This window comes from Ethanoligenens sp. (assembly GCF_047718355.1).
Lineage (GTDB): Bacteria > Bacillota > Clostridia > Oscillospirales > Ethanoligenentaceae > Ethanoligenens.
In genome coordinates this window covers 1-55,207 of the sequence record NZ_JBDNLG010000004.1, presented here as the reverse complement: position 1 = coordinate 55,207, position 55,207 = coordinate 1, and the positions used below count along the sequence as shown (strand labels likewise).

Annotated in this window: 53 protein-coding genes and 1 riboswitch; of the genes, 19 read left to right on the top strand and 34 right to left on the bottom strand. The window is 54.9% G+C overall.

Annotation, left to right across the window (positions count from 1 at the left end; translation table 11 throughout):
• Positions 1-135 precede the first annotated feature (135 nt).
• Positions 136-240: riboswitch (ZMP/ZTP riboswitch) on the top strand.
• Between the two features lie 92 nt (positions 241-332).
• Both purH and purD read left to right on the top strand, forming a co-directional pair.
• Positions 333-1,883 carry a bifunctional phosphoribosylaminoimidazolecarboxamide formyltransferase/IMP cyclohydrolase gene (purH, locus tag ABF463_RS01320; protein WP_415531730.1) on the top strand — a complete coding sequence of 517 codons (1,551 nt, stop codon included), beginning with the start codon at positions 333-335 and terminating at the stop codon, positions 1,881-1,883.
• A gap of 324 nt (positions 1,884-2,207) precedes the next feature.
• On the top strand, positions 2,208-3,467 hold the full coding sequence (purD, locus tag ABF463_RS01315) for a phosphoribosylamine--glycine ligase (protein ID WP_415531729.1): 1,260 nt from the start codon (positions 2,208-2,210) through the stop codon (positions 3,465-3,467).
• 210 nt (positions 3,468-3,677) lie between these two features.
• Here the strand turns inward: purD and ABF463_RS01310 are convergent, their stop codons facing one another.
• The gene (locus ABF463_RS01310; RefSeq protein ID WP_415531728.1) at positions 3,678-4,385 is read right to left on the bottom strand and encodes a helix-turn-helix domain-containing protein; all 708 of its coding nucleotides are present in this window, start codon (positions 4,383-4,385) and stop codon (positions 3,678-3,680) included.
• 149 nt (positions 4,386-4,534) lie between these two features.
• On the opposite strand from ABF463_RS01310, the gene ABF463_RS01305 reads away from it, so the two are divergent.
• Positions 4,535-5,215, top strand: coding sequence for a histidine phosphatase family protein (locus ABF463_RS01305; RefSeq protein WP_415531727.1), 681 nt, complete (start codon positions 4,535-4,537; stop codon positions 5,213-5,215).
• 80 nt (positions 5,216-5,295) lie between these two features.
• Here ABF463_RS01305 and ABF463_RS01300 read toward each other — a convergent pair whose 3' ends face one another.
• From ABF463_RS01300 to ABF463_RS01220, 17 genes are all read right to left on the bottom strand, one after another.
• Positions 5,296-5,463 carry a hypothetical protein gene (locus ABF463_RS01300; RefSeq protein WP_415531726.1) on the bottom strand — a complete coding sequence of 56 codons (168 nt, stop codon included), beginning with the start codon at positions 5,461-5,463 and terminating at the stop codon, positions 5,296-5,298.
• Between the two features lie 128 nt (positions 5,464-5,591).
• Positions 5,592-7,697, bottom strand: a complete 2,106-nt coding sequence (gene recG / locus ABF463_RS01295; protein WP_415531725.1) for an ATP-dependent DNA helicase RecG — start codon at positions 7,695-7,697, stop codon at positions 5,592-5,594.
• Between the two features lie 139 nt (positions 7,698-7,836).
• Positions 7,837-9,441, bottom strand: a complete 1,605-nt coding sequence (locus ABF463_RS01290; protein WP_415531724.1) for a DAK2 domain-containing protein — start codon at positions 9,439-9,441, stop codon at positions 7,837-7,839.
• Positions 9,442-9,519: 78 nt separating this feature from the next.
• The gene (locus tag ABF463_RS01285) at positions 9,520-9,870 is read right to left on the bottom strand and encodes an Asp23/Gls24 family envelope stress response protein (RefSeq protein WP_415531723.1); all 351 of its coding nucleotides are present in this window, start codon (positions 9,868-9,870) and stop codon (positions 9,520-9,522) included.
• 67 nt (positions 9,871-9,937) lie between these two features.
• Entirely contained in the window at positions 9,938-11,530 is a 1,593-nt protein-coding gene (locus tag ABF463_RS01280; protein ID WP_415531722.1) for an ABC transporter substrate-binding protein, read from the bottom strand.
• A 204-nt stretch (positions 11,531-11,734) separates the two neighbouring features.
• On the bottom strand, positions 11,735-11,995 hold the full coding sequence (locus ABF463_RS01275) for a stage V sporulation protein S (RefSeq protein WP_415531721.1): 261 nt from the start codon (positions 11,993-11,995) through the stop codon (positions 11,735-11,737).
• 216 nt (positions 11,996-12,211) lie between these two features.
• Positions 12,212-12,991, bottom strand: coding sequence for a TIGR00282 family metallophosphoesterase (locus tag ABF463_RS01270; RefSeq protein WP_415531733.1), 780 nt, complete (start codon positions 12,989-12,991; stop codon positions 12,212-12,214).
• A gap of 119 nt (positions 12,992-13,110) precedes the next feature.
• Positions 13,111-14,661, bottom strand: a complete 1,551-nt coding sequence (rny, locus tag ABF463_RS01265; protein ID WP_415531732.1) for a ribonuclease Y — start codon at positions 14,659-14,661, stop codon at positions 13,111-13,113.
• Positions 14,662-15,072: 411 nt separating this feature from the next.
• The gene (locus ABF463_RS01260) at positions 15,073-16,221 is read right to left on the bottom strand and encodes a chorismate mutase (RefSeq protein WP_415531720.1); all 1,149 of its coding nucleotides are present in this window, start codon (positions 16,219-16,221) and stop codon (positions 15,073-15,075) included.
• The gene (aroC, locus tag ABF463_RS01255; protein WP_415531719.1) at positions 16,208-17,305 is read right to left on the bottom strand and encodes a chorismate synthase; all 1,098 of its coding nucleotides are present in this window, start codon (positions 17,303-17,305) and stop codon (positions 16,208-16,210) included. The genes ABF463_RS01260 and aroC overlap by 14 nt, the downstream gene beginning before the upstream one ends.
• The gene (gene aroA, locus ABF463_RS01250) at positions 17,286-18,575 is read right to left on the bottom strand and encodes a 3-phosphoshikimate 1-carboxyvinyltransferase (protein ID WP_415531718.1); all 1,290 of its coding nucleotides are present in this window, start codon (positions 18,573-18,575) and stop codon (positions 17,286-17,288) included. Before aroA ends, aroC begins: the two co-directional genes overlap by 20 nt.
• Positions 18,576-18,798: 223 nt before the next feature.
• Positions 18,799-19,854, bottom strand: coding sequence for a 3-dehydroquinate synthase (gene aroB, locus ABF463_RS01245; RefSeq protein WP_415531717.1), 1,056 nt, complete (start codon positions 19,852-19,854; stop codon positions 18,799-18,801).
• Between the two features lie 43 nt (positions 19,855-19,897).
• Positions 19,898-20,758, bottom strand: a complete 861-nt coding sequence (locus ABF463_RS01240) for a prephenate dehydrogenase (RefSeq protein WP_415531716.1) — start codon at positions 20,756-20,758, stop codon at positions 19,898-19,900.
• 13 nt (positions 20,759-20,771) lie between these two features.
• Positions 20,772-21,782 (bottom strand): 3-deoxy-7-phosphoheptulonate synthase, encoded by a 1,011-nt coding sequence (gene aroF, locus ABF463_RS01235; RefSeq protein WP_415531715.1) that lies wholly within the window; start codon positions 21,780-21,782, stop codon positions 20,772-20,774.
• 351 nt (positions 21,783-22,133) lie between these two features.
• Positions 22,134-22,694: a shikimate kinase gene (locus ABF463_RS01230; protein WP_415531714.1), complete on the bottom strand. Its 561-nt coding sequence runs from the start codon at positions 22,692-22,694 to the stop codon at positions 22,134-22,136.
• Positions 22,695-22,697: 3 nt separating this feature from the next.
• Entirely contained in the window at positions 22,698-23,537 is an 840-nt protein-coding gene (gene aroE / locus ABF463_RS01225; protein WP_415531713.1) for a shikimate dehydrogenase, read from the bottom strand.
• A 218-nt stretch (positions 23,538-23,755) separates the two neighbouring features.
• Positions 23,756-24,679 (bottom strand): ACP S-malonyltransferase, encoded by a 924-nt coding sequence (locus ABF463_RS01220; RefSeq protein ID WP_415531712.1) that lies wholly within the window; start codon positions 24,677-24,679, stop codon positions 23,756-23,758.
• Positions 24,680-24,879: 200 nt separating this feature from the next.
• On the opposite strand from ABF463_RS01220, the gene ABF463_RS01215 reads away from it, so the two are divergent.
• From ABF463_RS01215 to ABF463_RS01175, 9 genes are all read left to right on the top strand, one after another.
• Positions 24,880-25,872 (top strand): 3-oxoacyl-ACP synthase III family protein, encoded by a 993-nt coding sequence (locus ABF463_RS01215; protein ID WP_415531711.1) that lies wholly within the window; start codon positions 24,880-24,882, stop codon positions 25,870-25,872.
• A 72-nt stretch (positions 25,873-25,944) separates the two neighbouring features.
• Complete coding sequence (fabG, locus tag ABF463_RS01210; protein ID WP_415531710.1) at positions 25,945-26,688, top strand: 3-oxoacyl-[acyl-carrier-protein] reductase; 744 nt, start codon at positions 25,945-25,947, stop codon at positions 26,686-26,688.
• A gap of 102 nt (positions 26,689-26,790) precedes the next feature.
• Positions 26,791-28,026: a beta-ketoacyl-ACP synthase II gene (gene fabF, locus ABF463_RS01205; RefSeq protein ID WP_415531709.1), complete on the top strand. Its 1,236-nt coding sequence runs from the start codon at positions 26,791-26,793 to the stop codon at positions 28,024-28,026.
• Positions 28,027-28,060: 34 nt separating this feature from the next.
• Positions 28,061-28,531: an acetyl-CoA carboxylase biotin carboxyl carrier protein gene (gene accB / locus ABF463_RS01200; protein ID WP_415531708.1), complete on the top strand. Its 471-nt coding sequence runs from the start codon at positions 28,061-28,063 to the stop codon at positions 28,529-28,531.
• A gap of 34 nt (positions 28,532-28,565) precedes the next feature.
• Entirely contained in the window at positions 28,566-29,012 is a 447-nt protein-coding gene (gene fabZ / locus ABF463_RS01195; RefSeq protein WP_415531707.1) for a 3-hydroxyacyl-ACP dehydratase FabZ, read from the top strand.
• A gap of 62 nt (positions 29,013-29,074) precedes the next feature.
• Complete coding sequence (accC, locus tag ABF463_RS01190) at positions 29,075-30,445, top strand: acetyl-CoA carboxylase biotin carboxylase subunit (protein WP_415531706.1); 1,371 nt, start codon at positions 29,075-29,077, stop codon at positions 30,443-30,445.
• A 93-nt stretch (positions 30,446-30,538) separates the two neighbouring features.
• Positions 30,539-31,414, top strand: a complete 876-nt coding sequence (gene accD, locus ABF463_RS01185) for an acetyl-CoA carboxylase, carboxyltransferase subunit beta (RefSeq protein ID WP_415531705.1) — start codon at positions 30,539-30,541, stop codon at positions 31,412-31,414.
• Positions 31,407-32,210, top strand: a complete 804-nt coding sequence (locus ABF463_RS01180; protein ID WP_415531704.1) for an acetyl-CoA carboxylase carboxyltransferase subunit alpha — start codon at positions 31,407-31,409, stop codon at positions 32,208-32,210. Before accD ends, ABF463_RS01180 begins: the two co-directional genes overlap by 8 nt.
• 323 nt (positions 32,211-32,533) lie before the next feature.
• On the top strand, positions 32,534-32,764 hold the full coding sequence (locus ABF463_RS01175) for an acyl carrier protein (RefSeq protein WP_415531703.1): 231 nt from the start codon (positions 32,534-32,536) through the stop codon (positions 32,762-32,764).
• Positions 32,765-32,943: 179 nt separating this feature from the next.
• On the opposite strand, the gene ABF463_RS01170 is transcribed toward ABF463_RS01175, so the two are convergent.
• The gene (locus ABF463_RS01170) at positions 32,944-33,096 is read right to left on the bottom strand and encodes a hypothetical protein (RefSeq protein ID WP_415531702.1); all 153 of its coding nucleotides are present in this window, start codon (positions 33,094-33,096) and stop codon (positions 32,944-32,946) included.
• A 229-nt stretch (positions 33,097-33,325) separates the two neighbouring features.
• Positions 33,326-33,586: a 30S ribosomal protein S20 gene (gene rpsT / locus ABF463_RS01165; RefSeq protein ID WP_415531701.1), complete on the bottom strand. Its 261-nt coding sequence runs from the start codon at positions 33,584-33,586 to the stop codon at positions 33,326-33,328.
• A 170-nt stretch (positions 33,587-33,756) separates the two neighbouring features.
• On the opposite strand from rpsT, the gene gpr reads away from it, so the two are divergent.
• From gpr to ABF463_RS01150, 3 genes are all read left to right on the top strand, one after another.
• Positions 33,757-34,671 (top strand): GPR endopeptidase, encoded by a 915-nt coding sequence (gpr, locus tag ABF463_RS01160; RefSeq protein WP_415531700.1) that lies wholly within the window; start codon positions 33,757-33,759, stop codon positions 34,669-34,671.
• Positions 34,672-34,878: 207 nt separating this feature from the next.
• Positions 34,879-35,277 (top strand): hypothetical protein, encoded by a 399-nt coding sequence (locus tag ABF463_RS01155; RefSeq protein ID WP_415531699.1) that lies wholly within the window; start codon positions 34,879-34,881, stop codon positions 35,275-35,277.
• 70 nt (positions 35,278-35,347) lie between these two features.
• Entirely contained in the window at positions 35,348-35,788 is a 441-nt protein-coding gene (locus tag ABF463_RS01150; RefSeq protein ID WP_415531698.1) for a hypothetical protein, read from the top strand.
• 84 nt (positions 35,789-35,872) lie between these two features.
• Here the strand turns inward: ABF463_RS01150 and tsaD are convergent, their stop codons facing one another.
• From tsaD to sufC, 13 genes are all read right to left on the bottom strand, one after another.
• Positions 35,873-36,877, bottom strand: a complete 1,005-nt coding sequence (gene tsaD / locus ABF463_RS01145) for a tRNA (adenosine(37)-N6)-threonylcarbamoyltransferase complex transferase subunit TsaD (RefSeq protein ID WP_415531697.1) — start codon at positions 36,875-36,877, stop codon at positions 35,873-35,875.
• Positions 36,878-37,019: 142 nt separating this feature from the next.
• Positions 37,020-37,478, bottom strand: a complete 459-nt coding sequence (gene rimI / locus ABF463_RS01140) for a ribosomal protein S18-alanine N-acetyltransferase (protein ID WP_415531696.1) — start codon at positions 37,476-37,478, stop codon at positions 37,020-37,022.
• Positions 37,475-37,906, bottom strand: coding sequence for a low molecular weight protein arginine phosphatase (locus tag ABF463_RS01135; RefSeq protein ID WP_415531695.1), 432 nt, complete (start codon positions 37,904-37,906; stop codon positions 37,475-37,477). Before ABF463_RS01135 ends, rimI begins: the two co-directional genes overlap by 4 nt.
• 41 nt (positions 37,907-37,947) lie before the next feature.
• Positions 37,948-40,560, bottom strand: a complete 2,613-nt coding sequence (polA, locus tag ABF463_RS01130) for a DNA polymerase I (RefSeq protein WP_415531694.1) — start codon at positions 40,558-40,560, stop codon at positions 37,948-37,950.
• A gap of 22 nt (positions 40,561-40,582) precedes the next feature.
• Positions 40,583-41,437 (bottom strand): DNA-3-methyladenine glycosylase family protein, encoded by an 855-nt coding sequence (locus ABF463_RS01125; protein ID WP_415531693.1) that lies wholly within the window; start codon positions 41,435-41,437, stop codon positions 40,583-40,585.
• 137 nt (positions 41,438-41,574) lie between these two features.
• Positions 41,575-42,189: a PilZ domain-containing protein gene (locus ABF463_RS01120; protein WP_415531692.1), complete on the bottom strand. Its 615-nt coding sequence runs from the start codon at positions 42,187-42,189 to the stop codon at positions 41,575-41,577.
• Between the two features lie 131 nt (positions 42,190-42,320).
• Entirely contained in the window at positions 42,321-43,547 is a 1,227-nt protein-coding gene (locus tag ABF463_RS01115; RefSeq protein WP_415531691.1) for an MFS transporter, read from the bottom strand.
• A 152-nt stretch (positions 43,548-43,699) separates the two neighbouring features.
• Positions 43,700-44,071 (bottom strand): VOC family protein, encoded by a 372-nt coding sequence (locus tag ABF463_RS01110; protein ID WP_415531690.1) that lies wholly within the window; start codon positions 44,069-44,071, stop codon positions 43,700-43,702.
• A gap of 140 nt (positions 44,072-44,211) precedes the next feature.
• The gene (sufU, locus tag ABF463_RS01105; RefSeq protein WP_415531689.1) at positions 44,212-44,646 is read right to left on the bottom strand and encodes a Fe-S cluster assembly sulfur transfer protein SufU; all 435 of its coding nucleotides are present in this window, start codon (positions 44,644-44,646) and stop codon (positions 44,212-44,214) included.
• Entirely contained in the window at positions 44,633-45,862 is a 1,230-nt protein-coding gene (locus tag ABF463_RS01100; protein WP_415531731.1) for a cysteine desulfurase, read from the bottom strand. Before ABF463_RS01100 ends, sufU begins: the two co-directional genes overlap by 14 nt.
• A gap of 10 nt (positions 45,863-45,872) precedes the next feature.
• Positions 45,873-46,976, bottom strand: coding sequence for a Fe-S cluster assembly protein SufD (sufD, locus tag ABF463_RS01095; protein WP_415531688.1), 1,104 nt, complete (start codon positions 46,974-46,976; stop codon positions 45,873-45,875).
• A gap of 202 nt (positions 46,977-47,178) precedes the next feature.
• Entirely contained in the window at positions 47,179-48,585 is a 1,407-nt protein-coding gene (gene sufB, locus ABF463_RS01090; protein ID WP_415531687.1) for a Fe-S cluster assembly protein SufB, read from the bottom strand.
• A gap of 31 nt (positions 48,586-48,616) precedes the next feature.
• Complete coding sequence (sufC, locus tag ABF463_RS01085) at positions 48,617-49,363, bottom strand: Fe-S cluster assembly ATPase SufC (protein WP_415531686.1); 747 nt, start codon at positions 49,361-49,363, stop codon at positions 48,617-48,619.
• Between the two features lie 370 nt (positions 49,364-49,733).
• On the opposite strand from sufC, the gene ABF463_RS01080 reads away from it, so the two are divergent.
• The gene (locus ABF463_RS01080; protein ID WP_415531685.1) at positions 49,734-50,477 is read left to right on the top strand and encodes a hypothetical protein; all 744 of its coding nucleotides are present in this window, start codon (positions 49,734-49,736) and stop codon (positions 50,475-50,477) included.
• A 197-nt stretch (positions 50,478-50,674) separates the two neighbouring features.
• Complete coding sequence (locus ABF463_RS01075) at positions 50,675-51,616, top strand: FAD:protein FMN transferase (RefSeq protein WP_415531684.1); 942 nt, start codon at positions 50,675-50,677, stop codon at positions 51,614-51,616.
• Positions 51,617-51,684: 68 nt separating this feature from the next.
• Here ABF463_RS01075 and ABF463_RS01070 read toward each other — a convergent pair whose 3' ends face one another.
• Positions 51,685-52,440, bottom strand: coding sequence for an EAL domain-containing protein (locus ABF463_RS01070; protein ID WP_415531683.1), 756 nt, complete (start codon positions 52,438-52,440; stop codon positions 51,685-51,687).
• A gap of 130 nt (positions 52,441-52,570) precedes the next feature.
• Here ABF463_RS01070 and ABF463_RS01065 point away from each other — a divergent pair, with 130 nt between their 5' ends.
• Together ABF463_RS01065 and ABF463_RS01060 are read left to right on the top strand one after the other, a co-directional pair.
• Positions 52,571-54,262 carry a DUF4080 domain-containing protein gene (locus ABF463_RS01065; RefSeq protein ID WP_415531682.1) on the top strand — a complete coding sequence of 564 codons (1,692 nt, stop codon included), beginning with the start codon at positions 52,571-52,573 and terminating at the stop codon, positions 54,260-54,262.
• 148 nt (positions 54,263-54,410) lie between these two features.
• Complete coding sequence (locus ABF463_RS01060) at positions 54,411-55,079, top strand: DUF3298 and DUF4163 domain-containing protein (protein WP_415531681.1); 669 nt, start codon at positions 54,411-54,413, stop codon at positions 55,077-55,079.
• The last annotated feature ends 128 nt before the right edge of the window (positions 55,080-55,207 follow it).

Below are 55,207 nucleotides of genomic sequence, written 5' to 3'. Positions count from 1 at the left end.
TATCAATAATATATCATATGGCAAGACGTTTGGGAAGTATTTCCGTGAAAATAATTGTCGCGGTTTTCCAACAAAATGCGTGCTGCTGTCCCGAATGGCTTGTTTTTTCAATGCCTTTTTGGTATACTATCCTTGAAAAGACCGTATGACTGGCGGAAGTGGATAAACCACACGGAGTACGGTTGGGTTACGGGGTTTTGCCCAATGGTAACGTGAATGCCGACCGCCTGGGCGTAGTGTTGAGCTATCCCCGGGCGGTTTTTATTTGCCTGGTCGTGGGCATGGGGTAGCCACGCGAGGGAACGGTGCTTTGCACACGATTGGAGGAAATTATGAAAAAACGCGCACTCATCAGTGTTTCAGACAAAACCGGCGTGGCGGCGTTCGCAAAAGCGCTGGAAGATCTCGGGTATGAAGTGGTGTCCACCGGCGGCACGGCGAAAGCATTGGCGGACGCTGGTGTGGCCGTGACCGGCATCAGCGATATCACCGGTTTTCCGGAATGCCTGGACGGGCGGGTCAAGACGCTGCATCCAAAGGTACACGCGGGTATCCTCGCCATACGCAGCAATGCCGAGCACATGCGTCAGATCAAGGAATTGGGTGTGACCCCCATCGACATTGTGGCCATCAACCTTTACCCGTTTAAAGAAACCATTTTGAAACCCGGCGTGTCGCTGGAGGAAGCCATTGAAAACATTGACATCGGCGGCCCGTCCATGATTCGCGGCGCAGCTAAAAACTGGCAGGATGTGGCGGTGGTCATCGACCCGACGGACTATGCTGTGGTGCTGGACGAGCTGCGTCAAAACGGGGCGGTCTCACGCGAGACAAAGTTCCGTCTGGCGGCCAAGGTCTTTGAGCACACCGCACAGTATGATGCGCTGATTGCTGATTATCTGAGAAAAGCACGCGGCGACCATAGTCTGCCGGACGCGCTTACCCTCACCTTTGAAAAACGGCAGGAGATGCGTTACGGTGAAAATCCGCACCAGCCTGCGGCATTTTACACCGAGGTAGGTGCGCCGTCAAACACCTTGGCGGCGGCAAAACAGCTGCACGGCAAGGAGCTCTCCTATAACAACATCAACGATGCAAACGGCGCGCTCGACCTGCTCAAGGAGTTTGGCGAGGCTGTCCCGACTGCCGTAGCGGTGAAACATGCAAACCCCTGCGGTGTGGCGACCGGCGCTACGCTGATGGAAGCCTATCAGCGTGCATATGAAGCCGACCCGGTTTCGATTTACGGCGGCATTGTGGCGCTCAACCGTGTGGTGGATGTCCCCACCGCAACCGAATTGGCGAAAATTTTTCTGGAAATTCTCATCGCGCCGGGATTTGAACCGGAAGCGCTGGCCATTTTGGAAAAGAAAAAGAACATCCGTCTGTTGGAACTGCCCGATCTCGCCAAGCCCAACGACCCGGAAACACTGGACATGCGCAAAGTAGTCGGCGGTCTGCTGGTGCAGAAACTCGACACGTTCCTGCTGGATGAAAATGACCTGAAATGCGTCACCAAGCGTCAGCCGACGCCGGAAGAACTGGACGAACTGCATTTTATCTGGCGGGTAGTCAAGCACACCAAATCGAACGGCATTGCCCTTTCGAAAAACCACCAGACGGTAGGCATCGGGCCGGGGCAGACCAACCGTATCACTGCGTTGGAGTTAGCCATCAAATACGGCGGCGAGCATGTCAAGGGCAGCGTGATGGGTTCGGACGCGTTCTTCCCATTCTCAGACTGTGTGGAGGCTGCACAGAAGGCAGGCATTACGGCCATCATTCAGCCGGGCGGCTCTATCCGCGATGAAGATTCCATCAAGGCTGCCGACGCGGCGGGCATTGCGATGGTTTTCACCGGTTACCGTCACTTCAAGCACTAAGGGGGCACAGCCCCTTTTTTATGTTCAGGTGAAGCGGGATGAAAATGCACACGCACAGCCTGAAAGGGGCACAGCCCCCTTTTTATGTTCAGGTGAAGCGGGATGAAAATGCACACGCACAGCCTGAAGGGGGCACAGCCCCTTTTTTATGTTCAGGTGAAGCGGGATGAAAATGCACACGCACAGCCTGAAAGGGGCACAGCCCCCTTTTTATGTTCAAGTGAAGCGGGATGAAAATACACACGCACAGCCTGAAAGGGGCGCAGCCCCGTGTTCAGGGTTTCTCGGCATTGCGATATGTACACACAGGGAGAGAAAACAATCATGGATTTGTTGGTCATCGGCGGCGGCGGACGCGAACACGCCGTTATTAAAAAGCTTAAGCAGAGCCCCCGCGCTGGCACGATTTATTGTGCGCCGGGCAATGGCGGCATCGCGGCGGATGCAACCTGCGTACCCCTCAAAGCCACCGATGTGGACGGTGTGCTGCGCTTTGCCCAAGAGCATAAGATTGAATTTGTGGTGGTAACGCCCGACGACCCGCTCGCCCTCGGTATGGTGGATGTACTGGAAGCGGCGGGTATCAAGGCATTTGGACCGCATCAGGCGGCGGCGGCTATTGAGAGCAGTAAGGTCTTTTCCAAAAATCTGATGCAAAAATACAACATTCCCACGGCGGATTATGCTGTGTTTGATACGCCTGCCGCCGCGCTGTCTGCCATCACCGCAAAAGGGAGTTATCCTGCCGTCATCAAAGCAGACGGGTTGGCGCTGGGCAAAGGCGTGGTCATCGCACAGGATGTAGATGAGGCGCGTGCCGCGCTCCATTCTATTATGGAGGATAAGATATTCGGCGCTTCGGGCAACCGGGTGGTGGTGGAGGAATTCCTCACTGGGCCGGAAGTCAGCGTTCTTGCCTTTACCGATGGAAAAACCATCTGCCCGATGGTTTCCTCCAAAGACCACAAGCGTGCGCTGGACGGCGATAGGGGCCCGAATACCGGCGGCATGGGCACGATTAGCCCCAATCCCTATTATACCGATGCAATTGCCGCGCAGTGCATGGAGACGATCTTCCAGCCGACCGTGCGCGCGATGAACGCCGAAGGCCGCCCGTTTAAAGGCTGCCTGTATTTTGGCCTGATGCTGACGCCGGATGGCCCCAAAGTGATTGAATATAACGCACGTTTCGGCGATCCCGAAACACAGGTGGTGTTGCCGCGCCTGCAAAGCGATTTGCTGGAGATTATGGAGGCCGTCGCGGATGAGCGGCTGGCCGACATGACCATTTGCTGGGACGACCGTGCCGCTGCCTGCGTGGTCGCGGCATCGGGCGGCTACCCGGGCAAATACGGAACGGGCAAAGCCATCACCGGTATTGCGGCGGCCGAGACGCACCCGGATGTTACGGTTTATCATGCAGGCACAAGGCTTGCGGATGGCGTGCTGGCCACGGCAGGTGGGCGTGTTCTGGGTGTGACGGCTTTAGGGGATACGCTTTCACAGGCATTGGATGCTGCGTATGCGGCACTTGGTGATATCCATTTTGATGGAATGCAGTACCGTACGGATATTGGGCGATAAAACGCGCTTCGGCTTTCTTTTTTGCATAAAGAACCGCCGCACGGCTTGCCGTGGCGGCGGTTTTTCTATACAATAAGGGTGGGGTTGCTTTTAGCCTTTGTTTCAGCGGCAATATCGTTCTGCGGCAGAAACGCTGCGGGAAGCAGAAAGCGTTCCGTACTGTTCACCTTGCAGGTTGGCCAGTTGCCATGATGTAAGCGGGAACTCGTGTTACAGGAAAGAAGAAAACTGTTTTTCCATAGTGTTTTCCACGTTTTTCACAAGATTTGTTAAGGAAGTGGAGAAAAGGGGATATTCCTGCGCGATCTTTTCCGGGCTGAGAGTTAACTTCTCTGCGTCTTTAAACGGTGCGACGCCTGGGCAGCTTTTTCCGTGCAAAATGTTGAACAACTGCATTTTATCCAAAACCATTGCTGCGGAGGTCAACTGCGTAAACTGGCTTTTATTGATAGCAAACAGTCCATCCGGGTTTTTGTTGTTTGCATGATAAAGACCACGAAAAACAGTATAAACCGCAAGAAACAGGAAATCGGAGGCGACCACAGTCAGTTCACGGCTGCCGGCGCATTGGAGCATATCGTATACGATATTGAGCGAGTTTTCCATCAGCTTTTTATTGAGGGTGGGAAGAAGACTTCCCCGAAACTTGTTGTCCTTGCCGGCGGCGTCTGGCTCCGGCAGATCTTCCACCGAAAGCATGACGCCGGTTCGGTCCGGAGAACGTCCAAGCAGATAATCGCAGGACACACCATAGAAGTCTGCCGCGCGTACGACAAATTCCAACCCGCATTCCCGGATACCTTTTTCATAATGTGAAAGCAATGCTTGGGAAATCCCCAGTTCCCCGGCAGCTTTTTTCTGACTGATGCCCATTTCTTTGCGCAAAAGCGTTAGGACGCGTGGAAAGTCTTTATTCATGTCGCCGCTCCTTTATATAACATACAGTATAATTATAGTAGCATGTGAGACTGTTGTAAAGCAAATGGACGAAATCGGGGTTGTCGAAAATACACGAATAATAGCACATAACTTATACAGTTCGCACGAGAGAGGAGCATTCGATTCATATGAAGGCCTATCATTTGTATTTAATTCGCCACGGTATGACACAAGGAAACGACGAGGGGCGGTATATCGGCGCTACCGATCAGCCGTTAAGTAAACGCGGTGAGGAGGAATTGAAAAAACTCGCCCAAAACGCCGATTATCCTTATGCAGATGTTTTTTTTACCAGTCCATTGCAGCGTTGTGTGCGCACATTGGAGATACTCTATCCCGGCGCAAAGCCGCAGGTCGTGCCTGATCTGCGCGAATGCAATTTTGGGGCATATGAAAACAAGTCTATGGAGGATCTCAAAGACGATCCTTCCTATCAGGCGTGGGTGGCAGCGAAAGGGAAAAGCACGCCGCCGGACGGTGAACCGGTGGAATCATTTCAAAAGCGCTGCTGCACCGCGTTCGCCGGCATTGTAGACCAGCTGTTGCGCACAGGTTCCACCCACGCCGTGGTCTGCGCCCACGGCGGCACAATCATGTTTATTTTGGCGGCATTTGGCTACCCTAACCGCCCGTTTTACCATTGGATGACCGGTAACGGACAAGGCTACGAAATCGTCATTACCCCACAGCTTTGGATGAGTGCGCAGGCATTCGACATTGCCGCCCCCATCCCTGAAAATGCACCGCAAAATAATTTGGCGGGTCTGCGGGGGGTAATGGACGCTTTTGAAGACAACCGGCAAGAGTGAGCGGCTGGTGCGGGATAATCCTGATATGCATTCAAAAATCCCCCGTGCGCCATCTTGAAATGGCGGGCGGGGGATTTGCTTTAATTTTTAGCGCCATGGTCGTCTATGGTCTGCTGCGCCTTTTGCACCATGTTGTGAAAGGTTTTCATTTGTCTATGCGTTTGATTGGGATGTGCGGTATTGTCCTGGGCGGAGCTGTGCCCCGGCTGGAACTCCGGTCCGCCTCCTCGAAATGGGCGTGCTTCCATGTGGCAGCCCTCCTGTTTTTACTATAAATTTGTCATCTGTCGACGACAAATTTAGTTTTCCCACACATTGGCGCTGCATACATGTGGGAGCAAAAACAGAATTTTTTGTTTTGAAAAGGATTGCGCCGTTAATTGAATACGATACCGCTGTCGGCAAACAGCGCATTTACAGCTTTGCGTAGCCCCGCATGTTCGCTCCGGGACAGCGCGGGATCTTTTTGGAGTAAGGTGTCGGCGGCGCGGCACGCTTCCCGCAAGATGTTCATATCGCCTATCAGGTCGGCAATCGTGAGTGCGGGCAGACCGTGCTGTCTTTTTCCAAAGAAGTCGCCCGGACCGCGCAGTTTCAGGTCCTGCTCCGCAATGGCGAATCCATCGGTGGTTTTACAGAGGGTCTGGAGCCGTTTGCGTGTCAGTGTGTCCTCCGCGTCGGAAATTAAAATGCAATGCGACTGCGCAGCGCCGCGCCCTACCCGGCCGCGCAGCTGATGCAATTGTGACAAACCGAACCGTTCGGCATTTTCCACCACCATGACCGTGGCGTTCGGCACGTCCACGCCCACCTCGATGACGGTGGTGGACACCAGCAGTTTGCATTCTCCGGATGCAAATGCCCGCATGACCTGCTCTTTTTCACGCGGCGGCATTTTTCCATGCAGCAGGCCTACCGGCATCCCCGCAAATGTGCTCGCCGCCAGTTTCTCCCGCAGCTGCACGGCGGCTGCCAATCCGCTCTCGTCGGACTCAACCAGCGGGCAGACGACATATGCCTGTAACCCCTGCTCCAACTGGGCGCGCAGAAACCGGTAGATGCGGGTGTGCATTTTGCTTCCCACCAGATACGTTTTAATCGGCCGCCGGCCCGCAGGCAATTCATCGAGCACCGATACATCTAAATCGCCGTAGACCATCAGCGAAAGTGTACGCGGAATGGGCGTTGCCGACATAATGAGCATATGCGGGGCGGACTGCGCTGTGCCTGTCGTCTGCGTTTCCGGGAGTGTATCGGAATCGACGGCGGGTCCGCTCCCGCCTTTGGCTGCCAGCGCCGCCCGCTGTGCCACGCCGAATCGGTGCTGTTCATCGGTGATGACCAATCCCAGACGGTGGAATGTCACATCCCGCTGGAGCAGGGCGTGGGTGCCGACTGCCAGATGCACCGAACCATCCGCCAATGCGGCTTTGATTTCCTTTTTTTTTGTGGCAGGCAGGCCGCCGGTAAGCAGACCCACCTGCAGGCCGCTGGGCGCAAGCAGCTTTTTTAGATTTTGTGCATGTTGGGAGGCGAGGATCTCCGTGGGTGCCATCAATGCCGCTTGCAGGCCGTTGGCGTGTGCCAGTACGCAGAGTGCCGCCGCCACCAGCGTTTTGCCTGACCCCACATCGCCCTCAATCAGCCGGTTCATCGGCACGGCACACTCCATGTCGGCGGAGGCTTGCGCAATGGCACGGCGTTGCGCGTTGGTAGGCGCATAGGGTAAGGACGCAAAAAACGGGGTAAAGTCATACGCAGGCAAACAACGAAGCGCATTGTTGCCGGTCTGACGATGGCGCAGTAATCCCATCCCCAGCAACAGCGCCAACAATTCTCCGAACACCAGACGACGGCGTGCGGCGGTAAGCGCCTGTGTATCTTTTGGAAAATGAATGTTTTGCAGCGCATAATCCACAGGGCACAAGTGATGTTCCGCCCGTAAATCGTTGGGCACTGGATCGGAGACGGCATGTGCTTCCATCAAATGCAGTGCCTCCCGCACGGCATCCGCCACCGCGCGAGAGGATAGCCCCGCTGTCGCTGCGTAGACAGGGCGCAGACCGGGATTGCGATCGGCAGGCACACATTCCGGTGCTGTCATTGTTTTCTTGAACGCCGTGCCGCTCACGTGCCCATACAGGAAGTAAGGCATCCCCTCTTTCAGCAGATCTGCGGCGTACTTGTTGTTAAAGAAAACGACCTCCAGTATGCCGCTGTCATCTGCCGTGCGCACTTTGCAGAGCAACATGCCGCTGCGCGCCTGCGTCACCTGTGCAGGTGCCATTACCACCACGCGAACGCAGCACACTTCTCCAAGCTGAACCTGTGCGATCGGGACAGGTGTGGTAAAGTCTTCATATCCTCGCGGGTAAGTGTGCAGCAAATCGCGTACCGTGCGCACACGCAATTTCGCAAACAGCGCCGCCCGTTTGGGACCTATGCCGCGCAGGGTCTGCATATCCCGCGCCAGTTCCTCCATGCGTATCCTCCGTGATAACAAAAAGCGGCAGGGCTGTTCACCCGCCGCGCATTTTTCTGAAAACCGTACTGCCCTTATTGGCAGCAGCCCCCGCCGGATTGGCCGGGGTATTGATCATACGGCAGTACCCATTACGTGGTCATTCAACGGATAGAATAAAACTGTAGACCGGCTGCCCGCCGTTGATGACATTGACTTCGGCCTGCGGAAACCGCCCCGCAATTTCTGCGCGTACCGTTTCAGCCTGTGTCGCACTGGCGCCGTCCCCGTATAGGATGGTGATGAATGTTGTGGATTTGTCTGCCATGTCCCGCAGCAGTTTGACCGTGGCGTGCACTGCATTGCTGTCGGTAAAGGCAACACGGCCCTCTTTTAAGGCAAGTATCTCATCCTTGTGAATACGTTTGCCGTCAAATTCAGTGTCCCGCGCGGCGTATGTGACAAGCCCGGTGCGCACCTTATTGTAGGCGGATTCCATCGTCAACAGGTTTTGGTCGGCATCCGCGTCGGGCTGATAGGCCAGCATGGCAGTCATCCCCTGAGGGATGGTTTTGGTGTGAAGCACACGGGCCTTGCCGGCGGAAAGAGCCGCTGCCTGTTCAGCCGCCATCAGGATGTTCTTATTGTTTGGCAGGACAAAAACAGTTTGCGCGCCCACGCTCTCCACCGCTTTCAGAATGTCCTCGGTGCTGGGATTCATTGTCTGCCCACCCTCGACCACTGCGTTCACGCCCAGATCGCGGAAAACGTCCACCACGCCTTTTCCGGAAGCTACCGTGACGAATCCGATCGACTCTAACGGCGTTCCGGCGGCCTTTTCACGGTGCTGCTCATGCATATTGTCGATTTTTAGATCGGTTAGGAATCCGAAGGTCAGCGCTTCTTCAAGGGCTCTTCCAGGGTGGTCGGTATGACAATGAACTTTAATGAAATCCATATCTTCAGCTACCAGCACGCAATCTCCTATCGATTCGAGGAATGCGCGCAGTGCGAGCGGATCTTTGCTTTCGCCGCCTTTGTATTTGTTGATGATGAATTCCGTGCAATAGGTGAATGCGCTTTCATCCTCGGCCTCGCCCACGGCATCGTTGCGCACGGGTGCAGACGTTTCGGGAATGACGATAGCAGATTTGCCTTCAAGTGTGTCCAGCATGGCGGAAAGGATGATGACCAACCCTTGTCCGCCGGAATCCACTACACCCGCCTTTTTCAGCACGGGCAGCATGTCGGGTGTGCGAGAAAGGGTGTCCTTTGCCTGCTCCACCGTTGCCAAAAAGACAGCATGGGCGTCCTCGCCGCTGTTTGCACTGGCGGCGGCAGCAACAGAGGCCTCACGTGCTACCGTGAGGATAGTGCCCTCTGCGGGTTTCATCACAGCTTTATATGCCGCGTCTACACCGCCCTGCATTGCGGCAGCCCAATCGGCACCGTCTGCTTCTTCTCTGTCTTTAAGCGCGAGCGCCATGCCTCGTACCAGCAGGGAAAGAATGACGCCGGAATTGCCGCGCGCACCGCGCAGCAGGGCTGTCGCGGCGGCCTGCGCCACTTCGCTCACATTGCCGTCTACAGAGGTAAGCGCGTGCGCGCACGCGCCCATGGTGCGGGACATGTTCGAACCGGTGTCGCCGTCTGGAACGGGGAAGACATTCAGCGTGTTCACCTGCTCGGCCTGTGCCGCGATGGCCTGCGCCGCCGACTGGAACATCTGTTTGAGCATCACTCCAGTGATGGTGTGATTTTCCATGTTGATTGCCACCTTTTTTGCTTGATACAGGACGTTCGCCCTTGTACACCGACCGGGCCCATTTATGACGCAGACCGGTCAGTCGGCCTTCATGCCGTCCACATAAACGTTCACGCTTTCCACCGGAAGGCCGGTTGCGTCCTCAATGGTATATTTTACTTTTTTGATGATACTTTTCACAATCTCCGCAATATTCACACCATAGGTCACGATGATGTGCAGATCAATGACAAGTTCACGGCCGTTGGCGGTAACCAGAACACCATGGTCAATCTTTTTGCGTCCGAAGAACGAGGCGATGCCTTGTGCGGCGTTGCCCGGCGCCATGCCGGAAACGCCATAGCAGGATGAAACCGCATTGCCTATCAACGTACTGTAATATTCATTGCTCACATCCACGATGCCATCGGGGGTTTCCAGAATAATCAAGTCTGTTCCACTCCTTTACACCGGCGCGGATTTTGTCGCCGGACAGTCCAATCGGTCGGTCGGTCATTTAGTAATGCCAGCCGGCGATTCCATAAAATACGTTTTGTGTGGTGGGCGTCACGCTGCCGGACAGTCCGGGCGTATAAGTCACCGTGCCGGTCTTGAAGCACAGCGGGATGAAGGGCATCTCACTGGAAAAAGCGGCGGTGAGCGCACTCAGAGGTCCGCCGGCCCGCCATGCGTTAAAAGCGGAGAGGGAAGAGCTGTTTGCGGGCACACCGTAAGCCGCCGCTCCGCCAGGGACCAGCAGTGGGGACAAATCCATATCCGCTGTCAATGATAGATTGCCGAGATACAGGTCATAATTTCCGGCCTGTAGTGCTGCGGTATATGCGGCGAAGGGCTGCGCGTTGATATTGATGCCTATTCCCACTTTGTAGAGCGAGACCTTGATCTGGTTGGCGGCCGCCGTCATTTGCTGATCTCCGCTGTTGACCAGTAAAGTGAGCTGTAAAGGATTCGCTCCTCCCGCTTTGGTGGCGATGCCGCTGATATCCTGCAATGTATAGCCTGCGGCTGTCAATTCTGTTCCGGCTTTGTCCAATTGCGTGTTCAGATCTGCTGCGGCGGGTTTGGTGCCGCCCGCCCAGTCCGGGTTATAAGGCAGATCGGTGGGAAGCGCCTGGGCTGAGAATGCATCTGTACTCAGGGACTGCCGGTCAAGTGTGAACGAAATAGCCTTGCGCACATGGGTGTCCGCTGTAAGGGCGTGTGCGGAATTGACACCTATGAAGACCATGCGGTTGAGGTTCACTGTTTTGCTGTCCAGATTGGCAGTGGGTACGGCACCGTTTCCGTAGTCTGTATATAGGTAGTTGATTTCCCCAATCTTCAAACTGCCTAACACGGCGTCAGTGCTCAGCATATTGACCAGCGCAATGGCCTGAAAACCAAACGTACCGCCGCCGTACCAGCCCTTGTTGACAGAGAGTGTTCCGCTGAACTGGCTGGTGGAAAATGTATACGGCCCGCTGCCAACAGGCGGCGTTCGGGTGACTGCACCGCTGCCGGATTTTACGATAGGTACATCCAGCAAATTTTCCACCAGTGCGTCCGGCGCGGCAAGCGTAAAGACCACGGTATTGCTTCCCTGTTGGTTTACAGCGGCGATGTTGCTGACATTGCCATGAAAATAAGACGAGGGGGTATTCTTTGCCAGGTTGTAACTGTAAACGACATCCGCCGCCGTCAGCATCGACCCGTCGGTAAACTTGACGCCGCCGCGCAGCTGTATCGTAACAGTGGTGCCGCTGTTGGTAATGGAAGAGGCCAAGCCTTTTTGCGCCGTAAAGGTCGTATCCGGTTGTGAGAGACAGTCATACAGCAGCGGCCAGAGAGTGAGGTTGATCATACAGCCGGTGGTCAGCGGATTCATGTCCTGTGCGAAGACCACTGGCAGACTGAACGTGGTGGGCCTTGTGGCTACTCGCGATGCGGCAGAGGAGATTTGCGAAGATGTCATGCGAGAAGCAACAGAAGACGCCGTCTTTGATGAGGAAGATGAAGATGCGCTGCGCGATGGGTGTGCGGCGCATCCGGCGAGCGTGAATGACAAAAGCAAAGCCATAAAGCGGTAAACCCAGTGTTTGTTGTGTTTCAAAAAAGGATAGCCCCCTTTGCAGGGTGTCGGTGTTTTCTACGGGAAGGACAGATCATTTTTCTGCTAATATCATAACACGTTCCGCGCATGGCGTAAAGCATGGGATAGCAATGCGTTCTTTAAAATAAAACGCTGCCGGATTTTCAATAAAAAACGGAGCGAAACCAATCTGGTTTCGCTCCGTCGAGTCCACCTTACAGTACGTCAGACTGTTTTGACGATCAGTCGGATAGCAGTGCGGCTTTCCCCGGCCACCTCCACATTGGCAAAACCGGGTATACAGACAATATCGATTCCCGAAGGGGCGAGATAACCGCGGGCAATAGCAATAGACTTGATTGCCTGGTTGGTGGCACCGGCACCGACAGATTGAATCTCGGCTGTGCTTTTATCACGAATAACATTGGCAATGGCACCGGCGACGGCATGAGGCGCGGATTTGGATGAAACTTTGATGATTTCCATAATGACCCCACTTCCTGTGTAGATTTTTTGATAGCAAAAGAATTGCTATAGGCGGTTTTGCCGTACCGGCCTGCCGCAGCAGTGCACGACAACTCCATGGAATAACATGGATAGCAACCGCGATTTTTCCACACAAGAACGCAGCTGCTATCAAAGAATCCTGTCTTTATTGTAAGACGAAAAATCTTAAATAGCAAGCGATTTTGGGAATATATGTTATTTTATTTGCACTCTTTTCACAAAATTTATTTTTTGTGTGAAATTATCTATGTCAAATATGACACCTGAGAGTTGATAGGGTGCTCCTGCATTCACGAAACGAACCGGCATTTTGGTAAGATAGCGTTCCAACACAGGACCCGGTTCCACGCCGAGGATTGAATGAATCGGACCGGTCATGCCGATGTCCGTGATATAGCCGGTTTTCTGTGGAAGCACTTCCTCGTCGGCGGTCTGCACATGTGTGTGTGTTCCGTAAACCGCGCTGACCCGGCCATCCAGATAAAGGCCAAGTGCGCGTTTTTCACTGGTGGCTTCGGCATGAAAATCGACAACGACGATTGCATTGCCCACTGTCTGCTCAATTTCCTTGAGGATGGCGTCCGCCTTATAAAAAGGGCTGTCAAAGCTGTCAAGAAACACCGTGCCAATGAGGTTAATGACGCAAACCTGCACCCGACCGGTGTCCACGGTGCACCAGCCGTGACCGGGGTCGCGTTCGGGATAATTGGCAGGCCGCAGTAGAAAGGGGTTTTCCTCCAGCATGTCGTGCAGCTCACGTCGGCGGAACACATGGTTGCCGGTGGTGATGACATCTGCGCCACTGGTGAAAATGTGATGTGCGGAACCGGGCGTGATGCCATTCCCATCAGCTGAATTTTCCCCGTTCACAATGGTAAGATCAACCCCATACAACTTTTTGAGTGCCGGCAGGTGTTCACGCAGAAACCCACAACCGCCTGAACCGACGACATCCCCAATGGCTAAGATGACCATCTTTTCTCCCTTTCTCAAAGCGCCGCCTGATGCGTATGCTTAAGGCTCAACAGGCGGAATAAAAAAGGATGCGGCATGCCGCATCCTCGTTGTTTGCTGATATGATGAACCAAAGCGGTTCATTTGGCGTATTCAATGGCGCGGCTTTCCCGAATCACATGTACCTTAATCTGACCGGGATATTCCATTTCATGCTCAATCTTTGCCACGATGTCGCGCGCTACCAGTACAATCTGGCGGTCGTCCAGAGCTTCTGGACGCACCATAATGCGAACTTCACGCCCTGCTTGGATGGCAAAGGATTTTTCTACGCCTTCGAACGAATTGGCAATGGTCTCGAGCTTTTCCAACCGATGGATATAATTCTCCAGATTTTCACGTCTGGCGCCCGGCCGTGCGGCAGAAATGGCATCGGCTGCCTGTACGAGGCATGCCACCACAGTTCGTGCCTCCACGTCACCGTGGTGCGCCTCAATGGCATGGATGATATCCGCGTGTTCCTTGTATTTTTTGGCGATATCCACGCCGATGTCCACATGCGAACCTTCGATCTCACGATCTACTGATTTGCCGATATCATGCAGCAGACCGGCGCGGCGCGCAGTGGTTGCGTCGGCGTGTAGCTCCGCTGCCATATAGCCGGCAAGTTGGGCGACTTCCAACGAATGATTGAGTACGTTTTGCCCGTAGCTGGTACGGTACCGCAAGCGCCCAAGCAATTTTACCAACTCGTGGTGCATCCCGTGGATGCCCATTTCGATAATTGCCTGTTCGCCTTCCTGACGGATAATGGTCTCCACTTCTTTTTTTGCCTTTTCGACCATTTCCTCAATGCGGGCGGGATGGATACGCCCATCGGAGATCAGCCGTTCCAGCGCAATGCGTGCAATCTCGCGCCGCACGGGGTCGAAACTCGAAAGCGTGATGGCCTCCGGTGTATCGTCAATGATGAGATCAACGCCGGTCAGAGTTTCCAGCGTGCGGATGTTGCGCCCTTCCCGCCCGATGATGCGGCCCTTCATCTCATCGTTGGGCAACGGTACTACCGAGACCGTCGCTTCAGCCACATGATCGGCGGCACAACGCTGCACAGCGGTGGTGATGATTTCCCGCGCGCGCGCGTCCGACTCATCCTTCAGCTGTTGCTCATAGTCTTTGATGCGAACCGACTTTTCATACGCCAATTCGTTCTGCAAACGATCAAGCAGATATTCTTTGGCCTGGTCGGTAGTAAAACCGGAGATGTGTTCAAGTGTCTCAATCTGTTGCTTTTTGACCGCTTCCGCCTCGTCCAGACGATCTTGTGCAGCCTTATTGCGTTTGTTCAGAAGCTCGTCCTTTTGCTCAAGCTGTTCGAGCTTGTGGTCGATGGACTCTTCTTTTTGAATCAGACGGCGCTCCTGGCGAGTCACTTCAGAGCGTCGGTCGCGGATCTCTTTTTCCGCCTCACCGCGCAACTTGTGCATTTCGTCTTTGGCGCCGAGCAATGCCTCTTTTTTCTTGTTTTCCGCCTCTTTGAGTGCGTCGCCGACAATGCGTCGCGCCTCTTCTTCCGCCGATTTGATTTCCGCTTCCGCAATGCGTTTCCGGTAGGCGATCCCAAGGAAAAATCCCAGCACCGCGCAAATAACGATCAAAACGACGGCAATGACGACCTCTATCGTACTCATGCCGTTCAACGGCACCTCCTTGCCTTCAATCACTGCAGGCCGTCCTTTTTTACTTCTTTATATGCAATTTTCTGCTTTCAGGCATGTTTTCAGACGCACGCCGTGTGACATCTAAGTATATATAAAGAGATCAAATATCAAAAACCCGCGTGTAAAATTACATACTAAAACCTTATTTTACTATTCTAAGGCTCTAAAACGGGATTGTCAAGCATAAATGCTCGTTTTCAAGCATTTGGCGCGATAAGCAGTGCCAATTATCTGCCTGAGACAACCGATAGCCCCGTTTAAACGACCGGTTGCCGTGAATGCATGACATCCTGCCGTCGCACGGGATACTAAATATGAAGACAGCACAAAGAACGCGCTTTCCGTTTGCAACCAATATGGCATGAGCCAAAACCGGGAGTATTATGCTTCCGGTTTTGGCTCATAGTAATTTCCAAGAAAATGGAATACCAGCAATTCATCCTGTAGGGTGCCTAACAGTTCGGCGGTGCTGGGCATCGTCAGCTTGCCGGTCAGATCCAGATAGAACACATATTCAAAGTTTTTATCCGGGTTCGGGCGGGATTCAATCTTGGTTAAATTTAGGCCATGGTGAGCGAAATGTGCGAGCGTACGATGCAAAGAACCGGTGACATGCGGCAGTGTAAACAGCAGACTGATTTTGTTGGCGTTGTCGGGAATCTCCAGATGGCAGGAAATTGAAATAAAGCGGGTGCAGTTGGTGCTTGTCTGCTGGATATTTTCGGCGAGGATATCCAGCCCATACAATTGGGCGCATTCACGTGAGCAAAGTGCGGCGCAGGTTTTGTCGCCAAGGCGTGCAATATATTGCGCTGCCACGGCGGTGTTTGTAACAGGGAGCTGTGTGATGCGGTGGTGCTTTTTAAAGAAGTCGGAGCACTGCATAAAGGCGATGGGGATGGTGCAGACCTTGCGGATGTCGTGCAGGCTGGCTCCACGCACACCCAGCAGGCAGTGCTTGACGGGCAGCGGGTACGCCTTGACAATATAGAACCTAAATTTCTGCATCAGATCGTATACTTCGGAGACCGAACCGGCATTGGAGTTTTCCACTGGGAGTACGCCATAATCACAGTTTCCGTCCCGCAAAGCGTAAAAGACATCGGCCCAGCGCTCTACAAAAGAGATATCCCCGTCTGGATAAAGCTGTGTAGCTGCCTGGTGGGCATAGGCGCCGGCAACGCCCTGCACTGCCACACGGGGATGGGCGATGGGCTTTTTTGCACAAGCCGCCAGCTCTCTGATTTTTTGAATGCCGGGCGCCCCTGTCGCCATCGTTCTGCGCTCCAGCGATTTTGAAAGTTCCATCAATGATTGCCAGAAAGAGACGGCATAATCGGCCAGCGCGGGAGATACGGATGACTGAACCCGTGCGAGGACAGCCTCCTCACGCGCGGCGTCGAACACCACCAGACCGTTTTCCTTTTTGTACCGCGCGACTTCCAGAACGGCGTTCATCCGGTCCTCAAAAAGTTTGACCAGCTGGGCATCGATGTTGTCTATTCTTTTGCGTGCTTCATCTAAATTCATAACCATACGCCTCCAGGAAGAGATCTAAAAGGGCAGTCGCTGACGCCGCTTCTACCACCGGAACGGCTCGCACAGCCACGCAGGGGTCGTGCCGTCCATGGATTGTGAGGGGTGCTTCGGTGTGTGTCTGCAGGTCGACTGTTTGCTGTTCTCTAAAAATCGACGGCGTGGGTTTGAACGCGACGCGGCACAGCAGGGGCATCCCGCTGGTGATGCCGCCGAGAATGCCGCCGTGATGATTGGTGGAGGTGCGCACGGTGTCCTTTTCGTAAATGAATGCATCATTGTTTACGCTGCCGCGGAGCGCCGCCGCGCCGAATCCGTCGCCGAATTCCACCCCTTTGACGGCTGGAATGCCGAATAAAATGGAGGCCATGCGATTTTCTACGCCGCCGAACATGGGATCGCCAATGCCGGTGGGCAGACCGGTGGCTATGCATTCCACGATGCCGCCGACCGAGTCACTTTCAAGCCGCGCAGTTTCAATTTCCTGCCGCATGGCCCGACCCGTTTCTGGGGAGAGGGTGGGGAGTGGAGACGCTGCCAACGCGTCCAGTACTGCATCCGGTACGCCCATGGGGTCGAACGGTGCATCCCGTACCGCGCCGACTGCAAACAGATGTGCGCCGATGGATACACCGCGCCGCGCGAGGATTTGGCGGCAAATCGCGCCTGCGAATGTGATGGGAGCTGTCAGACGGCCGGAGAAATGCCCGCCGCCGCGATAATCATTGTACCCGCCATAGCGCACACTTGCGGTATAATCCGCATGCCCGGGGCGCGGGTGGCTGTTGAGATCGGCATAATCTCCCGAATGGGTGTCGTTGTTGCGGATGACTGCGCAGAGCGGTGTGCCGGTGGTGGTGTTTTGGTAGAGACCGGAGAGAATTTCGGGAAAATCGCTTTCTTTTCGTGCCGTTGTGGTGGAATCCCGACCGGGCGCGCGTCGTGCCATTTGTGCCAGCAGTTCATCATGGTCGATGAGCTGCCCGGCGGGCAGACCGTCCAACACCACGCCGATGCCTTTGCCGTGCGATTCCCCGAATACGGACAGCTTGAGATGGTTACCCCAGATTGAAGACATCGACATTTCCTCCCAGCGTGTTGAAATCGGTGAAAAATGCGGGATACGATTTGCGGATGGCCTCGGCACCCGCAATTTCGGCTTCACGGGAACTGTATGCCGCCGCGACCGAAAGTGCCATGACGATGCGGTGATCTCCTGCCCCGTCCAGCGTGGGGATGGTGCCGCCGGTTACCGCAGGTGCGGACAGCCCGCCATGGATGACCAACCCGTCCGGCAGCTCTTCAATCTGCGCTCCCAGTTTGCCCAGCCCCACCGCGATGGTGTGCAGGCGGTCGCTCTCTTTGATGCGCAGGCGCGCCGCGTTTTTGATGGTGGTGGTGCCGGAAGCAAAACAGGCCGTCGCCGCCAGGATGGGAACGAGATCGGGAATCTGTGCCGCATCAATCGCAATGCCGTGCAAAGGCGCGGCGGCGGCGGAAACGGCGTCCGCTGTGCGGGTGATTTTAGCACCGAACTGTTCCAGCAGATCAATTATTGCTTTGTCCCCCTGCTTGGAATTGACACGCATCCCATCGACGGTGACCGGCCCGCCCAGTGCGCCTGCCGCCAGCCAAAACGCGGCCTGTGACCAATCGCCTTCCACGGTGAAATCACGCGGCTGGTACTGTTGCGCGCCGGGAATATCATAGCCGTTCGCAACAGGATGGATGGTGACGCCAAAATCCCGCAGTACATCCAGTGTGAGGTCAATGTAGCCGACCGATTCCAGTGGGGTGGTCAGACGAATCTGGCTGTTCCCGGACAACAGTGGCAGAGCAAGCAGCAGACCGGTGATGAACTGCGAACTAACATTTCCGGGTAACGTAAAGGTACCGGGCCGGAGTGCGCCGCTGATGATAAGAGGCAGACCGCCTTCTGTGCGGCAGTCAACTCCGGCTTTGGGCAAACAGTCAAGGTAGGGGCCAATGGGGCGTTGCGGCAGCCGTCCGCGCCCTACAAAGGTAAAGTCGCCGCCGCAGACTGCGGCAATCGGGATGAGAAAGCGCAATGTAGAACCGGATTCCAAACAGTCGATTGTACCAGATAATGTACTATATGTATTTTTACCATCCACCAAAAGTCCGTTTGGTTCGGTTTGAATGGAAGCCCCCAGTGCGCGCATGGCCCCAATGGTAGCCCGCATGTCATCGGACTCGGTAAATGGCGTGACACGGCAAGGCCCTTTAGCCAACGCGGCGCAGATAATGCCCCGGTGCGCGGCACTTTTGGAGGGCGGCGGTGTGACCGTGCCAATCAATGCTCCTGCGCGTATGCGTACGTGTCCCATGATAAAACCCCTCGTATCTTTACTATCTATTTTACCGATTGTAATCGGATTTGCCGCGTTTTTGTCAGATGCTGCCGATTAAACGGGAGCGGAGGCAGCCGCTTTTATAATAGTATACCATGTTTTTATCCTGCCGTGTGTATGTGGTCAAAAACCGACCGGAATATTCCGTTCGGTTTTTGACAGAAAAGTGGTGCGGCAGTTTTGAGAGCCGCCGTTAAAATCACACTCCAAAAAAGGCGGGCAAATCTGCGATTGGCAGGGTGTGAACAAATGCGTCCCCAATGCCACGCAGCAGTACAAGATTGATATTGCCGCCCGCGCGCTTTTTATCATTCTGCGCAGCGTGTACCACGTTGGTTAATGGAAGCGGGCAGTCGATGGGCAGATGATATTTTGTAAGCAGTGTATCAATCTGTGTCACCGTGCCGACGGGGGTCAGCCCGTTTTTTTCCGCATACCGTGTGATGAGGTGCATCCCGACAGCTACCGCCGCGCCATGGCTTATGCCGTTGTAATGCAGGCATTTTTCTACCGCGTGGCCCAGTGTGTGCCCGAAATTGAGCAGCATCCGCTCCCCTTTTTCGCGCTCGTCGTGTTCCACGACATCACGTTTGATTTTGACATTTTCCGCAATGATTGCGGGCAGCGCGGCAGGAAGATCGTCACAGGCGACCAACTGGTCATACAACGGCTGGCTGCGGATACAGGCGTGCTTGACAATTTCACCCATGCCGCAGGCAATATTTTCAGCGTCCAATGTGTGCAGCACATCGGGGTCGCAGATCACCATGCGCGGCTGCCAAAACGCGCCCGCCAGATTTTTTCCTTCCGGCAGATCGACTGCCGTTTTGCCGCCCACCGATGAATCCACCTGCGCCAGCAAGGTAGTGGGTACTTGTATGAAATCCACACCGCGCATGTAGGTAGCGGCGGCGAACCCTGCCGCATCACCTACCACGCCGCCGCCCAGCGCAATCACAAGGTCGGCGCGCGTGAGGTCGCTTTGTGCGAAAAAGGAATAAAGTGCCAGAAGCGTCTGCATGTTTTTGGATGCTTCCCCTGCCTCGAAAGCGTAAAGTGGTGCCTCAAACCCCGCCGCTTCAAGGCTGGCGCGTACCTGTGCGCCATAAAGCGGGCCGACGTTGGTGTCGGTGACGATGACGGCCTTTTTCGTGCGCGCAACGCTTGCCGCCAGAGACCCAATATCGTTTAGAATGCCGCGCCCGAGATGGATATCATACGGGCGCCCGGTTTGTACCGGTATGATTTCTGTCATTTGGTTCCGCATGTCCTTTCTGTATGTGGCAAGCGCGGATTGGTCAGGAGTCGCCTGTTCCGTCCCGGTCTTTACGTTTCCGTGCTTGTCTGAGCAGTGTTTCCAGAGCGTTCCGGTCATCGGCCACTACCGCATCCCGTAGGGCCTGCAGATGGTTAATCATCTCGTCCATCTCGGCACAAAACGCATCCTTGTTCTCCAAAAACAATTCCGCCCAAAGCGTGGGATTGATGTGCGCCACGCGCGATACATCCCGATAGCTGCCCGCCGAATAGCCTTTGTGGTCTGGACAGGACGAGCTGAGGACATAGGCACAGGCCAGCGCGTGCGGCAGTTGGGAGGTGAAGGCAATCATTCGGTCATGATGCGCCGGGTTGGTCACCACCACCTGTGCAAAGCCCAAACGGCGCAGTAATTGCTCCAGCGGGGCAATCTGCGGTAGATCTGATGCGGGCGGGGTGAGCAGGAAACTGGCGCCGGCAAACAGGTCGGCACGCGCGGCGCGAAATCCGCCGAACTCGCTGCCTGCCATGGGATGCCCGCCGATAAACGTAAAGCCGCTTGCTTCCGCAATCGGGGTCAATTCCTCTACGATGCGGCCCTTGATGCCGCAACAATCCACCATCACGCAGCCCTTTTTAAAGCAAGCCGCATTTTCGCGCACAAAGCCGATGGCCGCGTCGGGGTAAAGCGCGATGAAAACAATATCCGCGTCGAACAATTTGTCCGGTAAGGCGGACGCTTTGATGCCCGCCGCGTTAGCCGCCACAACGGTGTTTTCGTCAAGGTCAAACCCAGCCACCTGTACGCCGGTTTGCCGGAGCGCCAGAGCAAGCGAACCGCCGATTAGCCCTAAACCGGCCACACCCGCGCGGGAAAACGGAACATCAGATGCTTCTTTCATATGAAGGAGCCGTTTACAGAGTGCGGTCGACAACCTGCGCGAGCGGCGCAAGGCGATTCATGATGCCGTCGAACTGGTCGGGCGTGAGGGACTGTGCACCGTCGGAGAGGGCTTTTGCAGGGTTGTTGTGCACTTCGATCATCAGACCGTCAGCACCGGCGGCAACGGAGGCTTTGCTCAGCGGCTCCACCATCCAGGGTAGGCCTGCCGCGTGGCTGGGGTCAATGATGATCGGCAGGTGGGAGAGACGTTTGAGCACCGGGATGGCGGAGATGTCCAGCGTGTTGCGGGTGAACGTCTCGTAGGTGCGGATGCCGCGCTCGCAGAGGATAACTTTTTCATTGCCGCGGCTCATAATGTATTCCGCGCTCATCAGCATTTCCTCATAGGTGTTTGCAAGACCGCGTTTGAGCAGGATGGGTTTGTCCGTTTTACCCAGTTCCTTGAGCAGTTCAAAGTTCTGCATACTGCGCGCGCCAACCTGGATAACGTCCACATCGGAGAACAGGTCGAGGTCTTCGGTATTCATGATCTCGGTCACGATGGGCAGTCCGGTTTCTTTGCGTGCGATGCGGAGAAGTTCCAACCCTTCGGCGTGCAGACCCTGGAACGAGTACGGCGAGGTGCGGGGTTTGAACGCGCCGCCGCGCAGGAAGGTGGCGCCCGCCGCCTTGACGCGTTTGGCTACTTCGATGATCTGTTCCTCGCACTCTACCGAGCAGGGACCCGCGATGACGGTCAGTTTTTTACCGCCGATGATGTGGTCGCCCACTTTGATTTCGGTATTGTCGGGATGAAACTTGCGGTTGGCCTTTTTGTATGGCTCTTGCACGCGCTTGACAGAGTCGACGGCTTCCTGTGCTTGCACGGCAGTAATATCAATCGAGGAAGTATCCCCCAGCAGACCGAAAATGGTGGTCTGTGTCCCCTCTGTAACGCTCACTTTAACACCAAATCCTTCTAAAAATTGTTTCAGTTCACCTTGCTTGTCTTTGGTTACACCGTTTTTCAATACCACGATCATATTCAAAACCCTCCGATGGCTTGGCACTTGCCCCTGCGCGCAAAATAAAAGGAGGCTCATTTCCATGAGCCCCCGCAGGTGTTCAGCGTATCAATCGTGGCGATACATCCTCATGGTTTTGCATATGTGCAGCACAAAGAACCGGTGCTAAAGTAAAAGCCCGGAAAAAATGTGCCGTAAAATGCAAAGACCTTACTGGAAACCATGAGATGTACCTCCCTCTTTTTGAACTGACTTTATCTTAAAGCAAACGCGCGCAATTGTCAATAGAAAATTTGGGATTTTAACATCTAAAAGCCCTAAAGTTTTTTGCACACGGTAAAATAGTGGTACCTTTACGGTTCGGCTGGCTTAAAAGAGGTCGGTTGGCGGCTCCGGTTCCAGACCTGCGCAAAAGTCCGGCAGATTCTGTACGGCCTGCCAGACGCGCTCAGCCATTTGAGATACCGGGAGGTCTCCACGGTTTTCTACCACCAGATCGGCGGCGGCACGGTAGAACGGCAGGCGCTTTTTGTAGAGTTCGCGCAGGGCGCGTCCGCGGTCAGGCGCATTGAGCAGCGGGCGGGAGCGGTCACCGTGCAGGCGCTTCTGCACCACATACAACGGCACATCAAGCAAAACAATCACGCCGCCCTTGCGAAACGCCCGCACATTTTCAGCGCGCATGACAGCACCGCCGCCGGTCGCGATGATCTGCCCGCTTTGCCTGGAAAGTGAGGCTGCCGCTCGTTTTTCCAATTCCCGAAAATAGGCTTCCCCTTTTTCGCGGAAAATGGCAGAGACCCGTTTGCCTTCCTGTTTTTCGATATAGCGATCCATGTCTACAAACCGCGCACCGGTCAGGGCTGCCATTGCCGCGCCCACGCTCGATTTGCCGCTGCCCATGAAGCCGCAGAGCACCACGTTTTTCATCGTTTATGCAAAATGCTCCTTTATGTAAGCGGCCATGTCGTGGCACAGCGTGTCAATGTCTTCGGGTGAAAATGTCTTCCCTGTCCAGATCTCCTGTGCGGCGGCGGCCTGCCACACCAACATGGCCAGTCCGTTTTGCACTTTTGCACCCGCTGCACGTACCCGTGAGAGCAGGGCGGTTTCTGTCGGGTTGTAGATCGTATCAAACACGGCACGTGCCGAACGTGCAACATTCAGTGGAACAGGGATGTCTTTTATGTTCGGGTACATGCCGACCGGTGTGCCGTTGAGAATCAGGTCGAAACTGCCGCTGAGGTAGGCCAGCGCAGACGGCTCGACGCGGCTGCCCGGATAACGTGCGGTAAGCTCATCCGCAAAAGCGGATGCTTTGCCATAGGTGCGCGCGCCCACGGTAAGGACACAACCACGCTCCAACGCTTCGCAAGCCATCATGTGTGCGACCCCGCCCGTTCCGCAAAGCAGGACGTTGCCCGTGAGCGGAATATCCGCCTGTGTGAGGGCGCGCAGAAATCCAGTCACATCGGTGTTGAAGCCTGTCAGGCCGTTCTCGGTGCGTTTAATAGTGTTCACTGCACCATACCGTGCCGCGCGTCCATCCACCATATCGAGCAGCGGCAAAAGTGATTGCTTATAAGGAATAGTAACGTTGAAGCCGTCCAGTGCGCGCAGGGCGGGCAGGTGGTTTTCCAGTTCTTCCGGGGGGAAATCCATCAGCTCATAGCTTCCCTGTGTACCGGAAAGCGCGAACAGACGCCGATGAACCTCCGGGGAGATGCTGTGGCCAAGTGGATGGCCGATGAGGCCGCATGTAAATTGACCCATGTAAATTCCTCCGATATCAATTTATAGGAGATGGTTGAAATTGCTGGTCGCGGGGTGTTTTAGGCACAAATGTTACGTAAAACAGCAGCTGCGTCCTTCAGCAAAATGTACGGTAAGGCGGATGATTATGAAAAAACCGCCATGACGCAATGACGGTTAAAAATATGTCGTATGTAAATATGAAGGTAACCGTGAGAAGTATTATGTTCAGTGCATGGTCAAGATTTGAGTGCGCGCAGGCATTTTTCGATTTTTGCGCTGTCATCCAACGGAAACGTGCGGGCGCCCTTGATACCCTTGCGGATAAAGCTGCAAAGGGTTTTGCCTGGTCCCAGTTCTAAAAAGGTGTCAAATCCTGCCGCTTCCAGGGCGGTCATCTCATTTGAGAACCGCACAGGGCTGACCATCTGCCGCCGCAGATAATCCGGGATGTTGTCTGTATCCAGAGCGCTGCCTGTCACGTTGGAATAAAGTGGAAACGCGGGCACGGCGAACGAAAATCCCTGAATCGTCTTGTGGAAAGAGGCGGACGCGGATGCCATCAGTTCGGAATGGAATGCCGCATTCACCGCGAGCCGCACAGTCTTTGCACCGCCTGCCTGTAGGGCCGCCGCCGCCGTTGTCGCCGCCGCTTCTTCCCCCGCGATGACAATCTGGCCGGGGCAGTTGTAATTGACCGGGGCAACATAACCGGGCGCGGCGGTGCAGGCGGCTTCGACGACGCTCTCTTCCGCGCCGAGCACGGCGAACATCGTGCCACCGGTTTCCTCAGCGGCGTTCTGCATAGCTTTTGCACGTGCGTCGATCACCGCGAATCCGGTGGCGGTGTCCATTGCGCCCGCAGCAGCCAGCGCCGACACCTCTCCGAGCGAGAAACCCGCTCCTGCGTCCGGCGTCACACTGTTCTCTTTTAAGACGGCAAAGACGGCGAGGGAGAGTGTGTAGATGAGCGGTTGTGAAACGGCGGTCTTGGACAGTGTTTCTGCATCGCCGTCCCGCGAGAGGGCCAGTACGTCAAAGCCCAATGCTTCAGATGCCTGCGCGTAAACACGCGCGGCAGATGAAAAGTGTGTACACAGGTCCACACCCATACCAGGGTACTGTGCGCCCTGGCCGGAAAATAAAAAGGCTGTTTTTCCCAATTTGTATTGCCTCCGCAAATAAGTATAGGACTGTTTGCCCGGCGGCGCGTCTTGACAAATCGCCCAAACCCATATAAGATTGGAATGATGAGCATTGTCCGACTGTGGATAAATGCATGTTGCGCTGTTGTAATATTCAAAATGATTGCATCAATACTCACTATAACATAACCGATAACAGTGCGCAAGGGGGGAACATCATGTCGAGCGTAAATATTACGGGAACCGGAATGTACATCCCTGCGCAGATTGTCACGAATGAAGATATGAAGCGCTTTGTGGATACGTCGGACGAATGGATCGTACAGCGTACGGGTATTCGGGAGCGCCATTTTTCCCAAGGGGAGCCAAACTGGTATATGGGTGTGCAGGCGGCAAAGCAGGCCGTCGGGAACGCAGGCGTTGACCCAAAAGAAATCGACGTCATCATCAGCTGCTCCATCACGCCGGATTATTTTTATCCAACCATCGCCTGTACGGTGCAGGATGAATTGGGTGCGGACAACGCGTTTTGCTGGAACATGGAGGCCGCGTGCAGTGGGTTCATCTATGCGCTGGATGTGGCGCGCAGCTATTTGGCCGTCGGCTCGGCCAAGACCGTGCTGATTGTGTGCAGTGAGAACATGTCCAAGTCGCTCGACTTTACCGACCGTTCTACTTGTGTGCTGTTTGGCGACGGTGCGGCGGCGGCAGTGGTGCAGAAAGGCGACGGCTTGTACGCTTCCTGCATGGGGAGCGACGGGCGGACCGGTGCTGCCTTGCTGGCACGCGCCTTGCCGTTGGATACACCGTTTGCGACTGAAAAAGACGACCCCAAATACGCCAAATATATGGAAGCCAATGACCCGTATCTGAAAATGAACGGCCGCGCGGTCTACCGGTTCACGGCGCACGCCATTCCCAATATGGTAACCGGCGCGTGTGAACGCGCGGGTATTCAGGTAGAGGATCTGGATCTTATCGTGCCGCATCAGGCCAACCTGCGCATTATTGAAACTGCGGCTGAACGCTTGCATGTACCAATGGAAAAAATGTATGTCAATATTGACCGTTATGCCAACACGTCCTGCGCATCGGTGCCCATTTGCCTTGCTGAATTGGTGGCAGACGGGCGGCTGAAGCGTGGGGACAAGATTGCGCTGGCCGGTTTCGGCGGCGGCCTGACCTGCGGCGCGGTTGTGTTTGAATGGTAAGCGATTGATTGGAAAGCAGCGACCGAACAGTGCAGTGCTTGTTCCACAAACACTGCAAAAGGAGGAAACGGCATGGGGAAGTGCGCATTGGTGACCGGAGCGTCACGCTCGATTGGCGCGGCCATTGCACTCAAATTGGCGCAAAAAGGATATAATATCGCGGTGGGATGCCATTCGCACGCATCAGTGGAAAACGGTGGGGAAGCTATTGCCGCACAATGCAGAGAGTTGGGCGTGGAAGCTGCGTGCTTTGTCGCCGATGTTGCCGATTTTTCACAATGTGAACGAATGGTTGGGGAAGTCATCACGCATTTCGGCAGCATCGAGGTGCTGGTCAATAACGCGGGCATTACAAAAGATGCATTGCTGGTACAGATGAGCGAAGAACAGTACGACTCCGTTATTTCTGCCGACCTCAAAAGCGTTTTCAACATGATGCGCCATGCGGGCAAACGCATGATGAAAGCAAAGCACGGCGCTATCGTGAACATCACGTCGGTGGCGGGGCTGTATGGCAATCGCGGACAGACAAATTATTCCGCCGCAAAGGCCGGTATCGTGGGCATGACCAAGACCGCCGCGAAAGAACTGGGTGCGCGGGGGATTACGGTCAATGCGGTCGCCCCCGGTTTTATTGAGACACCCATGACTGCGGCCATGCCGGAAAAGGCGCGGGATGCGGCTCTTGGCTCCATTGCGCTGCGTCGTCCCGGTACCTGCGAGGATGTGGCGAATGCGGTGGCATTTCTTGTTTCCGAGGAGGCCGCTTATATCACCGGGCAGGTTCTGGTGGTGGACGGCTGCATGACCATGTAATATAAACAATCCAGTTTGTTTTTTATATAAGATTTTTTAAAGAGAGAAGCGGATGTCCGCGCGGCCGCGCGCGGCAGGGCAATGCGTTACGGAGGATGCGATATGCGTAGAGTAGCGATTACCGGTGTGGGCGTGATTACCCCCGTGGGGTGCACGGTGGATACATTCTGGTCGAATATCAAGGCTGGGCACCATGGCATCGGCAAAGTGGAAAATTTGGATATGACCGGTCAAAAAATCTCGCTTGCCGCGCAGGTGAAGGACTTTGACGTTGAAAAATATATGGATAAGCACGAGGCGCGCCGCCTTGACCCTTATGCGCGCTTTGCTGCGGCTGCTGCGGTGGACGCGCTGGCGGACTGCGGCACGGATTTTGCCGATCTGGACCCCTATCGTGTAGGCGTTATCATCGGCAGCGGCATCGGCGGTCTGCAAACGTTGGAAGCCAACCACGAAAAATTCGTGCAGAAAGGTCCGAATCGCGTGTCCGCCCTGATGATCCCGTTGATGATTGCTAACGCCGCAGCGGGACATATCGCCATGAAGACCGGTTACAAAGGCGTGAATTACGCGACCGTCACAGCGTGCTCATCCAGCAACCATGCGGCGGGTGAGGCGTTTCATGCCATCCGGCATGGCTATGCGGATGCGATTGTCACAGGCGGTGCGGAAGCCACCATCACGCCGTTTGCCCTCGGCGCATTCGCCAATATGACGGCGCTGTGCAACGGCGAAGATCCGGATCGCGCGTCCATCCCGTTTGATGCCGAGCGCAGCGGATTCATCATGGGCGAGGGCGCGGGCATCCTCATTCTTGAGGAGTGGGAGCACGCGAAAGCGCGCGGTGCGAAGATTTATGCCGAAGTGGTGGGCTATGGCACGACCAATGACGCATATCACATCACCAGCCCCGCTCCGGACGGCAACGGCTTGGTAAAATCCATGGAGTTTGCCATTCAGGATGCAGGCGTGACACCCGACAAAATCAGTTATGTCAACGCGCATGGCACATCCACCCCGCCCAATGACAGCACCGAGACCAAGGCCATCCGCACGCTTTTCGGCGACCATGCCGACAAACTCTGCGTCAGCTCTACCAAATCGATGACCGGGCATATGCTCGGCGCAGCCGGCGCGGTGGAAGCCATTATCAGTGCGCTTTCCCTGCGGGACGGAGTGGTGCCGCCTACTGCCAATTACAAAGTGAAAGACCCAGCCTGCGATCTTGATTACGTCACCGAAGGCGCGCGCGCACTGGATTATGACTACGCAATCTCCAATACCATGGGGTTCGGCGGACACAACGCGACGCTCTGCCTAAAAAAATTCCGGGGATAACGGCAGCTTTGAGGGAAAAGAGGAACAGCGCATTATGGATTTAAATATAGATACCATCAAGGAAATCATCGACCACGTGGATCAATCGGGGCTGTCGGTATTTAAATTGGAAACGGAGGGCTTCAAGCTCTGCGTGGAAAAAGCGCAGGCGGTGCAGGTGGTTTCTGCGCCGACGGCGGTGCTTCCGGCTGTGCAGGCGGCCGCTTGTCCTGCGTGTGAGGATTCGGGGAGGCAGGTGCAGGAAGCACAGCCTGCCAAAGCCGAGGTGTGCGGCAATGTGGTTACCTCGCCCATTGTGGGAACCTTTTATGCCTCTGCCTCACCGGAAAAACCAGTGTTTTCCAAAGTGGGCCAGACGGTGAAAAAAGGCGATGTGTTGTTCATCGTGGAGTCCATGAAGCTGATGAACGAGATTACCAGCGAATACGACGGTACCATCGAGGAGATTTACGTACAGGACGGGCAAAGCCTGGAATATGGGCAGCCGGTACTGCGTATCGTGTAAACAGCGTTCTAATAGGGAAAAGAGGAAAAGCAAGATGGCGGTTGTGATGGACAAGGAAGCCATAAAAGAAGTGATTCCGCATCGTGATCCGTTTTTGCTCATTGATGAGATCGTGGAGCTGGAGCCGGGGCATCATGTGGTGGCCAGAAAGCATTTGAAAGAGGATGAATTCTGGTTCAAAGGGCATTTTCCGGGGATGCCGGTGCAGCCGGGCGTGCTTACGCTGGAGATGCTGGCACAGGCTGGCGCGGTGTGTGTACTGTCCATGCCCGAGAATAAAGGGAAAGTCGCAATGTTTGCCGGTGCGGATAAGGTGCGCTGGCGTCGGCCGGTTTTGCCCGGCGAAACACTGATACTTGAAGTAACTGTTACGAAATTCCGCGGGCCGGTCGGCTTTGGCACCGCCAAAGCCAGCGTGGATGGCAAAAAGGCCGTGACTGCCGACATCTCCTTTGCCATCAGTGAGCCGGCAAAGGGCTGATTGCGCGGACGCCAAGCCTATACGAAAACCGTCTGCCCGAAAAACAGGGAGCTATAAGATACATGGTCAATAAGATTCTCATTGCAAACCGCGGCGAGATTGCCGTGCGCATCATCCGAGCCTGCCGGGAACTGGGTATCCGCACGGTGGCGGTGTATTCGCAGGCGGACAAAAACGCCCTGCACGCCGAAATCGCCGACGAGTCGGTCTGTATTGGACCGGCTCCAAGCCGGGACAGTTACCTGAACATGGGGGCTATCCTCGCCGCGTGTGAACTTACCGGCGCACAGGCCATCCATCCGGGTTTTGGTTTTTTGTCGGAAAACGCCAAATTCGCCTACCTATGCAAGCGGTGCAACGTGATCTTCATCGGGCCGGAGGCGTCTTCCATTGAACTGATGGGCGACAAGGCGCGCGCGCGGGAAACGATGAAAAAAGCGGGCGTGCCGGTGGTGCCGGGTTCCGACGGCCTGCTCGAGTCACTGGACGAGGCGCGGAAAGTGGCCGAACAAATCGGATACCCTGTGATGGTGAAAGCCACAGCGGGCGGCGGGGGGCGCGGCATCCGTGAGGTACATAGACCGGAGGATTTGGAATCCGCTATCAACGCCGCGCGCGGCGAGGCAGGTGCGTCGTTTGGCAATGACGGCGTTTATTTAGAAAAATATATTGTAGATCCGCATCATGTGGAATTTCAGATCTTGGCAGATCAGGCAGGCAATACAGTTTATCTGGGGGAACGCGACTGCTCGCTTCAGCGCCGCCATCAAAAGGTGCTGGAAGAAAGCCCGTCGATCATTTTGGATGAAAAACTGCGCCGCACCATGGGAGAGACCGCTGTGCGTGCCGCCAAAGCCTGCAAGTATCAGAACGCGGGCACTATCGAATTTTTGGTGGATAAAGGCCGCAACTTCTATTTCATGGAGATGAACACGCGCATTCAGGTTGAGCATCCCATCACGGAGCTGGTGACGGGCATCGACCTCATAAAGCAGCAGATTTTGATTGCGGGCGGTGAAAATCTGCCTTTTAGGCAAAAAGATATCCAGCTGCGCGGGCACGCCATTGAATGCCGTATCAACGCCGAAAACCCCGCGATGGGCTTTCGGCCCTCTCCGGGGCGGATCGCGTCACTGCACATGCCCGGCGGTCCGGGTATCCGCATCGACAGCGCTGTGTACCAGGGGTATGCTATCCCGCCGTATTATGATTCCATGATTGCCAAATTGATTGCTTATGCGCCCACACGCGCGGAAGCCATTCGGAAAATGCGCTGGGCGCTCGCAGAGTTTCTAATTGAAGGTGTGGACACAAATATAGATTACCAGCTGGCTATCCTGAAAGACCCCGATTATCTCAAGGGGCATGTGGATGTGGGCTTTTTGGAGCGCAAAGCTTTTTTGTCTGAGAAGGCAAAGCCTGTTTCACATTGATGGTCACCCTGTGCCGGGGAGTGCTTGCTGCTTTAAATCGGCATGACTTGTGAACTGAAACGCGGGCCTGCGCCCGTTGAGAGGTGAATACCGTTGCTCGAAGACTTGTTTAAAACCGTCAAAAGCCGCATGGCGGACGTGCCGCTGCCGCATTCTGCCGGGAGCGGTGTCAATATCCCGGAAGATTTGTGGTTTCAGTGCCCGCGCTGCCGAGCGGCGACGCTCAAGGAAGAATTTGCACGCAACCTCGGGGTGTGCCCGAAGTGTGGGTATCACGCGCGTATTTCTGCCGACAACCGGTTGGCATTGACGGTAGACGACGACAGCTTTTCGGCGTTTGATACGTCGATGCATTCGCTAAACCCCATTGGTTTTCCCGATTATGAAAAGAAAGTGGAAGCGCTTTCGCAGAAAACGGGTTTGCGCGAGGCGGTGGTTACCGGGCAGTGCCGCATTGAGGGCGAACAGACCGTGATTGGCGTGATGGACAGCCGATTCATGATGGCGTCGATGGGTTCGGTGGTGGGAGAAAAGATTACCCGCGCATTTGAGTACGCTACCCGCGAGGGACTGCCCGTGGTTCTCTTCACGGCGTCGGGCGGCGCACGGATGCAGGAGGGTATCGTTTCTTTGATGCAGATGGCTAAGACTTCAGCGGCTGTGGCGCGCCACAGCGACGCCGGCCTGCTTTACATCACCGTGATGACCGACCCAACCACCGGCGGCGTGACCGCCAGTTTCGCGTCGCTGGGGGACATCATTTTGGTCGAGCCGAAGGCGTTGGTCGGTTTTGCCGGGCGGCGCGTGATTGAAGGCACCATCCATCAGCATTTGCCGGATGATTTTCAGTCCGCTGAGTTCCAATTGGAACACGGTTTCGCAGATGCTATTGTGACCCGCGCGGAGATGAAGGCTGTGCTGGGGCGCTTGCTGCGGATGCATACGAAAGGCGGTGTGCAGCATGGCTGAACGCAGTGCGTGGGATCGTATACAGATTGTACACGGTAAGGATAGACCGACCATCCATGATTATATCCCCCAGCTGTTCGATGATTTTTTTGAGCTGCACGGCGACCGCAGTTTCGGAGACGACGGCGCGATTCTTGGCGGCGTGGCATTGTTCCATGACCGCCCGGTGACGGTGGTCGGCATGGTGAAAGGGCATACGTTTGAGGAAAACAAGCGCGCCAACTTCGCTATGCCCAGTCCCGAGGGGTATCGCAAGGCGCTGCGGCTCATCCGTCAGGCGGAAAAATTTCATCGTCCAGTGATTTGCTTGGTGGATACGCAGGGCGCGAACCCCAGCGTGGGCGCGGAGGAACGCGGGCAGGGTGAGGCCATTGCCCACAATATTATGGAGCTGTTTCGCATCCAGACGCCGATTGTCAGCGTCATCATGGGCGAAGGCGGAAGCGGTGGAGCCTTGGCGCTGGGTGTCTGTGATGAACTGGCCATGTTAGAGAATGCAGTGTATTCGGTCATTTCCCCGCGCGGGTTTGCCAGCATCCTTTGGAAAGATGCCGCGCGTGAGCAGGAGGCTGCGGAACTGCTCAAGATGACCGCGCCCGATCTGGTGCGCTTTGGCGTAGCGGACTACATCATTCCGGAGCCCGAGGGCGGCGCACAGAGCGACCCGCAGGCGATGGCGGCGGCATTGAACGACTATCTGCGGCAGGCCATCGAGCGGCTGGCGGGTCTTTCCAATGAGGTGCTGCTGGAGCGGCGATATCATAAATTCCGCCAGATCGGTTTGTTTTCGGAATAAACGGATACAGCCGGTCATCATGTCCAAGGTGATTTAAATGCGTTTCTGTTTGCTTAGCCTGAAAATGCCTCTTGTTGGGTGGCTTTTGCAACAATACTGCACTTGAACAGAAAAGCAACAGGCGCCTGCTTGACAATGGGCGCGCGCGCATGTAGAATAATAGAGCGATTGGACTTGATACGGTGTAAGTCCGATGGTGGTTTTGGCACGTGCATGTACCGACGTTGCCACCTGCCGTTGACACGGCGGCCGCTGTAAGAATCGCCGGTGGACGGTTTTTTGCAAAAAGGCCGTTGATACCAACCGAAAAGGAGGGACAACGAATGGTATTTGAAAAAGTGAAAGAGACGCTCTGCGAGCAGCTGGATGTGGAAGAAGACAAAGTTACATTAGAGGCTTCCATCATTGATGATCTTGGAGCGGATTCTCTGGATGTCGTCGACTTGATTATGTCGCTTGAAGAGGAATTCGAGATCGAAATTCCTGATGAAGATGTCGAGCATATGAAAACAGTAGGCGATATCGTCAAATATGTAGAGGAAAAAACGAAGTAAGATACGTGCTTGCAAATGGGCAGTTGCCGGCAAGCGGGTGATACTTTGAAAAGGGAGTCGCGTTTTTGTGAACGTGCTCCCTTTTCCTCTGCGCAAAAATCCCGCAGAAGCCCAGACGACGGTCTGACTCCTGCGGGATTTTTGCATGGGACAGGGATACGCGTTATATGGGGGAGACTTTAGGCAAGCCCGCAATCCACATAGTCTTTCCATTTTTCATTGTAGGCTTTTTCGCGGGAAACACGATACAGAAAATATGCGACCCCGCCGGATACTGCGAGCAAAACTGCTGCCGCAGTGACCAAAGCGCCTACCGTATGGGTGAGTTTCATAAAAAGCCTCCGTTTCCGATTGGGTACGGTTCAATGCCATGCATACCGTAACCTCGGCATTCTCTTATAAAAGCATGATAATCTATTTTTTACAGAAAGTCAACTTGACCGTCTGCCTGTTGGTGAAATGGCTGCATATAAAAATTCCGAAAAACGTGCAGTACGCTTTTCGGAATCTGTTTTGTATGCTTAAAAGAAATACGCACGGCTCAATACCCGTAAAACCCGCTTATTTCGCTTGGTTAAACGCTTTTGCAAGCTGGGACTTTTTCCGGGCGGCGGTATTCTTATGCAGAATGCCCTTTGCGACAGCTTTGTCGATTTTGACAACGGCTGTTTTAAGCGCATCCGCTTTGTTTTCAGCACCATCGCTCACGGCGACCTGCGCCTTTTTAATGGAGGTGCGCAGTGCGGATTTAAACGCCTTGTTGCGCAGCGTTTTGACTGCAATGACTTTCACGCGCTTCTTGGCGGATTTAATGTTTGGCATGTTGACACCTCCTTTTTTCACATAAACCAGTAACTATAAGTATAGCATGGATTATGCCATAATGCAATACTTTTTTAAAATTGTCGATATCCACTTTTATAACGTGCGTATTTGCGCATAACGGGATGCGATGGGGAAATAATAGAAGAAAATGTAAAGGCGGTGCGTTCGTGGCACAGATACGGACAGACCTTGCCGTAGAGGCACATGAGATTGCAAAAAACGCGGGCAGACTGACGGGCGTGGAGTCGTCTGAGGAAACCATCGGCCATGTGAAGTGCACACGGGTGAAGGTCCTGGACGAACATGGAGAGCAAGCCATCGGTAAACCGGTGGGTACCTATGTGACCGTGGAAGTGCCGGGGTTGGACGATACAGAAGGAGAAACCTTTTTGTCGGCAGTGGAAGCCGTAGCCAGGGAACTGGGCGAAGTGCTAAAGGGAATGCAGGGCGAGGTGCTGGTGGCCGGGTTAGGCAATGCTGAAATGACTCCAGACGCCATTGGGCCGCGCAGTGTACAGAATGTGTTGGTTACTCGGCATGTGGCGGGTGAACTCTCACAAATCAGCGGCATGGAGGGTACGCGGGGTGTTGCCGCTATCGCCCCCGGTGTTTTAGGGCAGACCGGCGTGGAAGCTGGAGAGATCTTAAAAGCGCTGGTGCTCAAGTTGAACCCTGCGGCAGTGATTGTTGTGGATGCGCTGGCATCCCGCCGTGCGGCGAGATTGGGTAATACCATCCAGATTGCGGACACCGGTATCATTCCGGGTTCCGGGGTGGGCAATGCGCGTTTCGCGGTCAATCAAGAGTCGCTCGGTGTGCCGGTGATTGCGCTTGGCGTGCCCACAGTGGTGGATGCCGCTACTCTTGCGGTCGATTTGATTGAGGATGCGGGATTCCACGCCGACGAGGCGGCGCGCGAAAAAATCCGGCACAGTGCATGCCCGAACGACACGCCGATGTTTGTCACACCGCGTTTCATTGATCTGATCGTGGAGCATGCCGCCCGCTTGACCGGTTTTGCAATCAATCGTGCGCTCAATCCCTCTATTTCCTATGACGATATGGTTGCCATGCTTGCTTGACGGGTGCAGCCCGCGTTTGCATGCAGATAAAGCGATGCAAATCGACCGGTGCACAGTCTGTAAGCAGGGGTGCATCGTTCGCATAACCCTTTTCCGTAACGCATATATTGGCGGTAAAAGGACATCCCCCCAACCGGAGGGATGCAGATGTGACATGGTGCAAACTGGAGAAGGTTTGCACTTCTGTAGGGAAAGGGCGTGCAAAACATGCGGATCATTATGGGAAAAGTGCATCAAGACCGGGCGGTGCATCCGAGGCAAGTCACAGTGCCGGGTCGGGCGCACCGTGCCATCCCAGCAAAACCGGCGCAGCATAGCAAGAAGCAGCGATCGGGCAACGCGGTGTTTGTGCTGCTGGGGGCGGCATTTATTGCCACAATCGCCGCGGGTGTGCACGAGGGGATGATTGCCCGGTTGAGCGGGACGACACAGAAAGCGGCGGTACTCAGCGCGCAGATGTCATATCCACATGGCGGGCAGACTGTCGCCGCGCGCGAAATGAATAAGTTACAAGGAATCTTTACTGGAACCGCACAGCAAAAGAGCCAATCGGCAGCCTCCGAAAGCAAACAGGTGGAAAAGAAAGAGACTGCATCCGGCAAATAACGCAAACAGCGGCGTTTTTTGCTCTCGGTTGCAGACGTAATAGCAGGAAGTAGCATACAGGGGATATCGAATGAAACGTCCGTTTTGGAAACCGAATGACCGCATTGTGCAGGCACCACCGCGCCCACGCGCAGTGCGGATACTCACAGGTCTTTTTTTGGCAGTGGTGGCCGCGTCATTTATCACGGCGGTTGGCGTAGTAGATTACCAATCACGCGTGGTCGGCTGGAACCAGCATCAGCAGGAGTTTGGCATTTTGCTAACAAAAGATGACATAAAGATTACCCTGTTGGGTATGAAGGGCACATTTGCGCTTCAGCCGGTTTACCAATCTGTGGCCTATGCACGGAAATATCAGCAGGGCATAGACACAATAAAACCTGCGCCGGCATGGCTGGCACAGGCGGTGGGGAAAGTTGCAGTACAGGCGCAGGGCTGGAGAGTGCGGCGCGCGGTGCTGTTGCTCTGGGGCCACGCCGGGGATCTGCGTCCGCTTTTGGAAATGGAATAGACACACTAGGCGTTTTGCAATATGAAGAAGCAGCCGGATGATTTTTTGAAAGTCATCCGGCTGCTTTAGAGAAAATGGAGTTGTTTATCCAATCTCCATATTGGCACAGGCGTTTAGTCCTGCATCGGCGGTGTTTCCCGCTTGTATCTCATAATATGCCTGCGCACCGATCATGGCGGCGTTGTCTCCACAGAGCTCTAGGGGTGGTAGATACAGTTTGCGCCCGCTCAGGGCGCAGTCGTCCTCGACACGTTTCCTAAGTGCGGTATTGGCTACCACGCCGCCTGCCAGCACCAGTGTGCGGCTGTCTGTATCGTTTGCCGCGAGCAGGAATCCGTGTGCCAGCATGTCCACCACGGCGGCTTGAAAGGAAGCAGCGACGTCCTCCTTGCAGATTGTTTCGCCTTTTTGCGCGGCATTGTGTACATAATTGAGCACGGCGGTCTTCAAACCGGAAAAGCTGTAGTCATAGGGTGCGCCGTCCACATGGGGGCGCGGGAAATGGATAGCCTTTGCGTTACCCGCCCTGGCCGCGCGGTCGATGGCGATACCGCCCGGATAAGGGAAGCCCAGTGCACGGGCAGCTTTGTCAAAGGCTTCTCCGGCGGCGTCGTCCCGCGTGCGGCCAAGCACAGTGAAATGGGTATAGTCCTCTGCCTGCACGATGTGGCTGTGTCCGCCGGATGCCACCAGACAAAGGAACGGCGGTTTCAGTTCGGGGTGGGCCAGATAATTGGCGGCGATATGCCCACGCAGATGATGCACGGGGATGAGTGGAAGACCGCGCGCCAGCGCCAATCCTTTGGCAAAGTTGACGCCCACCAGCAGTGCGCCAATCAGTCCAGGCGCATAGGTGACGGCCACAGCGTCGATGTTGTCTAACGTGCAGCCTGCGTCACTTAGCGCCTGTGTGCAAAGCTGTGCAATCACCTCCACATGCTGGCGGGAGGCAATCTCCGGAACCACGCCGCCATAAAGGCGGTGGGTCTCAATTTGTGAAGCGATGACGTTGGACAGCACCTGTCGGCCGTCCCGCACCACAGCGGCGGCGGTCTCATCGCAGGAAGATTCAAAAGCAAGGATATTCAAACGGATTCACCTTCGATCGGCATCATATAAAAATAATGTTAGAACAACGCTCAGCGTGTTTTAAGGGGCAGCTGTGCAAACGAGATGGGTTTAAGCGTAAACAGGTCTCCATGGCCCGGATAAATTATCTAATGCCATCCTGTCATCCGTAGAATTTGGTCATGATATAGGCATCTTCCGGCGGCTGGGCATAATATCCCGGGCGGATGCCCATGGTGCGAAAACCGCAGGAATGGTACAAGGTGATGGCGGCGGCGTTGGAGACGCGCACCTCCAGCGAGAGGAACGACAGCCGTTTGTCGTGTGCAAACTCATCCAGCGCCGCAAGAAGTGCGCGTGCGACCCCCTGATGGCGCTGTGCGGGTGCGACGGCGATATTGTATAGATAGCCCTCGTCCAGCACCCACGACATACCCGCATAGCCCGCCAATGCTCCGCCCTGTTCGGCTACGAGGAACAGGGCGGCAGGGTTTTGCAGTTCCTCCACAAATGCGTCCCGTGACCATGGGTCGCCGAAACAGACGCGTTCCAATGCGGTCACATCCGCCAGATGGCATCTGTCCATGGGCAGAATATCAAATGATGCCGCCTCGCCGCTCATGCGTCGAAATACTGCCCGATGATGCCGCGCAGTGCCTCGAGGATTTCATCGCGGCAGGTGCGGTAGACGCGCAGATTCTGGCCGTAGGGGTCATCAATACCGCTGCCGAGAATATGTACCTTAGGCAGATATTCCGGCAGGACAGACTCAATGGAGGAATAATGAGAACGAGTCATGACATACACATCATCGGTATCTTCGAGAATTGCACGGGTGAGCGCCCGCGCACGGTGGTAACGCAGGTCAATGCCGATCTCTTTAAGCGCGGTGATGGCGTGTGCCGAGGCGCGGTCGCCCTCCAGTCCGGCGATGCCCGCACTGGAAGCGGCAGGCGGCAGGCCGCGCTCTTGGAGCATGTGGTTAAAGATAGCTTCCGCCATGGGGCTGCGGCAGAGGTTGCCGGTGCAGACGAATAAAACCTTTTTCATAAATATCCCCTCCCTATATCTGAAATGATGTGGACGACGTTTCAGCCTTTTGCGTCGTACCAGGTGCGGCCGGTGTGTACATCGGCTTCCAGTTTCACACGCAACTGCATGGCGCCTTCCATTTCTTCTTCCAGGATACGGCCGGCCTGCGCGGCCTCGGCCTCCGGTGCCTCCACGATGAGTTCATCGTGTACCTGCAAAATCAGAACGGACTGTAGCTTTTCGTTTTCGAGCCGGTCACGCACGCGCACCATGGCGATTTTGATGATGTCGGCGGCGGTGCCCTGAATCGGGGTGTTCCGTGCCACGCGTTCACCGAACGCACGCATGTTGTGGTTGGAGGAAAGCAGCTCGGGCAGCATCCGACGCCGGCCAAACAGCGTTTCTACGTAACCTTTTTCATGTGCCTCCCGAATGACCTTTTCCATGTAGTCCCGCACGCCGGAGAACTTTTGCAGATAGCCTTTGATATAGCTGTCCGCCTCTTTGACACTGACGCCGATATCCTGCGAGAGCGAAAACGCCCCGATGCCATAGACGATGCCAAAGTTGACGGCTTTGGCTCGCGAGCGCATAATTGGTGTAACATATTCCGGGGGCATCCCGAATACCTGCGAAGCCGTGATGGTGTGAATGTCCTCATGGCTGTTGAACGCCGAGATCATGGCAGTGTCATTGGCGATGTGTGCAAGAATGCGCAGTTCAATCTGTGAATAGTCCGCATCCACCAGCACCCAGCCGGGGCGCGCTACAAAAAAGCGGCGCAGTTCACGCCCCTCTTCGCTGCGTACGGGGATGTTTTGCAGATTTGGCTCGGTGGAACTGATGCGTCCGGTGCGGGTTTCCACTTGATTGAAACTCGAATGGATGCGCCCGTCCGGTGCGATGACTTTGAGAAGGCCGTCGGTATAGGTGGATTTAAGCTTGCTTAGCTTACGGAAGCCGAGCAGGGTGTCGATGACCGGATGCGCGCCTTTTAGTTTGTCCAATACATCGGCATTGGTAGACCAGCCGGTTTTGGTCTTCTTCCCATGCGGAAGTCCCAGCTTGACAAACAGCGCTTCGCCAAGCTGTTTGGGCGAATTGAGATTGAACGGGTAACCTACCGCCTCAACGATCTCCTGTTCCATGGCGGTAAGCTTTTTGCCAAGCGTCTCGCCATAGGCGGCGATGCCAGCTTCATCCACCATGAACCCGATGTGTTCCATCTGTGCCAGCACGCGGGCAAGCGGCAGTTCCACCTCATGGTAAAGGCGTTCCTGCCCGTTGTCCGCCAGTTTTTGCAGGAGCACCGGCGCGAGTGCCTGTACGGTCAGCGCAGTGGTGACGCAGGCAGCCAGTTCCTCCGGCGCGTTTTCCACCGTTGGGGGAAAAACGGTGTATTCCTCACAAAGCCGGGCGGGCAGATACGACGAAGCCAGCGGGTTGAGCAGGTAGGCCGCCAGCATGGTGTCGCCGACCTCCTCATCCGCAATAGTGAAGCCCTGCCGCATTCCGGCCGCATAGACCGGTTTGCTGTCGTGTGTGCGCTTGCCGAGAGCTCCGTCTGCAAAAAAGGCGGACAGGAATGCATCGAACCCCGCAGTCTGTCCTTCCAACGCGCAGGCGATGCCGTCTGCCAGCGCAAACGCAATGCCGGTGATATATTCGTTCTCCGCAAACCGGCACGCAAAATTCACCGGGCTTTCCGTGTGCAGACGGGCCAGCAGAGTCATGCCGTCGGGTGCGATGGCACAGCAGATCGTTTTTTGCGCGTCGGGTGCGCCAGCCTGCGCGGGCATATCGGCGGTCACCCCCATTTTTTCCATCAGTTTGAACAGCTCCAGCTTTGCCATCAACAATGCCAGCGCGTGGCCGTCCTCTTTGGTATTGGCAAGGGCAGTGGGGTCGGTTTCCACCGGTGCGTCAATGCGGATTTTCGCCAGCTTTTGGCTCATATACGCGCTGTCTTTACCTGCCTGCAATTTGGCGCGCAACGCGGGGCGGATACCGGCATCCTCCAGATGGGCGTAGATAGCATCCAACGAGCCGTAGGTCTGCATGAGTGAAAGCGCGGTTTTTTCACCTACACCCGCCACCCCGGGGATGTTGTCCGATGCGTCGCCCATCAGCGCCTTAACGTCAATCATCTGCGTTGGTGTGACACCGTATTGTTCCCGGATGGCGGCTTCGTCGTAGATCGTGGTCACCGGCTGTCCGGCCTTGGTGGCGGCGAGCCGCACGGTGGCGGTGGGGGCAACCAGTTGGAAGCTGTCACGGTCGCCGGTAAGCAGCACGCAGGTGTCCCCGCGCTCGCCGCAGGCATGTGCCTCGGTACCCAAAATGTCGTCCGCTTCAAAGCCTTCGGCCTCCAGAATGGGCAGCCCCATGTGCCGCAAAAGCTGTTTTAAGACCGGCAGCTGAGCGGCCAGCTCTTCCGGCATTTTTTTCCGTCCGGCTTTGTAGCCGTCATATGCCAGATGGCGGAATGTTGGAGCAGGCAAATCGAACGCCACAGCGACGACGTCGGGCTGGGTCTCTTCTTGTGCTTTGTTGAGAATATTCAAAAAACCGACAATGGCATTGGTATATTGCCCGTCCTTGGTGGAGAGCAGACGAATGCCGTAAAATGCGCGGTTGATAATGCTGTTGCCGTCGAGTACGAGCAGTTTCATATGGAATTTCCTCCGGGCGCGGCTATTTTGATGAAGCGGCATGGCAGCGTTCGTAATGGAACAGGAACTGCTGCGCGATGCCGCCGAGCGGGCGCAATGCTTCGGGAAAGCCGTTGGGATAATAAGCGGCAAGGATACGCCGCACCCAAACATCCACCGGAAAGCAGTCGAGCCGCCCGCAGCCAAACAACAGAGCGCAGTCAGCCACCTTTGGCCCTACGCCGTGAATGGTCTGGAGGGCGGCACGCGCATCGTCCAGCGGCATGGCGGACAACTGCTCAAGCTGCACTGTTCCGTCGACCACTTTCCGCGCGGCATCCAGCACGTATTTGGCGCGGAATCCACAGCGCACGGGTGCGAGCTCCTCTACGGATAATCCCGCCAATGCTTCCGGCAAAGGAAATGTAAATCCCCCACCCGGAATCGGTGTGCCAAACGCGGTGCAAAGCCGGTCGATAATGCCTTTGATGCGCGGGATATTGTTGTTCTGCGAAAGAATGAAGGAGCAGAGTGTCTCCCAAGGTTCCTGCCGCAGCAGACGCAGACCGGGCGCGAATGCCACGGCGCGTGCGAGCGGGGTATCTTGCAAAAATGCCGTGCGGATGGCGGTGTAGTCCCGATCCAGATCAAAATAACGCCGCCAAAGCGTGTCCATTTCATCGATAGACGCGCCAATGAGCAGAAGGTCTTCCCCATCCTTTCGCAGACGAAGCCTGCGCCCGTGGGCAATCCCAGCCCAGACGCCGTCGGGCTGTCTTTCCCAGCGAAAACACTGCCCGTTCTCAAACACCGCAGACGGGTCAAAATCCGGTGCGGAAACCAGAACGGTATGTTGTGCTGTGGTCGTGGTCGCTGTCATTGCATTCTCCGGTCCCATCCGTTTAGCATCCCTATACAAGGCATCCTGTTATTATGTGCTATTATACCATATTTTCCGCGTGAGCGCCCGCCGCTGTCAAAAAAGCCACCGGTTTTATCCGGTGGCCTTACAATATGTAAAATTCGGGTTGAAACTCAAAATGTCTGTTTGCGCCGCAACTCAATCTGCTGGCCAAATACCCATCGGTGGATCTCGTTGGAATCTTTTTGGGAGATGTTGACGAAGTGGCAGCCATAATGAAACCCATTGGGCGAAATTTCACGGCGGACGATCTCCGCAGTCAGCGGGATATCCCGCGGTGTTTCACGGAAAGTGAAAACAAAATTAAAACCAATATCGAACCGTTCTTTACAGGCAATATAAATTCCTTCGGCGCTGACATTTAGGATGGTTACATGCAGCGGTTTTTCAAACGGGTGCTCACCGTCCGAATCGGCGTAAAACCGGAAAAGATACTCCAATTCTGTGTTGACGCGCGTATTATTGCGTTTTTGCCGGTTGGCAACGAGTTTGAGAGCAGTGAGCCGCACATGTGTTAACAGTGCGGTTTGGATGCGTCCATCATATACGCATTCGCCCATCGAAGCATTGTAAATGTGTATGCGCACATCCTGTCCATCATAGACCCAGCCGGTGGTGTCTTTGACCGTGGTAATCTCCATGACACCACTCTCGAAAGCACGCACAAATCCCTCTACAATTGGGTTTCTATCCGTATCGACAATGACGCATTTGTCAAATTCATGCATAATTTAGAACCGCCCTGTCTGAATAATCTGATGATACTCCATTATAAATAGAAACAGCAAAACCACTTTATTATATAGTATCGGATTGCACTGTGATTTGCAAGATGCAAATGAGAATTCCCAATCATTTTTTAATGATTGGATTGCAAAGAAACCGGCATCTTTCGTTTGCAGAAGAGGACAAGGAACAAATTCCCGAGCAGGATGCCCGCGGTAATCAAGAAGATGTGGGAAAAACCCAGGTGTGCCGAAACAAACGACCCGAGCAAAGGTCCCAGCACAAGGCCCAGGTAAGTCATGGCCTGGTTGTAACCAAAAACACGGCCAAAGATATCGGACCGCGACGTTTTTTTAAGCAACGTGGAAACGATAGGCATGATGCCGGCCTGTGAGACGCCGAACAGGAATCGCAGCCCCATCAGCTGCCACGCGTTTTGGACAAAAGCCATGGGGATAAACAGGATGCCGGAGAATAAAAGCGAAAAGAGCAGGATGCGCATATAACCGGTGCGGTCTGCAAGCCGCCCGATGAGAGAAGCGGTCAGCAGAATGCCGACCCCTGTCGCGGATATGACAATGCCGGAAAACAAGCTGATTTGTCCCGAAACGGTATGGCTTTGTTCAAACAGCTGACGGACGAAAAGGGAAACGATCGGTTCAATGGACTGGTTGGCGGTGTTGATGAGACAGGTGGTGACCATCAACATGATGAAAAAGAACCGGCCGTCAATCGCCGCAAGCAACGGGCCTGGTTTGGAGTGGGTGACTACGGTGAGCGGACGGTCGGGCAGGTCGCCTTCTTTGATAAAAAGTGCTGCAATCAAAAAGGACACAAAAAGAGAAACAGTGGTTACAAAAAAAGTGTTGCGGATATGGATGGTGGTGTCCAGATAGCCGCCGATGACCGGTCCCAGCAGTGTGCCTGCCATCATGCCGGTGGACAGGGTGGCCAGTGCCCAACCGGCTTTTTTGTCCGGTGTCACCCGCGCAATCAGCGCGTTGGCGGATGGGTTGTAGCCGGAGACCAGCCCTTGCAGCAGTCGGAAAAGCAGCAACAGCCAGATGGAATGGACAAACGGATAGGCAAAATTGGACAGTGCCAGCCCCATGCTGGTGCACATCATGACGGTCTTGCGCCCGTGGATGTCGGCCAAGCGCCCCCAAAGGGGAGACATCAGCGCAGCCGCGACAAACGTGATGGAAAACGCGGCGCCGGAAAGCAGCGATACGGTGCCGAGATCTTTCACACCCATCTGCTCAATATAAAACGGCATGAACGGCACCACGATATTGATGCCGCAGCTGGTGGTAAACGAGCCCAACCAGCAGACGATGAGATTTCTTTTCCAGAGTTCCATGGTATTCTTCCTGTCTACAGTTTCAGCTAAAGGGTCGCCTGTTGCCACAAGGCAAGAACCTGTGCACACACAGGTCCTTGCCTTGTCAAACAAGCGCAGTTCCGTCGTCAGCCGCCCAAAGCAGGGACGCGGACCAGTCTGTTATCTACCGGTTACATTTCTTTAAACAATTCGATCTTGTTGCCCGCGGGGTCCCGCACGAATGCGATGCGGACAGGCAGCCCCGGTTCGCTGGGGATGGTCAGGCTTTCGGGCGCGGACACACTGGTGCAGCCGCTTTTCAGCAGATCCGCGTAGGCCGCGTCTACATCGGTACAGACATATGCCACATGGGCGTAGCCCTTTTCTTCGTCAACAGGGAAAAATTCGAGGTGGGTACCGTCCGGGGACTTGAGCATAGCTCCCCCGTCCCACTTCAAACGCAAGGCGTAACCCAATTTGGATGTGTAAAAATCAATGCTTTGCTGGATGTCGTCTACCTTCATGCAGATATGGTGGACACCTTGAAAATAGGTTTGGCTCATGGAAACTCCTCCTTTACACACGATACGGATGTGAGTATTATACTCCTCAATGGTTTGTCAATGCAAGGAAACCGCACAGATATACGAAAACCCGCCATCGATAGCCGGTGGCGGGTCATTGCATTTTAATATGAAATCAGTCAATCCTTTTTGCCGTCCATCGCATTTTCAAGTGTATGCCAGCCAAGCACCGCACATTTTACACGCGCAGGCATATTGCCGATGTTCTTGAGCGCAACGGCCTCGTCCAATACTTCAAGCTGTTCGTCATCTGTGATCTCATGCTTGATCATGCCTAAAAAGGTCTGCGCGAGCTTTTTTGCCTCATCCACTGATTTTCCTTTGATAAGGTCGACCATGATATCGGCTGAAGCCTGTGAAATAGCACAGCCGATGCCGGTAAACGAGGCGTCCTCAATGAAGCCGTCTTTCACCCGCAGTTCCAGTTCAATCTCATCGCCGCAGCTCGGATTGTGGCCCTTGAGGACGGCAGTCGGGTTTTCGATGTGGCGCTTGTTGGCTGGGGACGCGTTATGCTCCGTGATAATTTCCGTATAAATGTTATTTAGATCCATAACCGAGCACTCCCCGTACTTTCCGCACGCTTTCGACAAATGTATCTACATCCTCGGGCGTGTTGTAAAAATAAAAACTTGCGCGACAGGTCGCATTGATGCCCAGATACCGCAGGAGCGGCTGTGCACAGTGATGCCCGGCGCGGATAGCGACTCCGTCTGTATCCAGAATGGAGGCCACATCATGCGGATGCACGTCTGCAATGTTGAAAGAAATGACGCCGCATCGGTTGCCTGCGCCGCCGTCGCCATAGATGGTGACATAGTCTAATTCGCGCAGGCGGCTGAATGCGTAATGCACCAGCTTGCTGTCAATCTCACGAATATGGTCGTAACCGATTTTCTGAATATAGCGAATAGCGGCGGCAAGCCCCACCGCGCCGCCCACGTTTTGGGTGCCCGCTTCAAATTTTGCGGGCAGCGGCGCGAAAGTAGCTTCCTGCTCATATACATATTCTATCATATCGCCGCCGTAAAGGAAAGGCGGTATTTTATCAAGCAGTTCCCTTTTTCCGTACAGCACGCCGATGCCCATGGGGGCAAGCATTTTGTGACCGGAGAATACAGCGAAATCCGCGTCGATATCCTGCACATCCACTGGAAAATGCGGGATGCTCTGCGCAAGATCCACCACGGCTACCGCCCCGACGCTATGTGCCTTTTTTACAATCTCTTTCACCGGATTGACGGTGCCAAGCACGTTGGATACATGCACAATAGCGACCAGTTTCGTCTTTTCGGTGATTTTTTTCTCGATCTCTTCGGTGGTGATGCGTCCGTTTTCATCCAGATAGAGATATTTGAGAATTGCACCGCGTGCTTTGGCCACTTGCTGCCACGGGATGAGGTTGCTGTGGTGTTCCGCAATGGAGATGACAATCTCGTCCCCCTCATTGATAAAGTGCATCCCATAGCTGTATGCGAGCAGGTTGAGAGATTCGGTGGTGTTGCGGGTGAAGATGATTTCCGCATCTTCTTTTGCATTGATAAATTCACGCGTTAACGCGCGTGCGTCTTCATACAGCTCGGTGGCCTTCACGCTCAAAGCATAGTTGCCCCGGTGCGGATTGGCGTTTTCTTCCGCGTAATATTGCCGAACCGCGTCGAGCACCGGCAATGGTTTCTGTGCGGTCGCCGCGCTGTCAAGATAGACCAGCCGCTTGCCGTTTGCTTTCGTTTGCAGGATCGGGAAGTCGGACAAGTCGATGTGTGCCAATGCCGTTTTACTAATCGTCACTTTCGTTCAACCTCCCTACAATGTGGTCTTGCAAATCGTTGCGGATGGATTCGATGGGGATGCGCGCCAGGATGGGTGCAAATTGAGCCTCAATGATGAGCCGGCGGGCATCTGTTTCGCTCAGCCCCCGCGACATCAGATAGAACAGGCGGTTTTCATCGATACGTCCGGTGCTGGCCGCGTGTTGACCATCCACGTCTTCTTCTTCACAAAGAATGAGCGGGGCGCTGCGTCCGCGTACCCGCGGGCTGAGAAGGACGGCATATTCCTCCTCGTGTCCCTTGGAGCCTGCGGAGCCGCGCTTGAAATCAATGGTGCCGCGGAAGATTTTTTTGCTTTCTCCCAACATGGCGCCCCGTGACAGAATCTCACTGGTTGTCTTTTTGCCGGTATGCTCGGCAACATAGTTGATGTCAATCGTACGCTTGCCGTCGCCGAGGTAAATATTTCCGATTTCCAGGCGGCTCCGATTGCCGGTCAGTTTGCATTTGGCTGCCGCATAAGCGCGCGAGCCGCCTAACTCCGCCTGAATCAATTCGATGGTGCCGTTTTCGAACGCTGTACCGCCCACGTCCGAAAAATGCGGACATCCGGTTCCCAATACCTGCACCTGCACCAGTGTGATTTTCGCGTCATGTTTGGCATAAATACGGGTCAGGCCGGCGTGAAAACCTTGCAGGTCGTTGGCGGAGCTATAGCGCAAGACCACGGTGACACTGCTGCCCGGCTCGGCAATGATGGTATTTTCATCCGTGAGGACGGGATTCTCGGCATCCAGCGTGTAATCGAAGACCAGCGGTTCGGCGACCTGTGTGCCTGCCTTGATTTCCACGAACACACCCGCATTGTGGTTGGCTTTGACAAAATCGCGTACCTGTGCGCCCGCGCCGGTTTCGATGTCGCCTTCAAGAAAAACGATGTCGCTTTTGAGCACTTCGCTCACTTTCACGCCTTCCGGCCAACTTTCCGGCAGTGAAAGAGCGGTGTAAGGCGTCACCTCGGGGATCTCAGTTTCCAACGTCTCGCCATTTACACCCAGCCAACTCCATGTGGGTGTGGGCAGACGGTCAATATCCTGTAATTCCAATTTCATATTCTTCACTCCCTGCGGGCACAGCCCGTTTGATTGTTCAGGAAAGCTACGATCAAGCAGCAGCTCCCAGCCTGAAACGGGAGCATCTCCCATTTCCACCCCTGCGGGCACAACCCGTTTGATTGTTCAGGAAAGCGGCGGCTTTCAAGCTGTGTGCCAATTCTGCACGTGCCTTTACCTAAACTCCAAAAGTGACCGGTGGTCACCCGATGGAACCTTCCATTTCAAGTTTGATGAGATTGTTCATCTCCACGGCATATTCCAATGGCAGTTCCTTGGCGACAGGCTCCGCAAACCCGCGAACGATGAGCGCACGGGCATCTTCTTCGCTTAAGCCGCGGGACATGAGGTAGAAGATGCTGTCTTCGCTGATGCGTCCGATGCGAGCCTCGTGCCCGATGTCCACATCATCGTTGCGGATATCCATGGCAGGCACGGTGTCGGAACGGGAAATCTGATCCAACATCAAAGATTCGCAGGAAACACTGGAGCGGCAGCCGGATGCATTTGGCGCGACCACCACACCGCCGCGGTAGACGCAGACGCCGCCGTCCTTTGAAATGGATTTGGTGTTGATGGTGGAATAGGTGTGCGGCGCAGCATGGACGACCTTTGTGCCGGTGTCCAGATGCTGGCCTTTGCCCGCAAACGTGATGCCGGTGAATTCTGACCGCGCGCCCTCGCCTTTTAGGATGCTCATCGGGTAGAGCATGGAAACGTGGGAGCCGAACGAACCGGATACCCATTCAATGCTGCCGTTCTTCTCAACAGAACATCGTTTGGTGTTGAGGTTCATCATGTTTTTCGACCAGTTCTCAATGGTGGAATACCGCAGGTGCGCGTCTTCCTTCACGAACAGTTCCACGCAGCCGGCGTGCAGGTTGGTCACATTATATTTCGGGGCGGAACATCCTTCAATGAAGTGCAGGCGCGCACCCTTTTCCACGATGATGAGGGTATGCTCGAACTGCCCCGCGCCCGGCGCGTTCAGCCGAAAATATGATTGGAGCGGAATGGACACATCCACGCCTTCCGGCACATAGACAAATGAACCGCCCGACCAGACCGCGCCGTGCAGCGCGACAAACTTGTGGTCGTCCGGTGGCACCAACTTCATGAAATACTGCTGGATAAGGTCCCCGTGTTCGGTCAGCGCGCTTTCCATGTCGGTATAGACCACGCCCTGCCTGGTCACTTCGTCCCGCACGTTGTGGTAGACGACTTCGGAATCGTACTGTGCGCCCACGCCGGCCAGGGATTCCCGTTCGGCCTTTGGAATGCCCAGCCGCTCAAACGTATTTTTGATTTCGTCGGGAACTTCTTTCCAGTTCCCCGCCATCTTGGCGTCCGGCCGGACGTAGGTGACGATGTTGTCCATGTCCAACTCGTTAAGAGAAGGCCCCCACTTCGGCAGCGACATTTTGTTGTATATTTCAAGGGATTTCAGCCGGAAATCCCGCATCCACGCGGGGTCGTGCTTTTCTTCGGAGATACGCTCCACAATCTCCGGCGTCAGCCCTTTGTGTACTTTAAATTGTGCTTTGTCTTCGTTTTTGAAGTCATAGATGCTGCGGTCAACATCCGCAACATTACTTTTCTGCTTGGACATGCCTTCACCCGCTTTCTTCAATGGAATGCATTTATACGGCGGCTTTCAGACCAGTGAAGCCGGAGGTGTTGATCTCGTCGATGAGCGCGCGGTCGCCGGAACGGACAATTTGACCGTCCACCAGCACATGTACCGACGACACGTCCACGAATTCGAGAATCTTTGTGTTGTGTGTGATGATGAGCAGACCGTTTTCCGCATTTTTGTATTTTTCTACGCCCTGCGAGACGATCTTTACTGCGTCTACATCCAGTCCGGAATCCGTTTCATCCAGAATTGCCAATTTCGGGTGAAGCATCAGCATTTGCAGAATTTCGTTTTTCTTTTTTTCACCGCCGGAGAATCCCACATTTAAACCGCGCTCTGCGTAGCTTTCATCCATCTTCAATTCCGCCATGGTGGCTTCCAATTCTTTTTTGAATGCGAAAATCTTCACCGGCTTTTGGGTGATGGCGCCATAGGAAGTGCGCAGGAAGTTCTCTACCGACACGCCGGGGATTTCCTCGGGGCTCTGGAAAGACAGGAACAGACCGCGCCTGGCGCGCTCGTCTGTCTTGGTGTCGGTAATATCCTCGCCTTCAAAAATAACCTGTCCGCTGGTAACCTTGTATTGCGGATGCCCCATGATGGTATTTACCAACGTCGATTTGCCCGCGCCGTTCGGCCCCAGCAACACGTGCACTTCCCCTTTGTTCACAGTCAGGTTCAGTCCTTTTAGGATTTCCCTGCCGCTCGCTGTCACATGCAGATCGCGAATTTCCAGTAATTTTTCCGCCATGATTATCCACTCCTTGTATTTGTCGCGCAGGTAGCGCCGCGCGTTAGTATTTTATAAAAAAAGCCGCCGGGATACCGGGTCGATGTAAAAAGCGCCTGTTTGCGGCTTGATGGAACCGCTCGTGTTAGGTTGAATGTATTATACCACAATAGTATAGTTTTCGCCATGCCTATTCAAAAAAATCTTAGCACAAATTTTTTATGCAACAGCCTCGGTAGTTGTTCGCGTTGCCTAAGAAGTGGCAATGTGCCTATTTGACACGGTTTCGGAAGGCCGGTATAATGAAAAAATCGGAGAAATGGCTGCTGGAATCCGCGGGCTTGTGAAAATGTCCTTACATTGTCATCGTTTTTGCCGATAAAGCATATAGATGAAAACCATCATGTGTGCCGAATACTGTTCGGTGGAGCAGGCAGCGAAAGGGATGGCAGTTATGGATGGACCAATCAATCCGGTAAATGCGACGCGGACCGAACGGGTGCAGGGTACAACCAATCTGCCGGTTGATCCGCAAAAACTGGCCGCGCTGCGTGCAAAACTCCAGCTGCCGCCGCTGCCGGCACAATCCGGCGGTGCATTGGGGGCCGACCAGGTTATTATCAGCGAAATGGGTAAGGCACTCTGTCGGTTTGCCCAGACGCTGGAGCACGACCCGCAGATGCTGGCATCCTTTACATCCAATTTACCGGCAGCACTGCGCGAAACGGTTTTGAACCCGCCAAACGGGCAGCCGGTGAATTATGACGCCGCTTTGCAGCTCTGCATGGCCTTGTATGGTCCGGAGGTGACGGCGCGCGCGTCTGCTTATGGACGCAACCGCAAGCGTCGGATCGACCGTTTTGATTATTACCGGGCGCTGATGGAACACTTCGGCTTGCAATATGACGGGAACGCTCCCGATACGGGCGAAGACAGCGGTTCCCTTTGGGATCGCTTTCTCAATCGCCTTCGCACCATGCTATCTCAGCCGGAACAGGCTGAGGAAAAACCAACGGACAAGCCTGTGCAGGGGAGCGGGCCGGAAATGGAAAAAGCAGCCGGCGATGCAGAAAAGCAGCCTGCTCCAGGGGAAAATCCACCGACCCCGCCGGATTTACCGCGGCTTTGGCCGTAAACACCGGTGCATATCGATTGCGCGTAGTAATCCCAAGAGGGCCTGTAGCTGTAATGCCTAATAATAGAAAAACATAAAAAGCAAATTGAAAATCCGGTTACAGTGTGTTCACGTTCTGTTCGCAAACCCGGCGCAGAATGGAAAAGAACAGCGTACATTCGGAGTTTGAGGACGAGCCGGAAAGGAGTGCCTTTCGGATGGCATTTTATATATCATGGAGCGGTCACACGCGCGACCAATCCGTTGAACGCGCCGTAGCCCTCCAAGCCCACGGCGACGGCGCGAAAGAAGCCATGGAGGCGGCAGCAGCGCGTGTGCGCGACATTGACGCGCACATGTCTTTTTTTAATGCGCAGAGTGAGGTGTCCGCCATCAACCGTAACGCGGGGCATGGCGATGTGTGCGTGAGCCCGGATACATTTTTTGTTGTTAAACGCGCCTTGCAATATGCCGAACAGACGTCCGGCTGTTTGGACATCACCATCGCGCCGGTATTGCGGCTGTGGGATGAGGCCGGACGCACCGACACCGCGCCGGATAACCGGGCATTGGGAAAAGCGCTGAGGCTGGTCAATTATAGAGATGTACTGCTTGGTGCGAGCAGTTTTAGAATACGGCTGAATTATGAGGGGCAGGCCATCGACCTCGGGTCAATCGCGAAAGGGTATGCTGCCGATGAGGTGAGAAAAATTCTGCGTGCGCGCGGCGTAAAATCCGCCCTTATCGATCTGGGAGGAAGCGCGGTGGCGCTCGGCGCCAGACCGGATGGCAAGCCGTGGGAAGTCAAGCTGCGTTGCCCGGGGAGCAACCGGCCGGACAAAATGTTCGGTTCGGTGGAGGTCATCGACCGCTCGGTGGTGACGGCAGGCGCGGGCAGCCGACCTGTTATCGACACGAAGACAGGCCGGCCGGTGGACAGTGGTCTGCGCAGTGTAACAGTGATTGCGGAAAGTGCACTGGATGCGGATGCGCTTGCATTCACCGCGTTGCTGCTCGGTCCGGAACAGGGGCGCAAATTGGTGGAGGATCAAGGAGCCGAGGCGGTACTGGTCACCACGGATGGGTTGCTGTGTGTGACGGACGGGCTGAAACCGCATTTCTGCCTGTGGGATACGCGTGTGCTGACCAACGGGGAATGATTACGACAGAAAAGAAAAACACAAGGCCTGTCCCTGTTCTGATTGGGGCGGGCCTTGTGGGGATTGAATCATGTGTCTGAAATTTCGCGGCGCGGCACGGCGGTTTGCTCCAGCAGGATGCGCGCGGGCTCCCGCAGCGTCGGGCACATCGTTTCCGGCGGAGACAGAAAATTACCTTGTGCGTAGGCAATGCCGCTTTCTGCCAGTGCGCGCAGCTGTTCTGCCGTGTGCACGCCCACGGCAATGACCTGCGCATGAGTCATTTGTGCGAGCGCGCAGGCACTTTGATAGGAACCTCCTGTTTCCAGGAGGGATATTTTAATATAATCGGGGTGTAGATTATGTACGCTCAGCAACTCCGTGCTGCCTGGTACGGTGTTGTCGCAGGCGATATGAAAACCCGCTTTTTTTAGTTGCTGCACCAAATCGATGAAACTGCCGAATTTACAGATATCTTCTTCCATGGTAAATTCCAGAACGATTCTGTCTGCGGGGTAGCTTTCTTCGCGGGTGTGCAGGATATCTTCCGCTTTTGTGAACCGGTCGAAAAGAGCGGCTGGGTCAATGTTGATGAACAAAAGCCCTTCCGCATGCTGTTCCCGCGCACAGTGTAGAATGGTATCGCGGCAAAGCCTATCCAATTCTGGCAGACGGTTGTATCGTTTGGCTTCGCTGAACAGTGCAAGAGGGGCATGCAGTGCTCCTTCCGGTCCGCGTGTCAATGCCTCGTAGCCGAAGATGCTTCCGGTTTTTAGGGCGACAATGGGCTGAAAAAGTGTTTGCACCAGATTTTTTTCGAGTATTTCGTCAAGTTGTGTGCTCATTTTCAACTTCCCTTCGCTGTCCAACGCAATTGCGCAGGCAGATACGATGACAACAATGATGTTATTTTATCACATGTGGTCGGTTATGTAAATTATGGCAGAAAAATTTGATAGTACGGGGAAAAAGCAAATGAAAGTTGTTTTGACAGTGCTTAATGCGCAATATGTGCATATGGCGTTGGCACCATGGAGCCTGAAAGCCGCCTGTGCCGATCTTTGCGAGGTGGTCGTGCGGGAATACACCATCAATCGGGATGACCGTGCTATTCTGCGCAGCCTAGTGGCGGAACGCCCGGATGTGCTGGGCTTCTGCACATACCTCTTCAATATTGAGCAGGTATGTGCACTCGCAGCGGATATCAAAGCGCTGCTTCCGGAGACGGTGATTATCTTTGGTGGCCCGGAGGCAGGGTATGACCCGGCTGTTTTCCGCAACTGCCCTGCTGTGGACTACGTGGTGCGCGGAGAAGGGGAAACGCCGCTGCGTGGTTTACTGGAGGCGCTGCGTGATGGCTTGGAACCGCAAATCCCAGGTGTAGCAACCAGAGAGCGGGATTGCCCACCGGTCGTGGAAAGCAATCCGGATGCCTTGCCTTCTCCCTATACCGATGAGATGCTGGCCGCGTCCGCCGGACGCATCCTGTATTTTGAAGCCTCGCGCGGGTGCCCGTTTCGCTGTGCATATTGTTTGTCCTCTCTGGGGGGCGGAGCGCGTTTTTTCGCATCCGACCGTGTGTGTACAGAGCTTGCGCGCGTGCTGCATTCTCCGGCCAAACAGATTAAGTTTGTCGACCGCACATTTAACTGCCGTCTGCCGCGCGCCAAAGAGATCGTGAGTGCGGTGTTGGCGATGGCGGCGGAAGAGCCTGCTATCGCATCTAAACACATTCATTTTGAGGTGGCCGCCGACTTGTTTGATGATGAACTGATTGGGCTGTTCGCGCAGGCGCCTGTCGGGCTGTTCCAACTGGAAATCGGCATTCAGAGTTTTCACGCGCCCACGCTGGAGGCCGTCCACCGGGCAAGCGACCTTATGCGGTGTGCCCGCGCGATCTCCCGTCTGTGCACGCCGTACAATGTGCATATTCATACTGATCTGATTGCCGGGCTGCCGCTTGAGGACTATACGGTTTTTGCACGCTCGTTCGATGCACTGTACGCGCTTGCACCCCATTGTATCCAGCTCGGTTTCCTGAAAATGCTCAAAGGTGCGGAAATGCGTGCGGTCGCCGACCGTACGCCCGGATATTTATATTGTGAGAAACCCCCGTATCAAATTCTGCAAACGCCTTGGATGTCGTTCATGGAGCTGGGCAAGCTGGAAGACATCGCGTTCTGTGTGGAACGGCTGTACAACAGCGGACGGTTTACGCTTTCCCTGCCGTATCTGATTGCCCGCTTCCCTACGCCGTTTGCGTTCTATGAAGCGTTTGCGAAAGCACTGCGGGCGCACGGCTGTTTTGCACGGCCGATCTCTTATCAGGAAGTCTGTGCGGAGCTGGTGGCCTTTGCCCAAACCTGTTTTTCGTCGGAACAGACAGACGCTCTGCGCGTCTTGATGCGTTTTGATTTTTACCGCTGCGACAATTCGGGCAATCCGCCGCACTGCCTGCCGCGCGAAGCGCCGGTATGTGCGCGTGCATTGTATGCGGGGCAAAAGGGAAGGCGCGTGCATTTTGAAGCGTTCCCGTTTGACCCTCCCGCTTTCGCAAGAACCGGGCAAAAGAGCGGGCAGGCAGTCTATTGTTTCAATTATACGCACCGCCATCCGGTCACGGGGCTGTACGCGGTGGAGAAAACAGAGATTCCCCCACGGCTCTGACACGAGGATGCACGTTCTCGCTGCGGCTGCATAGACTGGACTATGCGATGCGATGGCGGCGGGCTCGGCCGCCGTAAATCAGAGGGCAGCCGCCCGGACGCCGCCTGCGCGGCGCCACGACAGCTGCCGCAACAAGGGGGCGCGGCGCATGAACGAGCAACCGGTTACCGTAACAAGACGCCAGATACAAGGCAAGCCGCAATACAGCGGCGTGACGATGGTGGAGATCGATATAGCATATCCGAGGGTGCTGACCAAGGGCAGTCCGGCGGGGCAGGTCATCAGCGTGGCCTACGACCATGTGGCTCGCCGGTTTTACGCATATGCGTCCAAAAAGATGTATGCGGACGCAGTGCTGGCGTGGCGGGATGCCAAGAAAAACGGATTTCCATTCAATACATATCAGGCGGTTATGACCTATGAGGTGCCGTTCAACCACGGCGGCCTGCTTTCCATCTATTACGACCAATATACTTACACCGGTGGTGCGCATGGCAACACAACGCGGCGCGCCGACACATGGCGGGCGTGGGATGCACGCAGGCTGCCGCTGAATGCGTTTTTTTACAACGCGGGCTATCGGAATATAATCTTCCGATCAATATTTGCTCAGATTCAGCAGGACCCTGACAAATATTTTGAAGATTACCAGAAAAACGTGTTTCAATACTTCGATGAACGGAATTTTTATCTCACCCCGCAGGGGTTTGCCCTTTTCTTCCCGCTGTATACCATTGCGCCATATGTGAGCGGCATCCCGGTATTTATCGTGCCATACGAATTGTTTGGCGAATTGCTCAAAATCCGTCCGGTCTGACAAACGGCGCAAGTACGGACAGCTATACGGAGAACGTCCCTTTTGGCGTACAGAAGGGGCGTTTTTTATTATTACATGAAAACCATATTTATAATAATTTTATTTTTAAGCACGGTTGTTTTTAAAAA

What these genes read in the sequence shown, in the direction of transcription:
- rpsT (WP_415531701.1), bottom strand. Translation starts at nt 33,586, where the DNA reads ATGCCAAACATTAAATCCGCCAAGAAGCGCGTGAAAGTCATTGCAGTC.
- fabG (WP_415531710.1), top strand. Translation starts at nt 25,945, where the DNA reads ATGGGGAAGTGCGCATTGGTGACCGGAGCGTCACGCTCGATTGGCGCG.
- rimI (WP_415531696.1), bottom strand. Translation starts at nt 37,478, where the DNA reads ATGAGCGGCGAGGCGGCATCATTTGATATTCTGCCCATGGACAGATGC.
- sufU (WP_415531689.1), bottom strand. Translation starts at nt 44,646, where the DNA reads ATGGATCTAAATAACATTTATACGGAAATTATCACGGAGCATAACGCG.
- ABF463_RS01275 (WP_415531721.1), bottom strand. Translation starts at nt 11,995, where the DNA reads ATGGAAATCATCAAAGTTTCATCCAAATCCGCGCCTCATGCCGTCGCC.
- accC (WP_415531706.1), top strand. Translation starts at nt 29,075, where the DNA reads ATGGTCAATAAGATTCTCATTGCAAACCGCGGCGAGATTGCCGTGCGC.
- ABF463_RS01230 (WP_415531714.1), bottom strand. Translation starts at nt 22,694, where the DNA reads ATGAAAAACGTGGTGCTCTGCGGCTTCATGGGCAGCGGCAAATCGAGC.
- ABF463_RS01300 (WP_415531726.1), bottom strand. Translation starts at nt 5,463, where the DNA reads ATGGAAGCACGCCCATTTCGAGGAGGCGGACCGGAGTTCCAGCCGGGG.
- accB (WP_415531708.1), top strand. Translation starts at nt 28,061, where the DNA reads ATGGATTTAAATATAGATACCATCAAGGAAATCATCGACCACGTGGAT.
- ABF463_RS01215 (WP_415531711.1), top strand. Translation starts at nt 24,880, where the DNA reads ATGTCGAGCGTAAATATTACGGGAACCGGAATGTACATCCCTGCGCAG.
- purD (WP_415531729.1), top strand. Translation starts at nt 2,208, where the DNA reads ATGGATTTGTTGGTCATCGGCGGCGGCGGACGCGAACACGCCGTTATT.
- aroE (WP_415531713.1), bottom strand. Translation starts at nt 23,537, where the DNA reads ATGGGTCAATTTACATGCGGCCTCATCGGCCATCCACTTGGCCACAGC.
- ABF463_RS01310 (WP_415531728.1), bottom strand. Translation starts at nt 4,385, where the DNA reads ATGAATAAAGACTTTCCACGCGTCCTAACGCTTTTGCGCAAAGAAATG.
- aroA (WP_415531718.1), bottom strand. Translation starts at nt 18,575, where the DNA reads ATGGGACACGTACGCATACGCGCAGGAGCATTGATTGGCACGGTCACA.
- ABF463_RS01110 (WP_415531690.1), bottom strand. Translation starts at nt 44,071, where the DNA reads ATGAGCCAAACCTATTTTCAAGGTGTCCACCATATCTGCATGAAGGTA.
- rny (WP_415531732.1), bottom strand. Translation starts at nt 14,661, where the DNA reads ATGAGTACGATAGAGGTCGTCATTGCCGTCGTTTTGATCGTTATTTGC.
- ABF463_RS01075 (WP_415531684.1), top strand. Translation starts at nt 50,675, where the DNA reads ATGGCATTTTATATATCATGGAGCGGTCACACGCGCGACCAATCCGTT.
- purH (WP_415531730.1), top strand. Translation starts at nt 333, where the DNA reads ATGAAAAAACGCGCACTCATCAGTGTTTCAGACAAAACCGGCGTGGCG.
- ABF463_RS01150 (WP_415531698.1), top strand. Translation starts at nt 35,348, where the DNA reads ATGAAACGTCCGTTTTGGAAACCGAATGACCGCATTGTGCAGGCACCA.
- ABF463_RS01120 (WP_415531692.1), bottom strand. Translation starts at nt 42,189, where the DNA reads ATGCATGAATTTGACAAATGCGTCATTGTCGATACGGATAGAAACCCA.
- ABF463_RS01060 (WP_415531681.1), top strand. Translation starts at nt 54,411, where the DNA reads ATGAACGAGCAACCGGTTACCGTAACAAGACGCCAGATACAAGGCAAG.
- aroC (WP_415531719.1), bottom strand. Translation starts at nt 17,305, where the DNA reads ATGTCTTCAATCTGGGGTAACCATCTCAAGCTGTCCGTATTCGGGGAA.
- aroF (WP_415531715.1), bottom strand. Translation starts at nt 21,782, where the DNA reads ATGATCGTGGTATTGAAAAACGGTGTAACCAAAGACAAGCAAGGTGAA.
- aroB (WP_415531717.1), bottom strand. Translation starts at nt 19,854, where the DNA reads ATGACAGAAATCATACCGGTACAAACCGGGCGCCCGTATGATATCCAT.
- sufB (WP_415531687.1), bottom strand. Translation starts at nt 48,585, where the DNA reads ATGTCCAAGCAGAAAAGTAATGTTGCGGATGTTGACCGCAGCATCTAT.
- ABF463_RS01155 (WP_415531699.1), top strand. Translation starts at nt 34,879, where the DNA reads ATGCGGATCATTATGGGAAAAGTGCATCAAGACCGGGCGGTGCATCCG.
- ABF463_RS01070 (WP_415531683.1), bottom strand. Translation starts at nt 52,440, where the DNA reads ATGAGCACACAACTTGACGAAATACTCGAAAAAAATCTGGTGCAAACA.
- ABF463_RS01065 (WP_415531682.1), top strand. Translation starts at nt 52,571, where the DNA reads ATGAAAGTTGTTTTGACAGTGCTTAATGCGCAATATGTGCATATGGCG.
- ABF463_RS01175 (WP_415531703.1), top strand. Translation starts at nt 32,534, where the DNA reads ATGGTATTTGAAAAAGTGAAAGAGACGCTCTGCGAGCAGCTGGATGTG.
- ABF463_RS01170 (WP_415531702.1), bottom strand. Translation starts at nt 33,096, where the DNA reads ATGAAACTCACCCATACGGTAGGCGCTTTGGTCACTGCGGCAGCAGTT.
- ABF463_RS01180 (WP_415531704.1), top strand. Translation starts at nt 31,407, where the DNA reads ATGGCTGAACGCAGTGCGTGGGATCGTATACAGATTGTACACGGTAAG.
- ABF463_RS01240 (WP_415531716.1), bottom strand. Translation starts at nt 20,758, where the DNA reads ATGAAAGAAGCATCTGATGTTCCGTTTTCCCGCGCGGGTGTGGCCGGT.
- ABF463_RS01270 (WP_415531733.1), bottom strand. Translation starts at nt 12,991, where the DNA reads ATGGTCATCTTAGCCATTGGGGATGTCGTCGGTTCAGGCGGTTGTGGG.
- ABF463_RS01260 (WP_415531720.1), bottom strand. Translation starts at nt 16,221, where the DNA reads ATGAATTTAGATGAAGCACGCAAAAGAATAGACAACATCGATGCCCAG.
- ABF463_RS01125 (WP_415531693.1), bottom strand. Translation starts at nt 41,437, where the DNA reads ATGGGACCGGAGAATGCAATGACAGCGACCACGACCACAGCACAACAT.
- recG (WP_415531725.1), bottom strand. Translation starts at nt 7,697, where the DNA reads ATGGAGGAACTGGCGCGGGATATGCAGACCCTGCGCGGCATAGGTCCC.
- ABF463_RS01305 (WP_415531727.1), top strand. Translation starts at nt 4,535, where the DNA reads ATGAAGGCCTATCATTTGTATTTAATTCGCCACGGTATGACACAAGGA.
- ABF463_RS01290 (WP_415531724.1), bottom strand. Translation starts at nt 9,441, where the DNA reads ATGGAAAATCACACCATCACTGGAGTGATGCTCAAACAGATGTTCCAG.
- ABF463_RS01115 (WP_415531691.1), bottom strand. Translation starts at nt 43,547, where the DNA reads ATGGAACTCTGGAAAAGAAATCTCATCGTCTGCTGGTTGGGCTCGTTT.
- fabF (WP_415531709.1), top strand. Translation starts at nt 26,791, where the DNA reads ATGCGTAGAGTAGCGATTACCGGTGTGGGCGTGATTACCCCCGTGGGG.
- sufD (WP_415531688.1), bottom strand. Translation starts at nt 46,976, where the DNA reads ATGAAATTGGAATTACAGGATATTGACCGTCTGCCCACACCCACATGG.
- ABF463_RS01135 (WP_415531695.1), bottom strand. Translation starts at nt 37,906, where the DNA reads ATGAAAAAGGTTTTATTCGTCTGCACCGGCAACCTCTGCCGCAGCCCC.
- ABF463_RS01080 (WP_415531685.1), top strand. Translation starts at nt 49,734, where the DNA reads ATGAAAACCATCATGTGTGCCGAATACTGTTCGGTGGAGCAGGCAGCG.
- polA (WP_415531694.1), bottom strand. Translation starts at nt 40,560, where the DNA reads ATGAAACTGCTCGTACTCGACGGCAACAGCATTATCAACCGCGCATTT.
- sufC (WP_415531686.1), bottom strand. Translation starts at nt 49,363, where the DNA reads ATGGCGGAAAAATTACTGGAAATTCGCGATCTGCATGTGACAGCGAGC.
- fabZ (WP_415531707.1), top strand. Translation starts at nt 28,566, where the DNA reads ATGGCGGTTGTGATGGACAAGGAAGCCATAAAAGAAGTGATTCCGCAT.